We start from the raw sequence: 46,809 nt of genomic DNA on the forward strand, positions 1-46,809 counted from the left end.
CCCCCCACGTGCGGGGGTGGGCGGGGGGGGGGACTGGGGGGGTCTGGGGTCCACCGTCCGTGCGGGGGGGCGGGGGGGGGGGGGCCCGGCGGCCCCCGCGCCTCCCGTCCGTCAGGTGATGACGTCCCGCGGGACGTGACGACTACTGCTCGAAGGTCGCCTTGAGCTCGATGTCGACGCCGGTGAGCGCCTTCGAGACGGGGCAGGTCGCCTTGGCCTCGTCGGCGGCCTTGAGGAAGGCGGCCTCGTCGATGCCGGAGACCTCGCCGTTCACGGTGAGGACGATGCCGGTGAGCTTGAACCCGCCCGCGCTGTCCGGGCCGAGCGAGACGTCCGCCTTGACGTCGAGGGCCTCGACCGTGCCGCCGGCCTCGCCCAGGATCGCCGAGAACTGCATCGCGTAGCAGGCGGAGTGCGCCGCTGCGATGAGCTCCTCGGGGCTCGTGGTGCCACCGGCCTCGTCCGCGGCGCGCTTCGGGAAGGAGACGTCGTAGGTGCCGACCTTCGAGCTCGACAGCTCGACCTGGCCGGAACCGTCGTTGAGGCCGCCGTGCCAGGCGGTGCGTGCGGTGCGCGTGGGCATACCCGCTCCTTTCGTTGGGGGGCGGCACCGATCGGGGCCGCGACTCAGAGTCAATCGGAGAACGCTCGTTCTCGCAACGGGCTCTCGGGGAAGACCCAGGACTGCCCTACGATCGGGCGCATGGGGGACAGTGAGCTGCGACGAGTGCTGCTCGACCAGGGGCCGGTCGACGTCTCGTTGCGTCCGGAGCTCGCCTGGGCGCGCGTCTGGACGCAGGGATGGCGGTTCCACGGGCGGGCGAGCCGGTCCGAGTACTGGTGGGTCCTGGCCCTCGAGGCCCCCGTGGCGCTCGGCGTGTGGTGGCTCCTGCAGCGCGCCGGCCTCGCGTCGCACTGGACGCTGTCGGCTGATCCGTTCGGGATCGTGCCCGTGCCGCAGGTCACCTTCCGACTGTTCACCGGGAGGGGCTCGTGGTGGGGGATCGGTGCCGGTCGCGACGTCACGCCGACGGGGTGGGACCTCGCGGTGCTGGCCGGCCTCGCGCTGACGTTCGTGCCGCGGTGGTCGCTGCTCGTCCGGCGCCTGCACGACCGCGACCACAGCGGCCTCTGGGTGTTCTTCATGGTGGTGTTCGGGCCGCTCGGCGCGATCGTGGTCGCGGTGATGGTGCTGCGGTCCGCTCGACCCCGGGGTGCGCGGTTCGACCGGGGGTTGTTCGCCGGGCGACGGGAGCCGGTTGCGCCTCCTGGGCCGCGGCGCGGGGACGGCTCCGACTCTGGACGGCAACAGATGTCGTCCTGAGCGACAGGCGTAGTGTGGATACCGTCGAAGGAGGACACCCATGCACGCCGTCGTGTTCGAGCAGTACCAGACGTTCCCCGTCCTGACCGAGGTCGAGAAGCCCGTACCGGGCCCGGGGGAGGTGCTGCTCAAGGTCGCCGGTGCCGGGGCGTGCCACTCCGACGTCGCCGTCTACCGCGAGTTCCAGGAAGGGCAGCCGGGCGCCCAGGCCCCGGGCTTCGTCCTCGGACACGAGAACTCCGGCTGGGTCGAGGCCGTCGGCGACGGGGTCACCGGCTTCACCGAGGGCGACGCGTACCTCGTCTACGGGCCGGTCGGCTGCGGGCACTGCTCGTACTGCTCGAAGGGGCAGGACACCTACTGCGAGAACGCCGCGACGAACCCGTACGCGGCGATCGGCCTCGGGCGGGACGGCGGCATGGCCGAGTACGTCACCGTCCCGGCCCGCAACCTCGTACCGCTCGGCGACGCCGACCCGATCGCCGCGGCACCGCTCAGCGACGCGGCCCTGACGCCGTACCACGCGATCAAGGCGTCGCTGCCGAACCTGGCGGGCGGCGGGAGGTTCGCGCTCGTCGTCGGACTCGGCGGCCTCGGGCAGATCGCCGTGCAGATCCTGACGGCGCTCACCGGCGCCACGGTCATCGCGACGGACACGAAGCAGGACGCGATGGACCGGGCCGCAGCGCGCGGCGCGCTCACCGTGCCCGCCGGTCCGGACCAGGCCGCGGCGATCCGCGAGCTGACCGGCGGCAAGGGCGTCGATGCCGCGTTCGACTTCGTGGGCGCAGGCCCGACGATCGCGACGGCGAAGGCCTCGATGGCGATCGGCGGTCGGCTGACGGTCGTCGGGATCGCCGGTGGGACCGTCGAGTGGAACTTCTTCTCGACGCCGTACGAGTCGACGATCACGAACACCTACTGGGGCACGATCGAGGACCTGCACGAGGTCGTCGCGATGTACCGCGCGGGGCAGATCGAGCCCGACGTCGAGCGGTACGCGCTGCGTGACGCGCTCGAGGCGTACCGGAAGCTCGAGGCCGGCGAGTTGTCGGGGCGCGCGGTGGTCGTCCCGACGCTGTAGCGGCGACGGCGCGACGGCGCGAGGCTCGGCTGGGCGGACAGTTTCGCGGCTACTGGGCCGCGAAACTGTCCGCGGGCGCGAGCCTCGGCCGCGCCGGCGGGCCGCGCACGCGTGGGGGCGGGCAGCACGTTAGACGGTGGGACCGGTCGACCGCAGGGCGTCGGCCTGCTCCGGGGACGAGCGCGCGGCGTAGCCGATGCGGCTCTCCCGCACGTGCCACGCCATCCGCTCGGCGGCCTCGTCGACGTCGCCCGCGTCGATCGCGGCGAGGATGCGCCGGTGGTCGGGCCACAGCCGCTTGCCGCGCGAGGACGTGTCGAGCGCGTAGAGCCACTCGATCTTCCGCGAGAGCTGGCGGAGCAGGGTCGCGAGTGTCGTGCTGCCGGAGAGCTCGGCGACGAGCAGGTGGAAGCGTTCGTTGAGGTCGACGAGCTGGTCGAGCTCGTCGCGTGCCACGGCGGCGTCGCCCGCGTCGAGGACCTCGCCGAGCTCCCGGCGGACGCGCCACCAGTCCGCGGGCGGGGCAGCGGCGTCGAACAGCGTCCGCGCTCGGGCGGCGGCGCGCCGGGCGGTGGCGGTCTCGAGCGCCTCCCGGACGGCGAACAGGTCGTCGGCCTCGTCGAAGGGGATGTCCGCGATGCGGGAGCCGACGTTCGGGCGCGAGACCACGAAGCCCTCGCCCTCCAGCCCGCGCAGCGCCTCACGCACCGGCACCCGGGACACCCCGTAGCGCTCCGCGAGGAACACCTCGGTGACCCGGGTGCCGGGCTGCAGCTCGCCGGTCACGATGTCGTGGCGGATGGCGTCGATGACGCTCGTCCCGTTCAGCACGGTGCCGATCGTGCCACACCGAGCGAGCCGGGCGTCGGGCGACCCGTCACACCGCCGCCTCGGCCAGGCTCCGGCCCGGGATGGCGTCGAGCAGGTCCCGCGTGTACTGCTGCTGCGGGGCGTCGAACACCGCCGCGACCGTCCCCCGCTCGACGACCTCGCCGCGTCGCATGACCACGACGTCGTCGGCGATCCGGCGGACCACCCCGAGGTCGTGCGTGATGAACAGGTAGCTCAGCCCGAGCCGGTCCTGCAGTTCCTCGAGCAGGGCGAGGATCTGCTCCTGCACCAGGACGTCCAGCGCCGAGACCGCCTCGTCGAGGATGATCAGCTCCGGCTCGAGGGCCAACGCGCGGGCGATCGCGACGCGCTGCCGCTGCCCGCCGGACAGCTCGTTCGGCCGGAGCTGCGCGACCTCACGGGGCAGGGCGACCTGTTCGAGCAGCGTGCAGACCCGCTCCGTCCGTGACGCCCGGTCCCCGATGCCGAAGACCCGCAGGGGTTCGTCGATGATCCGCTCGATCGTGGAGGTCGGGTCGAGCGAGCCGTACGGGTCCTGGAACACGGGCTGCACCCGGCGTCGGATCTCCCGCCGCTCGGCGCCGCGCGCGGTCCCGATCGACTTCCCGTCCACGAGGGCGGTCCCCGAGGTCGGCGTCTCGAGTCCGAGCACGATCCGCGCGACCGTCGTCTTGCCGGAGCCGGACTCGCCGACCACCGCGGTGGTCGTGCCCCGACGGACCGCGAAGGACACCCCGTCCGCGGCGCGGAGCGTCCCCGCACCGCGTCCACGGAGCCGGTACTCCTTCACCAGGTCCGACACGACGAGGATCGGCTCGCCGGCCGCGACGGGCTCCGGTGCGACCCCGGACAGCGCGGGCGCCGCCGCGATGAGCCGCTTCGTGTACTCGTGCTGCGGATCGCGGAGGATCGCCGCCGGCGCGCCCTGCTCGACGATCTCGCCGTCGAGCATCACGACCACGCGGTCGGTCCGGTCCGCCGCGACCCCGAGGTCGTGCGTCACGAACAGCAGCGTCGTGCCGTGCTGGTCGACCAGGGTCTGCAGGTGGTCGAGGATCTGCCGCTGCACCGTCACGTCGAGCGCGCTGGTCGGCTCGTCCGCGATGAGCAGCTCGGGCTGGCGTGCCAACGCCACCGCGATGAGGATGCGCTGCCGCATGCCGCCGGAGAACTCGTGCGGGTACTGGTCGGCCCGCCGCGCCGCCTCGGGGATGCCGGCCTCGGTCATCAACTCGACGACCCGCTGGCGGACGGCCGAGCGCCCGCGGAGTCCTCCCGCCCGCAGCGCGTCCGCGATCTGCGCGCCGACCCGCATCGACGGGTTGAGGTTCGTCGACGGGTCCTGCGGCACCAGGCCGATGCGTCCGCCCCGGACCCGGCGCATCAGTGCCTCGTCGGCGTGGGCGAGGTCGTCGTCGCCGAGCCGGATCTCGCCGCCCGTGATGCGCCCCGCCCCCGGCAGCAGCCGGAGCAGCGCGGCGATGAGCGTCGACTTGCCGGATCCCGACTGCCCGACGATCGCGACGCGCTCGCCGCGGCGGACGTCGAGGTCGACGCCGTGCAGGACCTCGCGCTCGCCGAACGCCACCCGAAGGTCACGGACGGAGAGCAGGGGGTGGGCTCCGGTGTCGACCGGGAGGCCCGTGGTGCGTCCGGTGGTGGTGTCACGGTCGTGGGTGGCCCGGTCCGGCATGGTCCGGTCCTCAGCGTCCTGCGGCATAGCCCTGTGCTCCTCGCGGGTTGGCGGCGGCGCCCAGGACGCCGGTGTCGGGGTCGCGCGTGACGCACGACAGGCGGCCGAGCGACCAGTCGCCGGCGCGGGTGACGACGTGGCCGAGCTCCTCGAGTCCGGCGATGACGTCGTCACCGAGACGGTCCTCGACGACCAGGCCGCCGGGGGTCCAGGTGCGGGGCCAGAACGACCCCGGGAACGACGTCGTGTGCAGCGCGGGGGCGTCGATGGCCTGCTGGGGCGACCACCCGCCGACGATCGTGCGGAGCAGGAAGAGCAGCTGCCACTGGTCCTGCTGGTCGCCGCCGGGGGAGCCCATCGCCACCACCGGTTCGCCGTCCTTGAGCACGAGGGTCGGCGTCAGCGTCGTCCGGGGCCGTGCGCCCGGGGTGAGCGTCGACGCGGTGCCCTCCTCGAGCCAGGTCATCTGCATGCGGGTGCCGAGGCAGAACCCGAGCTCGGGGATGGTCGGGGACGACTGCAGCCACCCACCGGAGGGCGTCGCACTGACGATGTTGCCCCAGCGGTCGACGACGTCGATGTGGCACGTGTCGCCGCGGGTCTCACCCGTCTCCATGACGATCGGTTCGCCGCGGTCCTCGTGCACGGTGTCGTCCTCGGCGGGGACGGCCACGGCGTCGGGCGAGGGCGCGTCCCCGCGGGCTCCCGGTACGGTCGGCTCGCCGACGCCCGCGATCGGCTCGCCGCCCGGCGTGTAGGTCACGCGGAGCGGGGGCAGCGCGCCGCCGGGCACCGAGACCGTGCCCGGGCGCAGTTCGTGCGAGGCGCGGTCGCCGATCAGCGCCCGCCGCTCGTCGGAGTACGCGTCCGAGAGCAGTTCGTCCATCGGGACGTCACCGTCGCCGTAGTACGCCTCGCGATCGGCGAGCGCGAGCTTCTGCGCCTCGGCGATCGTGTGGGCACCGAGCACGGTCGACGGGTCGAGTCGCTCGTCGTCGAGCGGGTCGAGCAGGCGGAGGGTCTGCAGGAGCGCCGGACCCTGGCCCCACGGCCCCGTCTTGGCGATCGTGTGCCCGCGGAACTCGGCGGTGGTCGCCGGCTCGGTCGTCGCCCGGAACGCCGCCATGTCCGACGCCCGGATCACGCCGGCGTGGTCGGTCCCCGACGCGTGCCGGTGCGGGGTGCGCACGAAGGCGTCGATCGCCTGCGCGACGGAGCCCTCGGCCCACTCGGTCCGGGCGGCCTCGATGCGGGCGACGCGCGCGTCGGCCGCCGCGTCACGGGCCCCGTCGACACCGGCACCCGCCTGCACGAGCCGTTCCAGGACCGAGGCGTAGGGCTCGTTGCGCACCATCGTCCCGGGGACCGGCGCCGAGCCTCCCGGCAGCCACCGGTCGGCGGAGGACGGCCAGTGGTCCCGGAACAGGTCCTGCACCGTCGCGATCGTGGCGACCACCCGCGGTGCGACGGGGTGGCCGTCACGGGCGTACCCGATGGCGGGGGCGAGCACGTCGGCGAGCTCCCACGTGCCGTGCTCCGCCAGGAGCAGCAGCCACGCGTCCACGGCGCCGGGGACGGCGGCCGCCAGTGCACCCGCTCCCGGGACCAGGTCGAGGCCCTCGGCGCGGAAGTGTTCCGGCGTCGCGCCCGCGGGGGCGGGCCCCTGGCCCACCAGGACGGTCGGGTCCTTGTCCGCAGCGGTGGCGTAGACGGCGGTCACGTCGCCGCCCGGGCCGTTGAGGTGCGGTTCGACGACGTGCAGGACGAAGGCGCCGGCGACGGCGGCGTCGAAGGCGTTGCCGCCGCGCTCCAGGACCGACTGCGCCGTCGCGGTCGCGATCCAGTGCGTCGACGCGACCATGCCGAAGGTGCCCTGCAGGTCGGGCCGGGTGGTCTCGGCCGGTGGCGTGGTGAAGGCGGGGTTGGTGGTGGTGCTCATGGTGCTGGTGCTCCTCAGCGGTCCGAGGCGGTGGGGTCGAGGGCGTCGCGCAGGGCGTCCCCGAACAGGTTGAAGCCGAGGCAGATGACGGCGATCGCGACCCCCGGCACGACGGCGGCCCACGGCGCCTGGCCGAGGTACTGCTGCGCGTCCGAGAGCATGATGCCGAGGCTCGGCGTGGGCGGCTGGATGCCGAGCCCGAGGAAGGACAGCAGTGCCTCGCCGATCACCGCGACCGGCATGATCACGGTGGCCTGCACGATGATCGCCGAGACGCAGTTCGGCAGGACGTGCTGCGCGATGATGCGCGCGCCGCCGGCGTCCAGCGTCCTCGCGCTCGTCACGAAGTCGGCGCTCGTGATCCGCAGGGTCTCACCGCGGACGATGCGGATCATCGCCGGCACGTGCGAGATGCCGATCGCGATCACGGCGTTCGACAGGCTCGGCCCGCTGATCGCCGCGAGCCCGACCGCGATGATGAGGAACGGGAACGCGAGGGCGACGTCGGTCAGGCGGGAGATGATCGCGTCGAGCCAGCGCCAGTACCCGGCGAGCAGACCGAGCGGGGTGCCGACCACGACGGCGAGCAGCACCGACAGCACGCCGACGACGAGCGAGACCTGGATCCCGTACAGCGTGCGGGACAGGATGTCGCGGCCGAGGTCGTCCGTGCCGAAGCCGAAGCCCACGGTGAACGGCACCTGGAACGGCAGGTCGAAGTGCGTCGCGGTGGGGTCGTGCGGTGCGACGAGCGGTGCGGCGACGCCGGCGAGCACGACGATCGCGAGCATGATGCCGCCGGTCATGCCGAGCCGGTTCGTCCGGACCTGCTTCCAGACGCGGCCACGGCTCGAGCCGAGGTCGAAGGGTGCGGTGATGGTGGTCATGCGGTTCCTCCGACGCGGATCTTCGGGTTGATGACGGAGTACAGGACGTCCACGGCGAAGTTGATGAGGACGTAGCCGAGGGTGATCACGAGCACGACGGCCTGGATCACCGGGTAGTCACGGGTGAACACGGCGTCGAGCGTGAGCTTGCCGAAGCCGGGCAGCGCGAAGATGCGCTCCGTGACGACCGCACCCGAGATGAGGCCGCCGAGCTGCAGGCCGACGATCGTCACGACGACGATCATCGAGTTCCGCAGGCCGTACCGGAACAGCACCCGCGGACGGCTCAGGCCCTTCGCCCGGGCGGTCCGGACGAAGTCGGTCTTCATCGTCTCGATCATCGACGCCCGGGTCTGCCGCATGATCACGGCGGCGAGCGAGGTGCCGAGGATGAGGGCGGGCAGTGTGAGGTGGTGCAGGGCACTCAGCGGATCACGGGTCATCGGGACGTAGCCCGAGGCCGGGAACCAGCCGAGGCCCGCCGCGAGCCAGACGATCGCGAGGATGCCGAGCCAGAAGTTCGGCACGCTCAGGCCGACGAGCGCCGCGGCGTTCGCCATCCACTCGGGCCAGTGCCCGCGGTAGCGCTCCGCGAGGGTGCCGAGGGCGACGCCCACGACGACCGCGACGACGATCGCGTACAGCGCGAGCCACAGCGTGACCGGCAGGGTCGAGCCGAGCAGCTCGGTGACGGGCGTGCCCGTCCGGGTGGACTGGCCGAAGTCGCCCTGCAGTGCGTTGGCCACGAAGCGCCAGTACTGCACGAGCAGCGAGTCGTCGAGCCCGAGGTCGGCACGGACGGCCGCCAGGCGTTCGGGGCTCGCCTCCTCGCCCGCCAGCGCCAGCGCCGGGTCGCCCGGCAGCTGCCGGACCCCGAAGAACACCACGATCGAGGCGAGGACGAGCGTGAGCGCCGCCTGCCAGAGTCGGGTCACGACGTACCGGATCACTTGCTGCCGCCTTCCACGAACGCCGCCTGGCTGAGTCGGACCACACCGTCGGCGTAGGTGGAGACCCCGGCGACGTCCGTGCTGACGCCGGTGATGCTCCGGGTCCGGTAGAGGTAGATGATCGGGTCGTCCTGCTGGACCTTCGTGACCAGCTGGCCGTACAGGTCGGCGCGCTCCTGCTGGTCGGTGGCCTGCGCCGCGCGGGCGATCAGGTCGTCGACCTCGGGGTCGCTGTACCCGGGGTAGTTGTTGCCGCCGCCGGTGCCGAGGAACGAGCCGATGTTGCCGTGCGGGTCGACGCGGCCCGACCAGCCGAGCTGCAGCGCCTGGAAGTCGCCGCGGGTCTGGTCGTCGAGCAGCGTCGTGTACTCGACCGGGGTGATCGTGATCGCGAAGCCGCCGGCACGGGCCTGCGCCTGCAGTGCCTGGGCGAACCGGACGGTGTCGGGGGTGTTCGTCACCTCCATCTCGATCGGGAACGGCTGCTCGACGCCGGCCTCCTCGAGCAGCTCCTTCGCGCGCTCGGGGTCGTACGACGGGCAGGCCTTGCTCGCGTCGGTCGCGAAGGCGCTCGTGTCCGGGATCGGGGAGCACGCGACGTCCGCCCAGCCGCGGAACACGCTCTGCACGAGCTCGGCGCGGTTGATCGACATCGACAGGGCCTGCCGGACCTTCCGCTCGGTCGCGAGCGGGGTGTCGAGCGGCTTCGGATCGGTGCCGACACCGTCCTGGTTCGCCAGGTTGATCGTGATGCCCTGGTAGCCGAGCGAGCCGGTGCGCAGGACGTGCAGGTCCTTCCGGCGCATGAGCTCGTCGACGTCCTGCGTGGAGATCGTGTCGGCGACCTGGACGTCACCGGACTTCAGGTTCTGCGCGCGGATGCTCGCGTCCGTGATGATCCGGTACGTGATCCGGTCGAAGTGGGCGCTCGCCGGGTCGTGGTACTGCGGGTCGCGCTCGACCGTGATCGAGGTCTGCGGCACGCGCTCGACGAACTTGTACGGGCCGATGCAGACCGGGTGGTCGCCGAACCCGTCGCCCTCCTGCTCCAGCGCGGTCGGCGACATCACCATCCCGGCGCGGTCGGCGAGCGCCGCGGTGATCGGCGCGAACGGGGTCGCGTAGCGGATGCGCACGGTGTGGTCGTCCACGGCGTCGATGCTCGACACCGGACCCATCTCGCTCTTGCGGCTCGAGTCGTCCTTCGTCAGGTTCCGTTCGAGGGTCGTCACGACGGCGTCGGCGTCGAGGGGTGTCCCGTCGGCGAACCGGTAGCCGGTGTGGACCGGGAACGTCACGGTCTTCCCGCCGTCGGACACCGTCGGGAGCTCGGTCGCGAGCATCGGGACGACCGTGCCCTCGGCGTCGATGTCGTACAGCTTCTGGCACATCGTCTCCATGACGTACCGGGTGTACAGCGACGACGAGGTGGTCGGGTCGAGCCGGTCCGGTTCGGCGGAGAGCGCCATGACGAGGTCACCGCCCTCGCGGACCTGCTGGTCGCCGATCGCGACGGTGGTGACGGTGCCGGCGGTCGCGCCGCCGGCCTTCGAGCGTTGGACGGGGACGCACGCGGTGAGGGCGAGCGAGGCGGCCAGGGCGACGGCGGGCACGGCGAGGAGGGTCCGGCGGCGTCGAGCGGGGGTCTGGGACATCGTGATCCTGGAGCTGCGGTGTGCGTGGCGCCTCTTGTGGAGTCGCGCTCAGGAGTGCGGTGATTGCATACAATCACGTTTGATGAGTCGGTTTTGTACACGATCTGTTTCCATCGTGTAACACCTGCACCGTCTGCCCCGCCCTGCGTGCCCCCGGAACTGGGGAGAAGCCGATCGGGGCTGTGGGGTTGTCCAGGGCGCGCGGCCGGGTGACCATCGTTCGTCGGCGTGTACAGGGCGCGTCGACGAACGGGCCCGCCAGTGCGTGGCTCGCCGTCCGGACCGCTCCACCCGCGGTCCCCGCTCAGGGGAACCATGCTCACCACCACCCAGGCGCGCTCCCGCCGCCACCCCGTCCGCGCGCGGCTCGCAGCAGCAGCCGTCGCACTCGTCACCGTCGCCGCCGGTCTCGTCGGCGTCGCAGCCCCCGCGTCCGCCGCGACCGTCGTCTGGAAGGGCACTGCGCCTGCCGGCACGACGCTCTGGCCGGGCGACTCGATCACCTCCGACAACGGGCAGTTCCAGCTCGTCATGCAGGGCGACGGCAACCTCGTCGAGTACGGCATCGGCCGCCGGGTCATCTGGTCGTCGAACACCTCCGGCAAGCCGGGCGCCTCGGCGCAGATCCGTGCGAACGGCACCCTCGCGATCTGGGCGGCGAACGGCCGCGCGGCGCTCTGGGGCGGCCCCGGGCACGTCGGCAAGAACTTCGGCATCCGCGGCGACGGCAGCATGCGCTTCCTCACCACCAAGGGCGTCAACTCGGTCGAGTTCAAGAACTTCCAGGACCGGGTGCCGGCGGGCTCCGTCCTGCTGCCCGGCACGCTGCTGAAGTCCGACGCCAGCGGCACGAAGAGCCTGTCGATGCGGGCCGACGGCGTGCTCGCGCAGGTCGTCGACGGCAAGACGGTCTGGGCGACGAAGACCGGCGGGAACCCCGGCGCCTACGCGGCCGTGCAGACCGACGGCAACTTCGTCGTCTACACGAAGGCGAACAAGCCCCTCTGGGCGAGCCACACCACCAAGGGCGGCCCGGGCCAGCTGCTCGTGCAGGTCGACGGCAACGTCGTGCTCTACGGCAAGAGCGACACCCGCGTGTGGTCGAGCCGTCCGGTGACCGGGCTGTCGTGGCCCGTCGTCGGCACGCGGATCTCCGGCAAGTACGGCGACGACCGCGGCGCCGGGCACGTCCCGCGCTACCACCAGGGCACCGACGCGCCCGTGGCGATCGGTACGCCGGTCTACGGCTCGGGGACCGGGACGGTCACGACCGTCGCGCCGAACAACGCCTCGTACGGCAACTACGTCGTGGTGACCTACGGCATGACCTCGGTGCTCACCGCCCACCTCAGCGCGATCTCCGTGAAGAAGGGGCAGATCGTCAACGTCCGCACGCTCATCGGCAAGTCGGGCAACACCGGGCAGTCGACCGGCCCGCACGTGCACGTCGAGGTGCGGCAGGGCAGCAAGCTGGTCGACCCGATGACGGTGCTGAAGTTCCGGTGAGCTGAGCGGCAGCCCCGACTCCTCTGCCGTACCGACAGTGCTCCGCCTCCTGCAGGCGGAGCACTGTCGCGTTCGAGCACCCTCGCGCGACTAGCCTGGTCGGGATGGTCGATCGACGTGGGCACGCGGACGCCGAGACGGTGCTCGCCGCGTTCGCCCGCACCACGGGGGACGTCGCCGGCGCACGCCGCGTGGCCCGGCAGTTCGTCGACCTGGACGAGGGCGAGCGCTCCGCACTGCTCTGGAGCGACGACCCCGGCGCCCGGCTGGTCGCGGTCGTGCTGCTCGTGCAGGCGATGCGCGCGCATCCCGACCCCGAGCTGACCGACGAGTACCTCGCCGCGGCGAAGGCCGAGCGGTTCGAGGACCCGGTGCTCGTCGACCTGGCCGCCGAGGAGCTCGTCGGCGCTCCGCTCGTCGGCGGGTCCACCGGTCCGCTCTTCGCGCTCGCGAAGTCCGACGTCGCCGTGGTCCGACGGATCGCGGTCGTCGCGACCCTGGCGTTCGCGAAGCAGGGCGACGCCGAGGTGCCGCTGGCCATCGCCGGCCGACTCGTGCGGGAGCGGAGCGACACCGTGCAGTCCGCCCTCGGCTGGGTCCTGCGCGAGACGGGGAAGCGGGCGTCCGAGCCGGCGCTGGTCGCGTTCCTCGAGCGCAACGGACGCTTCCTGACCGCAGCCGCTCGGGCCACGGCCACCGAGCACCTGCCCCCGGCGGAGCGCGACCGGCTCCGCGCCTGACGCCGGCCTGGAGGCACGCCTCGCCTCCATCCCACCGGTCCCGTCCCCCTGACGCCGGCCTGGAGGCACGCCTCGCCTCCATCCCACCGGTCCCGTCCCCCCCCCCCCCCGACGACGGCCTGGAGGCTCGCCCCGCCTCCGCCCCGCCGGTCCCGACGGTGCCGTCTCCGCAGCCGACCCTGGTGACTGACTGTGCAGTCCGTCTTGCCGACCGCATGGTCGGTTAGGTTGAGCGGCATGCACCAGACCACCACCGTGCCGACCCACCGCGCGACCACCCGCGAGTGGGCCTCCCTCGGCGTCCTCACCCTCGCCGTCGTGCTCCTCGCCATCGACGGCACGGTCCTCGCCCTCGCCGTCCCGGCCCTCACCGCCGACCTCGCGCCGACCGCCACGCAGGTGCTCTGGATCGGCGACGTCTACTCGTTCGCGCTCGCGGGCCTGCTCGTCACGATGGGCAACGTCGCCGACCGCATCGGCCGGAAGCGCCTGCTGCTCATCGGCTCCGTGGCGTTCGGGCTCGCCTCCGCCGGAGCCGCGTTCGCCCCGAGTCCCGAGGTGCTCATCGCCGCTCGGGCCCTGCTCGGCATCGCGGGCGCCACCCTGATGCCGTCGACGCTGTCGCTCGTCCGCGCGGTCTTCCGCGACCCCCGGCAGCGCACCCGGGCCATCGCGATCTGGTCGGCGGGTGCGACCGGTGGTGCCGCTGCCGGACCGCTCGTCGGCGGTGCGTTGCTCGAGCACTTCTGGTGGGGTTCGGTCTTCCTCATCAACATCCCCGTGATCGCCGTCATCGTCGTCGCCGGTGCGGTCCTGCTGCCCGAGTCGAAGGGCGGCGCGCGAACGCCGATCGACCTGCTGTCCGCGGTGCTCTCGGTCCTGACGATCGTCCCCGTGGTCTACGCCGTGAAGCACCTCGTCGGGCACGGCGCGGACTGGACGGTGCCGGTCGCCGCGCTGCTCGGCATCGGCGCCGGGTGGTGGTTCGTGCAGCGGCAGCGGCACCTGGCGACGCCGCTCATCGACCTGCAGCTGTTCCGCATCCCGGCCTTCGCGGGGGCCGTGGTCGCGAACTCCCTGTCGGTGTTCGCGCTGACCGGGCTGCTGTTCTTCTTCTCGCAGTACCTGCAGCTCGTGCGCGGTTTCACACCGCTGTTGGCCGGCGCCGCGGAGCTCCCGGCCACGGTCGCGTCGATCGCGGTGATCGCCGTGATCGGACTGCTCACCCGGCACGTCGGACCCGGGCGGTCGATCGGCCTCGGGCTCGCCGTCGCGGCGGTGGGCATGGCCGGGCTGGCATCGACCGAGGGGCTGCCGACCTACGTCGGGGTCGCGATCGCCCTCGCCGTGGTCGGACTCGGGGTCGGCGTGTCGATGACGCTCGCCACGGACGCGGTGGTCGCCGCGGCGCCCCGGGAACGCGCCGGTGCTGCGAGTGCGATCTCGGAGACCGGGTACGAGCTCGGCGTCGCGATGGGCATCGCGGTGCTCGGGTCGCTGCAGACCGCGTTCTACCGGAACGCCCTCGACGACGGCGCACCGGACCGCGTGCGGGAGTCGCTCGCGAGCGCCGCGCAGGTCCTCGACCCGTCGTCACCGGTGCTCGCCCAGGCGCGCGAGGCCTTCACCGGCGGGATGCAGCTCGCCTCGGTCTGCGCCGCGGTCCTGCTCGCCGTCGCGTCCGTGGTGGCCCTCCGGGTGATCCCGAACCGGCAGGATGGACCGCGTGAGCACTGACGGCACCCGTGACCGCGAACGCACCCGCTCGGCCGTGCTCGAGGCGGCGGAACGACTCCTCGGCGAGCGCGGCACGCGGGTCAGCGTCGCCGAGGTGGCCGAGGCCGCCGGCGTCTCGAAGAGCGGGCTGCTGCACCACTTCCCGTCGAAGGACGCCCTGCTGGTGGCGGTCGCCGAGCACGGTCTGCAGGCGTTCGTCGACGAGGTGATGGGCCACGTCGACCTCGCCGAGAACCGTCCGGGCAAGGTGCTCCGTGCCTACGTCCGGACGCTCTGCGGCGGCAGCGAGCGCGCGATGGCGGTCTTCTCACCGAACGCACTCTGGTCGGGGCTCATGTCGGTGCCGGGGATCGAGCCGATCGTCGCCGCGGACGCCGAGCACTGGCGCGCGCTGTTCGCCCGCGACGGGCTGCCCGAGGACCGCTCGCTCGTGGTGCGGCACGCCGCCGAGGGGCTCGCCGCCGCCTCGGCGCTCCCGCCCTACCTCGACGCGCGCGAGCTGGCGGTCGCACGCGACGCGCTCCTCGCCCTGGCCGAGCCCTCCTGACCCCCCGCGAGACGCAACGGGAGCGACTACTCGCAGCGGTACTGCGCTGCGAGGTGTCGCCTCGGTTGCGTTTTGCGGCACGGGGACGGGGACGGGGCGGGTCAGCGCGAGAAGACGTCGTCGAGGGTGTACGTCGTCAGGTGGCGCTGCTCGAGCAGGGCGTGCAGCCGGGGGAGCGCACCGATCGTGCCCGGGAAGTTCGCGTGACCGATCACGATGTGCGCGGGCTGGAACCACTGCTCGGCGAACCCGACGACCTGGTCCGCGGTGATGTCCCCGGAGTCGGCCAGGGTGCCGTACCAGAGCAGCGGCGTCGTGTAGCCGACGGCCGCCGCCGCACGGTCGACCCGGGCGTCGTGGTAGCCGAACGGCGGCCGGAAGTACGGGCGTGCATCGACGCCGAACGTCCGCTCGATGAACTCGTGGTTCCGCATCAGCTCGTCCTGGATCGCCTGGTCGCCGAGCTTCGTCAGGGCGGGGTGGTCCCACGTGTGGTTCCCGAGCTGCACCTGCCCGGACGCGACCAGCGGCCCCAGGAGCTCGGCGTGCTCGGTCCACGAGGGACGCGCACCGTTGACGAAGAACGTCAGCCGCGTGCCGGCCCCGGCGGCGAACCGCGCGTAGGCGGCGACGACGTCGGACGAGGCACCGTCGTCGACCGTCCACGCGATGCCCGGCGTCCCCTCGGGCAGCCCGGTCACGGTCCCGAGCGGCAGCGGCGACCGGGTGAGCGCAGGCCGCGACGGCGTCGGCGTCGGTGTGAGCGTCCGCGTCGGACTCGGTGAGGGGGTGACGGAGCGCGAGGGCACCGGTGTGGCGGAGTCGTGCGGTGCGCCGGCACCAGGCGTGCACGCCGCGAGGAGCCCGGCGGCCAGGGTGCCGGTGGCGCCGGCGAGGAGTGTCCGACGGGTGGTGCTGTGGTCCATCGCTCCCAGGCTGGCGGGAACGGGGTGGCCAGCGCATCGGCGGCCGGACGGACCCCGGGTGGCCGATCGGCCAGGTCCCGCCCGACGAGCGCGGCCGACGCGCGCCACCGGCGCGCGCGACCGCGTGCGCCACCGGTGCGCGCGGGGGACGGGGCTGGGAACGCACCACGGGGCGGGCGCGTAGCGAGGGGTGGACGTGAGCCGTGCCTCCCGGCCGGCCCGAAGCGACCACGAGAGGAACGCGACGTGCGCGCACTGACCTGGCAGGGCACCGAGAAGGTGTCCGTCGAGACCGTCCCCGACCCGACCATCCAGGAGCCGACCGACGCGATCGTGCGGATCACCTCCACGGCGATCTGCGGCTCCGACCTGCACCTGTACCGGGTCCTCGGCCCGTACATCGACAAGGGCGACGTCCTCGGGCACGAGCCGATGGGCATCGTCGAGGAGGTCGGCTCCGCCGTCACCGACCTCAAGGTCGGCGACCGCGTCGTCGTCCCGTTCAACATCTCGTGCGGACACTGCTGGATGTGCCAGCACGGCTTCCAGTCGCAGTGCGAGACCACGCAGGTCAAGGAGTACGGCACCGGCGCGAGCTTGTTCGGGTACACGAAGATGTACGGCCAGGTCCCCGGCGGCCAGGCTGAGTACCTCCGTGTGCCGCACGCCGACTACGGGCCCATCAAGGTGCCGGACACGGGCGCGGACGACCAGTGGCTGTTCATGAGCGACATCATCCCGACCGCCTGGCAGGCCGTGCAGTACGCCGAGGTCCCCGAGGGTGGCACGCTCGCGGTGTTCGGCCTCGGCCCGGTCGGGCAGTTCGCCGCCCGCATCGGCAAGCACCTCGGCTACCGGGTGCTCGCCGTCGACCCGGAGCAGGTCCGCCGCGACCTCGGTGCGAAGCACGGCATCGAGGTGTTCGACCTCGACGACGACATGGTGGCGAAGCTGGTCGACCTGACCGACGGGCGCGGCCCGGACGGCGTCGTCGACGCGGTCGGCATGGAGGCGCACGGCAACCCCGTCGCCGGGTTCGCCCAGCGCGCCGCCGGCCTGCTGCCCGACAAGCTCGCGCAGAAGGCGATCGAGACCGCCGGTGTCGACCGGCTCGCGGCCGTCCACGCGGCGATCGACCTCGTCCGCCGCGGCGGCACGGTCTCGCTGTCCGGTGTCTACGGCGGCATGGCCGACCCGATGCCGATGATGACCCTGTTCGACAAGCAGATCACGATCCGCGAGGGACAGTGCAACGTCCGCCGTTGGGTCGACGACCTGATGCCGCTGGTGTCGGACCCCTCGGACCCGCTCGGCACGCTCGACCTGACCACGCACCGGGTGTCGCTCGAGGACGCCCCGCACATGTACTCGGTCTTCCAGAAGAAGGAGGACGGCTGCATCAAGGTCGTGCTCGACCCCGCCATGGCCGCCGCCTGATGCGCGTCGTCGTGGTGGGCGCCACCGGCAACGTCGGGACCGCCGTGCTGCGGCGGCTCGCCGCGGCGCGACTGACCGGTGACGGCCGGGCCGGTGACGAGGGCGGCCTGCAGGTCGTCGGCGTCGCCCGGCGCCTGCCCGACGCACGCGTCGCGCCGTACGACGTGGCCGTGTGGCACACGGTCGACGTCGGCGGTCCACGGTCCGTCGACGAACTGACCGCTGTGTTCACCGGCGCGGACGCGGTGGTGCACCTGGCGTGGGCGCTCCAACCCACGCACGACATCCCCGCGCAGCACCGGACGAACGTCACCGGCACGGCGAACGTCCTCGCGGCCGTCGCCCGCGCCGGTGTCGGGCAGGTCGTGGTCTCGTCGTCCGTCGGCGCCTACCGCGGTGTCGACGTCGACGGGAAGCGGACCCCGGTGGACGAGTCGTTCCCGGCGACGGGGATCCAGACGGCGACCTACTCGATCCACAAGGCCGAGAACGAGGCCGCGATGGACCGGTTCGAGCGGGACCACCCCGACGTCGTCGTCACGCGGCTCCGGCCCGGGCTGGTGTTCCAGCGCGGGGTGGCCGCCGAACTCCGTGGGCTCTTCCTCGGGCACCTCGTGCCGATGTCGATCGTGCGGTGGGTCCGTTGGGCGGTCCTGCCGCTGCCGTTGCCGTTCGTGTTCCAGGCCGTGCACGCCGACGACCTGGCGGACGCGTTCTGGCGGGCCGTCGACCGACGTGCGGCTGGCGCGTTCAACATCGCCGCGGCCCCGGTGCTCACGCCGCCGCGGATGGCGCGGGCGTTCGGGATGCTCGGGGCGGTGCGGGTGCCGTTCCGGGTCCTGCGCGGGATCGTCACGCTCACCTGGCGGCTCCGGCTCCAGCCGACCGACGCCGGGTGGGTCGACATCGCCGCGGGCGTGCCGATCATGCGGACCGACCGGGCGCGGAGCGAGCTCGGGTGGGTGCCGCAGCACACCGCGGACGAGGCCCTGCGGGAGCTCGTGGGCGGGTTCGCCGACGGCGCGAACGTCGAGGCATCGGGGCCGCTGCGCGGCTGACGCGCGCTCGCGGAGCCGAGCGGGTCCGGGCGTACCTGGTGGTTCCGGGCGTACCCGGTGGTTCCGGGCGTACCTGGTGGATCGGTCCGACCAGGTACGCCCGGAAGCGCCTGCCATCGCAGCTGTTCTGGGAAGGAGCGGGCGCGCTACGATCCACCCCAGGGCGCGTCCGGTGCCCGGCGGGGGAGGGGCACCATGGCGATCGACGGCTTCGGCTTCGACGAGATGAACAACCCGGAGATCCCGGGCGCGGACGTCTTCGGCGTCCTGTTCGGGATCGTCGTGTTCCTGATGGTGATCGGCGTCGCGACGATGATCATCGTCGCGGTCTACCGGGCGAAGCGCATGAGCGACCGCGGCCAGAACCCCCTGACGATGCAGGAGGACATCGCGTACCAGGCGATGCAGAGCCAGACGCTCGCGCCGACGAAGACGCTCGAGCAGCGGCTCGCGGAACTCGACGACCTGCACCGCCGCGGCGTGATCAGTGACGACGAGCACCGGACCGCACGGGCCGAGGCACTGCGCGCGTAGCCTGGGTCGGTGCTGCCGCCGGACCCGCTGTCACCCACGGCCGTGCTGCCGACCGACCTGCTCGGGGAGTGGCTCCTCCGCCGCTCCGTCGTCGATCGGCTCGCCGGTGTCACGGGCGACGTCACGGGCACGACCACGCTGACGCTGGTCGCTCCGGACGAGGTCCGGTGGGACGAGATCGGCACGATGCGGCTCGGCGACCGCGAGACACCCGTGTCCCGGCGGCTGTCCGTGCGTCGCGGACCCGACGGCCGCTGGACCGTGCACTTCGCGGACGGCCGGGTGTTCCACGACTGGGTCTGGGGCACCCCCGTCGAGCACGCGTGCGCGCCGGACGACTACACGGGCGTGCTCGCCGGCGACGTCGAGCGCTGGACGGTGCGGTGGGAGGCCAGGGGCCCCGCGAAGGACTACCGGCTCGACAGCGTCCTCGAGCGCCACCGGCCCGTCAGCGTCCTCGGACGTCGGGGCACCGCGGCAGACTGAGCGCATGGCACGAGCAACCGGTACCGACAGCCCGCGGATCCCCACCGTCGCCCCTCGCGACCTCGAGGACTGGGTGCCCGCACCGGGTGACGTCCTGACCGGGGACCGCATCGAGGGCAAGCGCGTCGACGTGCTCGACCTGTCGGGGGAGCGCCTGCCCGACCTCGAGCTCGAGGAGTGCGTCGTCGGGACGCTCCGGGCGGACGGGACGGACCTGCGCGGCCTCCGCGTCCGGGACTCGGTGGTCGAGACGCTCGACGCCCCGGTGTTCCGGGCCTCCAGCAGCGCCTGGCGCGAGGTCCGGGTCGCAGGCGGCCGCGTGGGCTCGGCCGAGTTGTACGACGCGACGCTGAACGGCGTCGAGTTCGTCGGCATGAAGCTCGGCTTCGTCAACCTGCGCGGCTCGACGCTCACCGACGTGGTGTTCCGGGACTGTGTCGTGGACGAGATCGACGTCGCCGACGCCCGGCTGCTCCGCGTGGCCTTCCCCGGCACGCGGATCCGGTCCGCCGAGGGGACGAACACCCGCGTCGACCACGTGGACCTGCGCGAGGCCGACCTGGACCGGGTGGAGCGGCTCGAGGGCTTCCGAGGAGCGACCATCGGCGCCGACCAGCTCTTCGCCCTCGCGCCGCTCCTGGCAGCCCAGGCCGGCTACCGCGTGGACTGACCGGCGGGCTACCGCGTGGGTCGACCGGCGGGCTCGGCCGCGGTGGCCACGACGTCCACCGCCGCCGCGATGTCGGCCTGCACGAGGTCGCCGTGCACCGCGGCTCCCGCCTGCGTCCCCGCTGCGGCCGATGCGATCACCGTGGCCATCGGTGACGTCACGTTCCCCGCCGCGTACACCCCGCGCACCTCCGTCTGCCCCACGGCGTCGACGGTCAGCGCGCCGCCGAAGCGGAAGCCGTCCACCACGAAGTCCTCGGCCCGGAGCCCGAGCCCCTCGAGGAACCCGACCCGTGGCTCTGCCGTGCTCGACGCTGCCAGCGCGTCGAGCGGCACGACCTCCCCCGAGCCGAGCTGGACACCGCTCAGCGTGCCGCCGGTGGACAGCACCCGGACCACCCGACCCTCGACCAGCCCGATCCCGCGCGCACTGAAACCGGCGAGAGCGATGTCGTCGAGGAGCGCCGGATCGCTCGCGAACACCGTCACCCGGTCGCTCAGGGCGCGGAACATCTGCGCGTGGTGCGCGCCGTTCGGTGTCGTCACGAGCACGCCGATGCGCTGGTCGCGGACCTCCCACCCGTGGCAGAACGGGCAGTGCACGACGCCACGCCCCCACTGCTCGGCGAGCCCCGGGACGTCGGGCAGCACGTCGACGGCGCCGGAGGCGACGACGAGCCGCCGGCAGGTGACCACGGCGCCGGAGTCGGTGGTGACCGAGAAGCCGACCGGGTCGACGCCGGTGCCGCTCGTGGCGGACGCGGCCACGACCCTCCCGGCTTCCACCTCGACGCCGTACGCGGCGACCTCGTCGCGGCCGATCCGCGCCAGTTCGGCGGGAGCGGTGCCCTCGCGGCCGAGGTAGTTGTGGGCGCCCGCGGCGGGGGCGTTCCGGGGCTCACCGGAGTCGACGACCAGCACGGAGCGTCGCGACCGCCCGAGGACGAGGGCGGCGGACAGGCCAGCGGCCGAGCCGCCGATGACGATGACGTCGTAGTGATCACGCATGTCGGCATCCTCTGCGGTGGGTGAGGCCGACAGCAACATGTATTGCCAGTATGGCAACATGGCAGCCATGGTGCACAGCCGGGAGGAACGGATCACCCCGCCGACGACGGCGCAGGTCGTCGATGCGGTCGGCCCGCGTCTGCGGTCGCTGCGGGAGCGGCGTGACGTCACGCTGGCGGCGCTCGCCGCGGAGACCGGCATCTCGGTCTCGACGCTCTCGCGGCTCGAGTCGGGGCAGCGGCGTCCGACCCTCGAGCTGCTGCTGCCGCTCGCTCGCGCCTACCAGGTGCCCCTCGACGACCTGGTCGGGGCGCCGCAGACGGGCGACCCACGCGTGCACCTGAAGCCCGAGCGGCACGGCGGGCGCGTCGTGATCCCGCTGACGAAGCGAACCGGGGGTGTGCGGTCGTTCAAGCAGCTCATCCCGCCGGAGCCGGCGAACAGCGACCGGACGCTCCGGACACACGAGGGCTACGAGTGGCTCTACGTGCTGTCCGGTCGGTTGCGGCTGCTGCTCGGCGACCGGGACTTCGACCTCGGCCCGGGCGAGGTCGTCGAGTTCGACACCCACACGCCGCACTGGGTCGGCAACACGACGGACGAGGTGACCGAGGTGCTGTGCCTGTACGGTCCGCAGGGGGAGCGAGCGCACGTGCGGACACGGCCGGCGCGGGGTGACTGATCGACCGCGGTCAGGAGCGGTGTGACCAGTGCGCTCCGGTGCGGGCGCGGAGTGCGACGCGGAACCGCCGGGCCCACCGCCGTACCGGGTTCGCCCGCCGCCCGTTGACGCGGAAGGTGTGGAACGCCCGCCGGGTCCGTCGCACCACCGACGCGACGCCGGACAGTGGCCGTGCCGACACCTCGACGGTCAGTGCCACATCGGCCACGACCCGCCACGCCGGGTCGAGCTGCATCGACAGGTCGACGTCGTCGTGGACCTCGGGGTCGTCGCGGTGCGCACGTCCGCGGATCGCGGTCCACGTGTCCCGCCGCATCGCCGTCGCCGAGCCGAACAACGGCGGGCGTCCGAGTGCCGACCACATCAGCACGAAGTACGGCCCCATGTAGAGCAGGCTCCAGACCCGACGGACGACGGCGCCGCCGTCCCGCGGCCGCCCGGGACCCGTGACCGCCACCACACCGGGGCCGTCGAGCAGCCGGACCGCGTCGGCGATCCAGCCGGACGGGGGCACCGAGTCGGCATCCAACCGCACGATGACGTCGCCGGAGGCGTGGTCGTAACCGCGTGCCGAGGCCCGGGCGATGCCGCGCACAGGTTCGTGCAGGACGGTCGCTCCGGCCGCGCGCGCGACCGCGGCGCTGTCGTCCGTGCTCCCGTTGTCGACGACGAGGACCTCGTCCGCCGGCGTCGTCTGCACCGCCAGGGCGGCGAGGCACCGGGCCAGGTGGTCGGCGTCGTCGAGCACCGGGACGACGACGGAGACCGAGGGCACCCTGCCGATCCTGCCGGAGCCGCGCTGGACGGACGATCGATCCGCGCCCGACGGACGGGGCGGCTGCGCTCAACGGCGTTCCTGTGCCGCGTCGCAGCCACCGCCGCGCACGGTCGGTCCCACGCGACGGGTGCCGTACCCGTCGCGACCGATCCGGAAGGCCGACCATGACCACGAACCCACCCGGGAACGACTCCGGGACGCCCATCCACGACCGCACCGCGGCATCCGAGGGTCACGAGGTGTACCCGGGCGTCACCGTGCCCTCGTTCGGCAGCGACACCGCCGCGCCTCGTGGCACCGACCGCGACTTCGACGACGTGCTCCGTCCCGAGGGCGACGTCCACCGCCCCGAGGGCTTCGACGACGTCGAGCCGCTCGACGCGCTGCCCGCCGACGAGCAGCTGCCAGCCACCCCGTCGCCCGCGGGTGCCTCGGCACCGCTGACCGACTCGACCACGACGAACACGGGCACGTCCTCGTCGACCGGCTTCGTCCCGCCCGTCGGCGGGACCACGAGCGCCGGCGCCGGCTCCAGCAGCAGCAGCGACGACGGCGGCAAGGCCGACGCCGCCAAGGGTGCGGCGTCGGACGTCGCCGGCGACGCGAAGGAGAAGGCCGCGAACGTGGCCGGCACCGCGAAGGAGCAGGCGTCCGCCGTCGCCTCCGAGGCGACCGAGCACGCCAAGCAGCTCTACTCGCAGGCATCCGACACCCTCAAGGAGCAGGCCGCCGGCCAGCAGGAGCGCGCGGCCGGAGGGCTCCGCACCCTGGGCGAGCAGCTCAGCCGCATGGCCGACAAGGACGACGAGCAGGGGCTCGCCGCGAAGGTCGTCCGTGACCTGTCGCAGCGCGCGGGTTCCGCTGCCGGGTACCTCGAGAACCGTGACCCGGGTTCGCTCCTCGACGAGGTCAAGTCCTTCGCCGCACGCAAGCCCGGGACCTTCATCGCGCTCGCCGCAGGTGCCGGGATCCTCGCCGGACGCCTGACCAAGGCGCTGGCGACCGAGGTGAAGCACGAGAAGGAGGCCGGCGACACGTCGACGGGCACGGGCACCGGGAGCGGCGTATGAGCCACTCGGTCCCCGGCGCGACGCCGTTGGGTGAGCCGACCCCCGAGGAACGCGCCGCAACGACCCCGCTCGGGGAACTGCTGTCCGACGTGTCGAAGGACCTGTCGTCGCTGTTCCGTCAGGAGGTCGCCCTCGCCAAGGCGGAGCTCACCGAGTCCGCGAAGAAGGCGGGCAAGGCCGGCGGCATGTTCGGCGGCGCAGGCCTCACCGCCCTGTTCGCCCTGCTGTTCCTCTCGATCGCCGCGTGGTGGGGTCTCGGGTACCTCATCGGCAACGCATGGTCCGCCGTCGTGATCGCGGTCGTCTACGCGATCGTCGCTGCGATCCTCGCCGTCCGTGGGCGCAAGGAGATCAAGGAGATCCAGGGCGCCCCGCAGACGGTCGAGACCGTCAAGGAAGTCCCCGAAGCACTCAAGCCGAACACCGGGAGGAAGCCATGAGCACCCCAGAAGAGATCCGTGCCGACATCGAGCGCACCCGCGGCACACTCGGGTCCGACGTCGACGCACTCGCCGACAAGGTCAACCCGTCGTCGATCGCACACCGTCAGACCGAGAAGGTCAAGGGCCGGTTCCAGGACGTCCGCGAATCGGTGATGGGTGCTGCGGGCAGCGCTCGCGACTCCGTGATGGGTTCGGCGCGCTCCGCCGGTTCGAGCGTCTCGGGCTCGGCATCGGGTGCGACGGACCAGGCGAAGAACGTCGCGCACAAGGGCGTCGAGAAGGCGAAGGGCAACCCGCTCGCCGTCGGGCTCATCGCGTTCGGCGCCGGCTGGCTCGCATCGTCGCTGATCCCGACCTCCGACAAGGAGGAGCAGCTCGCCGGGGACCTCAAGGAGAAGGCGGCGCCCCTCGTCGAGGACGTCAAGTCCCAGGCGAAGGACGTCGGCTCGCAGCTCGGCGACGTGGCGAAGGAGCACGCGCAGGACCTCAAGGGGACCGCGCAGGACGCCGCCCAGACGGTGAAGGACGAGGCGCAGGGCGCCGCGTCCGACGTCCAGGACCATGCGAAGAGCGCGGCGGACGACGTGCGCAGCAACTGACGCACCGTCACCGGACGACGGACGGGAGGCCCGTGGCGACGCAGCCACGGGCCTCCCGTCCGTCTCCTGGTCACCTCGTGACTGAACGTGTCCTCAGCGCTCGGCGGCATGCCGCCCGCCACTGCGGGCGTTGACTGGTGTCGTGCAGCTGACGAAGTACAACCACGCCACGGTCGTCCTCGAACGGGACGGCGCCACCCTCGTGATCGATCCCGGCGCGTTCACCCCGGAGGCGGCCGACCTCGTCCGCTCCGCCACCGCCGTGCTCGTCACGCACGAGCATCCCGACCACCTCGACGTCGACGCCGTGCGTGCCGGACTCGAAGCCGATCCGTCGCTCGTCGTCCGCGGCCCCCGACCCGTCGTCGAGCAGCTCGGCGACCACGACGGCCGGGTCGTCGCGGTCGAGGCCGGGGACGCGTTCTCGGTCGGAGGGTTCGACGTCCGGGTCTTCGGCGAGCACCATGCCGTGATCCACCCGGACATCCCGGTGATCCCGAACGTCGGCTACCTCGTCGACGACACGGTGTTCCACCCGGGCGACGCCTACCTGGAGCCGGGCGTGCCGGTGCCGCTGCTCCTCGTACCGACCAGCGGCCCGTGGACGCACACGGCCGAGGCGGTCGACTACGTGCGGGCGGTGCAGCCGGAGCGCATCGTGCAGATCCACGAGGCGATGCTCAGTGACCTGGGGCAGCAGTCGACGGCGCGGTTCCTCGGCCCGGAGGTGCTCGGCTCGGTGCCGGTCACGATCCTGCCCGCTGGCGAGTCGATCACCGTCTGACCGCCTGGACGGGTACCGGTGGTCGGGGGAGCACGCTGGAGGGATGGCTGATGCTCCCTCGACCGCGGTCCTCTTCGACATCGACGGCACCCTCGTCGACTCCAACTACGCGCACGTCGACGCGTGGTGGCGCGCCTTCCGGGCAGCCGGCGAGTCCGTCGACGCCTGGCGGATCCACCGCGAGATCGGCATGGACGCGGGCCGGCTCCTCGAGGAGCTGCTGCCGGACGCCTCGGACGAGGTCCGGAGCACCGCGAAGCAGTTCCACACCGCCTACTACTCGGAGCACATGCCGCAGCTCCGACTGCTGCCCGGTGCGCGCGAGCTGCTCGCCGAGGTGGCCGCCCGTGGGCACGCCGTCGTCCTCGCCACGAGTGCGCCGGAGTCCGAGTTGTCGGTGCTGCGCGAGCTCCTCGACGCGTCCGAGTGGGTGACCGCCGAGACGAGTTCGGAGGACGTGGAGCAGGCGAAGCCCGCACCGGGCATCATCCAGGTCGCGCTCGACAAGGCCGGCGTGGACGCGGAGCACGCCGTGATGGTCGGCGACGCGATGTGGGACGTCGAGTCCTCCGGGAAGGTCGGGCTGCCCTGCGTCGGGGTGATGACCGGCGGGATCGGCGGGGACGAGCTCCGGAACGCCGGGGCCGCCGCCGTGTACGACGACGCCGCGGCCGTGCTGGCTGCGCTCCGGGCCGGCGAGGGCCCGATCGCCGCCCTGCGCTGAGCGCCGTTCCGGCGCGGTCCCGAGCGTCGGCGCTGCCCGAGTCTCGTCGTGAGCGACACCGCTCGCGCCGGATCGGCCGAGCAGTGTCGCCGAGCGCGAGACTCGGGGCGGCAGCGCTGCCTCCGCCCGTGCCAGGATGGACGATCGTGATCACGATCGAGCGCGTCGCCTGGGAGGACCCGCGTGGTGTGGCCCTCCGCGCCACCATGGACGAGGAGATGCACGAGCGCTACGGCGCCGGGCACGCCGACGAGGACCCGGCCGTCACCGCCGAGCGGGACCGCGTGCTGACGGTCGACCCGGCCACCGTGATCACCTCGCTCCTCGCGATCGACGAGGACGGCACGTCACTCGGGCACATCGCCGTCCGTCGGCTCGGCGACGAGGTCGAGCTCAAGCGCCTCATCGTCCTGGCCGCCGCACGTGGCAAGGGCGCGGCGACCGCGCTGCTGTCCGAGGGCGAGCGGGTCGCGCGCGAGGCCGGTGCCGCACGCGTCATCCTGCAGACCGGCGACAAGCAGCCCGAGGCCGTCGCGCTCTACCGCAAGACCGGGTGGGAGCAGATCGACGTGTACGAGCCGTACGCCGCGACCATGCCCTGGTCGTACTGCTTCGCGAAGGCGCTGTAACCCGTCCTCCTGTTGCACTCTCAGCATCAGAGTGCAATTCTTGCTCGGTGAGCACCACCGAACGCACCCGCACGCTGCGACGACGCATGGTCGTCGAGGCACGCCGGTCGACGATCGAACACGGCCTGCACGGCTTCACGATCGAGCAGCTCTGCGAGACCGTCGGCGTCTCCCGCCGCACGTTCTTCAACCACTTCGCGTCGAAGGACGACGCCGTGCTCGGCATCGAGCAGGGCGCGATGGCGGACCTGCTCGAGGCGTACGCCGACGGTTCGCTCGTGCCGACGGACCTCGACCCGCTGGGGTCGATCGTCGCGCTCGCGATCGAGCAGATGCACGTCGTCGGGCTCGACCGCGCCGACGAGGCCCTGGTCCGTCGCGTGTTCGAGGCCGAGCCGCTCATGGTCGCGAAGTTCCTGGCGGCCGCTGACGTCCAGCTCGCCGCCGTCGGCCGGGCCGTGCGGGAGCGCTTCGGGTGGACCGACCCGGACGACCGACGCGCCCAGCTCGTCGCCGAGGCGGCCGCGGGCCTGCTCAAGGTCACCGCGGGCACCTACTTCGACGACGCCTTCGACGAGGCCGCGGGCCCGACGTTCGACGCACTGCTCACCGAGAACCTCCGCCAGCTCAGGGCGGCCATCACCACCACCGGACAGGACCACACCGCATGAGCGCCACCGCGCAGGGCACGAAGCGTGCCCGCCCCGGATCCGACGGGCCGTTGCTGCTGACGCAGCGCCGCATCTGGATCATCTTCTCCGCCCTGATCGCGGGCATGCTGCTGTCGAGCCTCGACCAGACGATCGTCTCCACCGCGATGCCGACCATCGTCGGCGAGCTCGGCGGCGTCGCGCACCAGGCCTGGCTCACCACCGGGTACCTGCTCGCGTCGACGATCGTGATGCCGATCTACGGCAAGTTCGGTGACGTCCTCGGGCGCCGCAACCTGTTCCTCGTCGCGATCGCGCTGTTCACGATCGCCTCCGCCGGGTGCGCCTTCGCCGGCGACTTCACGCAGCTCGTCCTCTTCCGGGCGATGCAGGGCCTCGGCGGCGGTGGGCTGATGATCCTCTCGCAGGCGATCATCGCCGACATCGTGCCCGCCTCGGAGCGCGGCAAGTACCTCGGGCCGCTCGGTGCGATCTTCGGCCTCTCGGCGATCGGTGGTCCCCTGCTCGGTGGGTTCTTCGTCGACCACCTCACCTGGAACTGGGCGTTCTACATCAACATCCCGGTCGGGATCGCGGCGTTCTTCGTCGCCTGGTTCGCGCTGACCCTGCCGACCAAGAAGGCCGAGAAGAAGATCGACGTGCTCGGCGTCGTGCTCATGTCGATCGCGACCACGTGCCTGGTGTTCTTCTCGGAGTTCGGCGGCAGCAAGGACCACGGGTGGGACGCCCTCGAGACCTGGGCGTGGTTCGCCGGCCTGGTCGTCGCCGCGGCGCTGCTCGTGCTGGTCGAGTCCCGCGTCGAGGACCCGGTGCTCCCGATGTCGTTCTTCCGGAACCGCACGTTCCTGCTCGCGACCGGCATCGGCCTGGTGCTCGGCATCGGCATGTTCGCCGCCATCGGCTTCGTCCCGACCTTCCTGCAGATGGCGTCCGGCACGTCGGCCGCGGTCTCCGGCCTGCTCATGCTCCCGATGATGGTCGGTCTCATCGGGACCTCGATCGCGTCCGGCAACCTGATCACCAAGACCGGCCGCTACCGCATGTTCCCGATCATCGGCACCGTGCTCGTGGCGCTGGCCATGCTCGCGATGACGCAGCTCGCCGCGGACACCCCGATCTGGCTGATCTGCGCGTACCTGTTCGTGTTCGGCGCGGGGCTCGGCCTGATCATGCAGGTGGTCGTCCTGGTCGCGCAGAACGCCGTGCCCGCGTCCCAGGTCGGCACCGCGACGTCGACGAACAACTACTTCCGCGAGGTCGGGGCCTCCCTCGGGACCGCCGTCTTCGGCGCCCTGTTCACGGCTCGTCTGACGAGCGCACTGACCGACGTGTTCACCTCGGCCGGCGGGTCGGCCACCGATGCCGCGTCCTCCGCGGGCAGCATCGACCCCGCGACCGTGGCGAAGCTGCCGGAGGCGGTGCAGGACGGCATCGTCAACGCGTACGCCGACTCGCTCGCGCCGGTGTTCTGGTACCTGCTGCCGTTCATCGCGGTCGCGTTCCTGCTCGCCCTGTTCCTGCCGCAGATCACGCTCTCCGACACGGCCGGGATGGTGGCTCGTGGCGAGGCCGTCGGCGGTGCCGAGGCGGACGAGCTCGAGCGGGCCCGGCGCAGCGGTGCGGCCGCTCCTGCATCGCCGGTGGACGCCGAGACGCCGCCGTCGGGACGGGACACCTCCGTCTGACGCGGCGAGCCGCCGGCGCGAGACGTCGGCGTCGGTGCGAGACGCTCCCGACCGGCCGAGACGCCCCCGGAGACGGGGCGTCTCGCCGTGTCCGAGGCGTCCCACGTGTCCTGCGGTGTCCGGCCGCGGCGGGGAGTGCGGCGGGGTGCGTGGCGGGGAGTGCGGCGGGGTGCGTGGCGGACGGGAGGCGCGCTGCGGGCTGGCACCGTGCCTCCCGTCCGGTGGGTCCGTCGTCGGGCGCGGTGCGCGAGTGGTGCGGCAGAACGCCAGTGCGCGCCCGCGAGGGGGCCGACCCCTGTCGCTCGGGCGGAGTGGGCGGGCCGGGTGCGCGGCGGACGGCGCCGCCGCCAGCGCTCTGACGGCGCTCAGCCGCCGGTGCTCGCGCGACGGACCAGGCGCGCGGGGAGCGCGACCGGCTCCGCGGCCGTGCCGTCGAGCGCGGCGAGCAGGCGGAGCGCCGCGGCCCGCCCGAGTTCCGCACCCGGCAGTGCCACGCTCGTCAGGGCCGGCGCCGTCACCGACGACGACGGCAGGTCGTCGAAGCCGGCGACCGCCAGGTCCTCCGGGACCCGGAGCCCCATCGCCCCCGCGACCCGCAGCACGCCGTAGGCGAGCGTGTCCGCGGCGGCCACCACGGCGGTGACGCCGTCCTCGTGCCAGGCCTCGATCGCGTGCTCGGTCGCCGCGGCGGCCGCGTCGACGGTCAGGTCGGCCCGGGCGCCGAGCTCCGACACGGTGATGCCCGCTGCGGCGCACGCCTCGTCGAACATCCGGTGACGGATGCCGAACGTCGCGACGCGGGCGGTGCCGTCGAGGTACGCGACCCGTTCGTGCCCCTGCTCGCGGAGGTGCGCCACGAGCTCGTCGATGCCTGGTGCCAGGTCGTAGTCCACGGTCACCGCGGCGTCGGGGGCGTCGGGGGCGTCGAGCAGGACGACGGGGACGCTCGCGCCGAGGGACTCGCCTGCCGCCGGGGCGTCGACGAGGATGCCCGCGGGGCGCAGCCGCTCGAAGCGCCGGAGGTCGGCAGACGAGGGCTGGGCGCCGCGCTCGGTCACCGAGAGCACGAGCTGGAACCGGTCACCGAGGGTGTCGCGGACACCGCGGATGACCTCGGCGAAGAACGGGTTCGACAGGTCCGGCGCGATGAGGACCACCAGGTCCCCGGTCCCGCGCGCCAGGGAGCTCGCCGCGTGGTCGACGACGTACCCGAGCTCCTCCACGGCGTCGCGCACCCGGGAGGCGATCGGGGCGGAAACGCGGCCCCGGTCCTTGCCGTTCACGACGAGCGAGACCGTCGCGATGCTCGTCCCCGCCCGCTCGGCCACCATCGCCGCGGTCACACGACGGGCCGGCACGGCGGAGGATGGCACCCGTCGAGCCTAGCGACGCAGCCCGGCATGGCGCGTGAGGACCGCTCGGAGTTGACGTCAAGCGCTTGACGTGTTTCGATGTCAAACGCTTGACGCGCCGCGCCGGAGTTGGTTCCTCCACGACGCGGACCCCACCGCGTCAAGCACAGACCTCCCGCCCACCGGGCGGACACCACATCCCCGACGAAGCGGAGCCCCCAGGTGCCTGACGCAACGACGCAGAAGATCATCCTCGACTGCGACCCCGGCCACGACGACGCCGTCGCCATCCTCCTGGCACACGGCAACCCGACGATCGACCTCCTCGCGGTGACGACCGTGGTCGGCAACCAGACCCTGCCGAAGGTCACCCGGAACGCTCTCGCGGTCGCCCGGATCGCCGGCATCACCGGTGTGCCGTTCGCCGCCGGCGCGGACCGCCCCCTGCTCCGCCAGATCGAGGTCGCGCCGGACATCCACGGCGAGAGCGGCCTCGACGGGCCGGTGCTGCCCGAGCCCTCGTTCGACCTCGACGCGCGCCACGCGGTCGACCTCATCATCGACACCGTGATGGCACACGAGCCCGGCACGGTCACCCTCGTGCCGACCGCCGGTCTGACCAACATCGCCCTCGCCGCCCGCAAGGAGCCGCGCATCGTGGAGCGCGTCAAGCAGGTCGTGCTGATGGGCGGCGGCCTGCACGTCGGCAACTGGAGCCCGGTCGCCGAGTTCAACATCGTCATCGACCCCGAGGCAGCCGACATCGTCTTCAGCGCCGGCTGGGACGTCGTCATGGTCGGGCTCGACCTGACCCACCAGGCGCTCGCCACCCCGGAGGTCGCGGCCCGCATCGCCGCCGTCGGCACCGGCCCCGCCGCGTTCGTCGGCGAGCTGCTCGACTTCTTCGGCCAGACGTACAAGGACGCGCAGGGCTTCGACGCCCCGCCCGTCCACGACCCGTGCGCCGTGGCGTACGTCATCGACCCGACGATCGTCCGCGCCGTCAAGGTCCCGATCACCATCGAGACGCACGGCACCCACACCCTCGGCATGACCGTCGCCGACTTCCGCGCCCCCGCGCCGGAGGACTGCCGGACGAGCGCCGCCGTGGAACTCGACCACGAGCGCTTCTGGGACCTCGTCGTCGACGCCCTCGAGCGCATCGGCGAGACCGCCGACACCGGGTGGACGCCCCGTGCAGCGGCAGCGGTGATCGAGGACGCGGACGGCACCGTGACCGCCGTCGGCCAGGAGCGCTGAACGAGATGACCACCACCTCGACGACGAAGTCGACCGCCGCCCTCACCGCTGCCCTGCTCGCGGCGTGCATCGCGTTCCAGCTCAACGCGAGCATGCTCAGCCCGGCCCTGGTCACCATGGCGCGGGAGCTCCGCACCGACGACGCCACGATCGGGCTGTCGCAGACGCTGTTCTTCACCCTCGCGGCGCTGTTCTCGCTGTTCCTGCCGCGCCTGTCCGACATCGTCGGCCGGAAGCGCATGCTGCTCGGCATGCTCGTCGTGATGCTCGTCGGCAGTGTCGTGGCAGCCCTCGCGGTGAACGTGCCGATGCTGTTCGTGGGCCGCATGATCCAGGGCGTCACCGGTCCGGTCGTGCCGATCGGCCTGCTCATCCTGCGCAACGAGATCGCCGACCCGAAGCGCTACGGCGCCGCCCTCGGCCTGCTCACCGCGGTCAACGGCGGCATCGCGGGCGTGGACGCCCTCGCGGGTGGCTGGATCGCGACGCACTTCGGCTTCCGCGGGATCTTCTGGGTGATCGCCGTCGTGACCGTCCTCGCCGCGCTCATGGTCGCCGCGTGGGGCGTCGAGTCGAAGCCCTCGGCCGGCACGCGGATGGACTGGTGGGGCGTGCTGCCCCTGGTCGTGAGCGTCGGCGCGCTGCTCACGGCGTTCAACGAGGCCGGCAAGCTCGCCGCCGCGGACTGGACGCTCGTGGTGGGCGGGATCGTCGTCGCCGTCGTGGCGTTCGGTGTCTTCTGGGCGGTCGAGTCCCGGGTCCGTGAACCCCTCGTCGAGACGCGGTTCCTCAAGCGCCGCGGCACGTGGGCGCTCCTCGTGACGACGCTCCTGACCATGACCGGCGTGTTCGCCGTCGTGAACGGCCTCGTCACGAGCCTCGCGCAGAACGGGGACGTCGGCTTCGGCATGGAGCCGGACCTCGCCTCGTTGGCGTTCCTCACCCCGTACGCGCTGGTCGGCTGGGTCGTCGGCCCGTTCGCCGGTCGGCTCGCCCCGACCCTCGGGTACCGCGCCGTGCTCCGCGTCGGCCTGGTCGGCAGCATCGTCGCGACGCTCGTGATGGCGATCGTCGGCGTGCACTCGCTGCCGGTGCTCGTCGCCGCGACCGTCCTCATCGGCATCACCTACGCCGGCATCGCGAACATCATCCTGAACGGCCTCGGCATCGTGCTCTCGCCGGAGTCGAACCCCGGGTTCCTGCCCGGGCTCAACGCCGGTGCGTTCAACCTCGGCGCCGGCATCAGCTTCGCGATCCTGCCCGCGCTGCAGACCGCGCTCGGCACCGGCGGGTCCGCGGGCACCGCCGGGTACTCCGGTGGCATGCTCCTCGGTGCCGTGATCACCTGCGCGGCACTCGCCACGTCCTTCCTCATCCCGCGCCCGGCCTCGGCCGAGACAGGAGCAGCCGCATGACCGGCATCGTCGTCGTGGGCAGCCTCAACGCGGACCTCGTGGTCCGCACGGAGCGCTTCCCGCAGCCCGGTGAGACCCTGCACGGGTCCGACCTCGCGATCCTGCCCGGAGGCAAGTCCGCCAACCAGGCGGTGGCGGCCGGGAGGCTCGGGGGAACCGTCCGCATGATCGGTGCGGTCGGCGACGACGGCAACGGCACGCTGCTGCGCGAGTCCGTCGCATCGGCGGGCGTCGACACGACGCACGTCGCGGTCCGGCAGGGCGTCGCCACCGGGACGGCCGTCATCACGGTCGACGCCGCGGGCGAGAACACCATCGTGATCTCCGGCGGCGCGAACGCCACACTGACGCCCGGGGACCTGCCCGCCTCGGCGTTCGACGGCGCCGGCGTGCTCGGGCTCTGCCTCGAGGTCTCCCTCGACGTGGTGCTCGCGGCCGCCCGGGCCGGACGTGCCGCCGGAGCCACCGTGCTGACGAACCTGTCCCCGTTCGGCGCCGTGCCGCAGGAGCTGCTCGACCTGACGGACGTGCTGCTCGTCAACGAGCACGAGGCCGCCGCGCTCGGGGACCACGGCGTCGCGCGGTCGATCGTCACCCGTGGCGGGGCGGGCTGCGTGGTGCACGACGGGGACGCCCGACCGGTCGAGGTCGCGGCCGTGCCGGTGACGCCGGTCGACACCACGGGCTGCGGCGACGCGTTCATGGGTGCGGTGGCGCTCCGGCTCGACGCGGGGGACTCCCTCGTCGACGCGGCGCGGGTCGCCGTGGGTGTCGGGGCGTACGCCGCGACGAAGCCGGGCGCCCAGGCGTCCTACCCGACCACGTCGGAACTGGAGTCCTTCCTGCGGACCTGACCCGAGCCTCCCTCCCGCAGAACGCAACCTCGGCGGTTCCTCGCAGCGGAATGTCGCTGCGAGGACGCGCTCCCCTTGCGTGTTGCGGAACTGCGGGACCGCTAGCGTTGGCACCATGCGCGTGGGAGTCCTCGACATCGGGTCCAACACCGGTCATCTGCTCGTGGTGGACGCGCACGGCGGGGCGGCCCCGCTGCCGGCTTCCTCGTTCAAGCAGCCGCTGCGGCTCGCCGAGCACCTCGACGAGTCCGGGGCGGTGACGCCCGAGGGGATCGACGCCCTCACCGCCTTCGTCGCCGACGCCGTCCGGGTCGCCGAGGACCGGGGGTGTGAGGACATGCTCGCGTTCGCGACCTCGGCGGTGCGCGACGCCGTCAACTCGGACGCCGTGCTCGCCCACGTCGAGCGGGAGACCGGCGTCGAGCTCGCCGTCCTGTCCGGTGGGGACGAGGCGCGGCTCACCTTCCTGGCCGTCCGCCGCTGGTTCGGCTGGTCGGCGGGACGACTCGCCGTGTTCGACATCGGCGGTGGGTCCCTCGAGATCGCCGGCGGTGCGGACGAGGCGCCCGACGTCGCCTGGTCGATGCCGATCGGTGCCGCTCGGCTCGCCCGCCAGTACTTCGCCGCGGGCACCCCGAGCGAGGACGACGTGCGCCGCATCCGGCACGAGATCCGCGTCGCGATCGCACGCGACGCCGGGCTGCTGCTCCGCTCGGGTCGGCCGGACCGCGCCGTCGCGACCTCGAAGACCTTCCGCTCGATCGCGCGGATCTGCGGCGCGGCACCGTCGGCGGACGGGCCGCTCGTCCCGCGCGTGCTGGACGGCGCCGAACTCCGACGGCTGCTGCCGTCGCTGCTGACGAAGTCGGTGTCCGAGCTCGCCGCGCTGCCCGGCGTCTCACCGAGCCGAGCGCACCAGGTGGTGCCCGGGGCGCTCGTCGCCGAGGCGTGCCTGGACATCTTCGACCTGCCGGCGCTCGAGATCTGCCCGTGGGCGCTCCGCGAGGGCGTCATCCTCGAGCGGCTCGACCAGCTGTCGGTGCTCGGCTGAGCGCTACCCCTGCCGGCCGGCCCGCGGTGGTGCGAGCAGCCAGGGGCGGATCAGCCCGGTGACGAAGGGCAGCACCCAGAACGTCATGATCGGCGTGAGCACGAGCGTCGTGATCAGCACCCGCGGCAGCACCGCGATCGTGCCGAAGGCCGGGACGAGCCAGCCGACCAGGTAGGTGAACGCCAGGTTCACGGGGAAGAACCCGAGCCAGATGCTCACGGCCTGCTTCCACCGCGGCGGGGCGCTCGATGCGGGGGCGTCCTGCGGGGCGTCGAACCACCCCTCGATCCCGGTGCGCTTCTCGATGCGCGACTCCACCACGAGGTCGCGTCCGAGGTCGAGCCAGCGGAGCCGGTCGTCGGAGTTCTCCCACGTGGCGAGCTGCTCGTGGTCGGCGAAGCGGTAGAGCATGTGCCACTCGCGGCTGGTGGCGTGCGAGCGGACCCACCCGGAGCCGAGGAAGCCCGGGTAGCGGTTCGCCAGGTTCACCCCGGACTGCACCCAGGCGGTGGCGTCGGGGATGCGGTCGGGTTCGACGAGACGGGTGATGGACACGGTGACGGGCGGGCCTGCGGTCACGGATGACGACTGCATGCTCCCTGGCTCTTGTGGAGTCATGGGGACAGTCTCGCGGAGTCGTGTTTCCGACTCGTGACGGCGCAGTAGGTTCGGCACATGAGCGACGTCAGCGGTGCGGCACAGGACACCGAACGCGGCCGGCACGAGACCCCGACCGAGCGGTGGGACCGGAACTGGTCGGACATCCAGCAGGAGCTCCGGATCGTGCAGACGGGCACGCAGATCCTCGCGGGGTTCTTGCTCACCCTGCCGTTCCAGCAGCGGTTCACGATGCTCAGCCCGAGCGAGGAGGTCATCTACCTCGTGCTCGTGGTGCTCGCGGTCGTGATCACCGTCGTCGCGCTGTCGGCTGTGTCCGCACACCGGCTGGTGTTCCGGCAGCGGCAGAAGCACGACCTGGTGCGGGCGGGCAACGCGCTGCTCATCGCGGCGCTCGTGGCGAGTGCGCTGTTGTTCTCCGGGACCGTGTTGTTCGTGTTCGACGTCGTGATCGGCGACCTGGGCGGGGTGGTCGGTGGGGTCGTCGTCTTCGTCGGGACCGCGGCGCTGTGGGTGTCCGTCCCCCTTGCCCTGCGGCGGACGAGGCGCGACGGCTAGCTGGCCTGCTTCTTCGCCGGAGCCTTCTTCGCCGCGGTCTTCCGTGCCGGGGTCTTCTTCGCGGGGGTCTTCTCCGCAGCGGTCTTCGTCGTGGTCGACCCGGACGTCGTGCTCTTCGCCGCCGTCTTCTTCGCGGGTGCACGCTTCGCCGGCGCCTTCTTCGCTGGCGTCTCCTCGGCGGAGGCATCGTCGTCCTCGCCAGCCCGGCCCGACGAGGACCGTGAGCCGGACGACGAACGCGACCCCGAGCCTCCAGAGCGTGACGAGGACCGCGACGAACCCGACGAGCCGGACCGCTTCTTGTCGACGGACGCCCGCAGGGCGGCCATCAGGTCGATGACGTCACCGCCCTCGCCGTCCTCCTCGTCGTCGGACCGCTCGCCGAACGTCTCCGCGGTGTCGACGTCGTCGCCCGCCTCGAGCTTCGCGTCGATGAGCTGCTGCAGCTCCTCCTGGTACGAGTCCGTGTAGCGGTCCGGGTCGAAGTCCGTCGACATGCTCTCGACGAGCGACGACGACATCTTCAACTCGTTCGCGCTGACCTTGACGGACGCGTCCAGGCTCGTGAAGTCGGCGGCCCTGACCTCGTCGCCCCAGAGGAGCCCCTGCAGCAGGATGACGTCGTCGTTCACCCGCAGCACGCCGAGCCGGGTCTTCTGCCTGAGGGTGAACTGCACGATCGCCAGACGGTCGGTCTTCGCCAGGGTCTCGCGGAGCAGCACGTAGGCCTTCGGGGAGCGGGAGTCCGGCTCGAGGTAGTACGACTTCTCGAACATCTTGGGGTCGACCTGGTCGACCGGCACGAACTCGAGCACCTCGATCTCGTGCGACTGCTCCTGGGGCAGCTGCTTGAAGTCGTCGGCGGTCAGCACGACGGTCTTGTCGCCGTCGTCGTAGGCGCGCTGGATGTCGGCGTACTCGACCTCGTGGCCGAACTCGCAGACGCGCTTGTACCGGATCCTGCCCTTGTCGTCGTCGTGGACCTGGTGCAGGGACACGTCGTGGGTCTCGGTCGCCGCGTACACCTTGATGGGCACGTTGACGAGCCCGAACGCGATGGAGCCCTTCCAGATCGACCTCATGGGCACATGATGCCCGCGGCACCGCCGAAGGGCCCTCAGTTCCGAGCGGATCGGGAGGTGTGCGCCACGCAGGAGCGGCGTATCGTGCCGCCCATGACGGGGGAACACGACACGACGAGCGCGACGACGACGGACACCGACCGGATCGGTGCGGCGGGGTGGTGGCAGCTCGTCGCCCTGGTGGTCGGTGGGGCTGTCGGGCCAGCGGTGTTCTTCGTGCTGCAACCGGGGCCGGTCCCGTGGGTCGCGGTGGTCGTGCTCGGTCTCGCGCTGGCGGTCGTGCTCCCCGCGCTGCAGGTCTGGTCCTGGGCGCGCCGGGGCGGCCGGGCGGCGATCGTGACGACCCGGCGGTGGGTGGACGAGGGACGCGTGCCGTCCGACGTCCCGGACACGGTCTGGCGTCCCCGCGTGCAGCGGTGGGCGGCGGAGGCCCGGCAGCGACGGACGAGCGGGTTCGTGTTCGTCGGTCTGGCCGCCCTGTGGGCGGTCCTGGCGGCCTGGGGCTCCGCCGGCGACTGGGGCGTCGCCGCGGTCTGGGCAGTGCTGGGGGTCGCCACGCTGGTGCAGGGCCGCGGCGACCGACGCGGCGCGGAACAGCTGCTCGCCGCCCCGCGGACCGGCGTCTCCTGAACCGGCACGCCGTCCGGACGAGCACCATGGGCCCATGAGCCAGCTCGACAAGCAGGACCCGCGAGACCAGTACGCCCGGCCGCCGTTCCCGCCGCAGACCCAGCAGGGGTCCGGGCTGGCGAGCGCCATGGATCCCGCACCCGACCACGGCGAGACGAGCTACCTCGGCACCGGCCGCATGCGCGGGTACCGGGTGCTCGTGACCGGGGCCGACTCGGGCATCGGCCGCGCCGCCGCGATCGCGATGGCCAAGGAGGGCGCGGACGTCGCGCTGAACGCCCTGCCCGAGGAACGCGAGGACCTGGAGCAGGTCCGCGACGTCGTCGGCGACCTCGGGCGGAAGGCGGTCCTGCTCCCGGGCGACCTGACCGACGAGGGGTTCTGCGACGCACTCGTCCGCGACGCGGTCAGCGAGCTCGGGGGACTCGACGCCCTCGTCCTCGTCGCGGGCCACCAGCAGGTGCACGAGGACGTCACCCAGCAGTCCACCGAGGACTTCGACCGCACGATGAAGGTCAACCTCTACTCGCTGTTCTGGCTCGTCCGCGCGGCCGTCCCGCACATGGCGCCCGGCAGCGCGATCGTCACGACGAGCTCGGTCTCCGCCTGGCAGCCCCAGGACCGGATGATCGACTACGCGGCCACGAAGTCCGCGATCATCACCTACACGAACGGGCTGGCCCGACAGCTCGCCGCGAAGGGGATCCGCGCGAACACGGTCGTGCCCGGCCCGGTGTGGACCCCGCTGCAACCGATCAGCTACCCCGGCGACGAGATCGCCGCGTACGGTCAGGACACCCCCTTCGGGCGACCGGCGCAGCCCGTCGAGCTCGGCAGCGCCTACGTGTACCTGGCCGGTCCGGAGTCGTCCTACACCTCCGGCAGCACCCTCACCGTGGCGGGAGCGACCGGGGTCGCGCTGTGAGTCCGGTCGCGCGGAAGACCACGGTCCTGGTCGGTGACCGGCGGATCGCGCTGACGAACACCGACAAGGTGCTCTACCCGGGGACCGGGACGACCAAGGGGCAGGTCATCGCGTACTACGAGCGGGTCGCACCGTGGATGATCCCGCACGTGAAGGACCGTCCGGTGACGCGGAAGCGCTGGGCGAACGGCGTCGACGGGAAGGTCTTCTTCGAGAAGAACCTGCCCGACTCCGCCCCCGACTGGGTCCGTCACCACACCATCGCGCACAAGGAGCACGACACCGAGTACCCGATCGTCGACGACCTGCCGACCCTGGTCTGGATGGCGCAGCAGGCGGCGCTCGAACTGCACGTCCCGCAGTGGCGCTTCGGTCCGCGCGGGGGGCAGCAGCACCCGGACCGGATCGTGCTCGACCTGGACCCCGGCGAGGGCGTCGGACTCCGCGAGTGCGTCGAGGTCGCCGTCGCCGCGCGCGAACTCCTCCAGGGCATGGGGCTCGACCCGTACCCGGTGACGAGCGGGTCGAAGGGCATCCACCTGTACGCGGGCCTCGACGGTCGCGTGACGACCGCCCAGGTGTCGGACGTCGCGCACGAACTCGCGAAGGCGCTCGAACAGGACCTGCCCGACCTGGTCCTGTCGTCGATGAGCCGGGCGGAGCGCACGGGCAAGGTCTTCGTCGACTGGTCGCAGAACAACGGCAACAAGACGACGATCGCCCCGTACTCGCTGCGCGGCCGTGACCGGCCGACGGTCGCGGCACCGCGCACCTGGGACGAGCTCGGTCAGCGCGGGCTCGCCCAGCTCACCATGGACGAGGTGCTGGACCGCCTGGAGGCGCACGGCGACCTCCTGCACCCGGTCGCCTCCGCCGCGCTGTCGGTCGGGAGGCCCGACTCCGGTCACTGGGACAGTGACCGGACCCAGCGTGCGAACGACGCGGAACGGCCGGGTCGCGACCGCCTCGCGACCTACCGCGCGAAGCGCGACCCGTCGAGGACGCCGGAGCCGGTGCCGGTGGACGCGCCGAGCGTACGGGAGGACGGCACGCCGACGTTCGTGATCCAGGAGCACCACGCCACCCGTGACCACTACGACTTCCGGCTCGAGCACGACGGCGTCCTCGTGAGCTGGGCGCTGCCGAAGGGCGAACCGACGGACCCGGGGAAGAACCACCTCGCGGTGATGACCGAGGACCACCCGCTCGAGTACGGCGGCTTCGAGGGCACGATCCCGGTGGGTGAGTACGGCGGGGGCACGGTCACCATCTGGGACGACGGCACCTACGAACTCGAGAAGTGGCGCGAGGGCGAGGAGGTCATCGTGACGTTGCACGGCCGGACGAACGGCGTGCGGCGGCTCGCGCTCCTGCACACCCGCGGGCGGGGGAAGGGGCGTGACGGCGACGAGAAGAACTGGCTGATCCACCGCACGAAGGACCAACCCGACCGCCTCGCCGACGCAGGCGGCGGGACGGGGGCGGGCGGCGCCTCCCGGCCGTCCGCGGCCACGGCACGCGCCGAGCGGAAGCGCATCGACGCGGCTGCACCGTCGGCGACAGCGCCCACGGACCGCCGGACCATGCAGGCGACGCTCGCCAGCGGTGCGCTGCGACTCGACCCGGCGGACTGGGCGTTCGAGATGAAGTGGGACGGGATCCGTGCCCTCGCGACGGTGCGTGACGGCCGGGTCACGCTGCGGAGCCGCAACGACAACGACCTCACCGACCAGTACCCCGAGCTGCAGGAACTCGGCGAGCGGGCCGGCGTCGACGGCGTGTACGACGGCGAGGTCGTGGCGCTCGACGAGCGCGGACGGCCGTCGTTCCAGCTGCTGCAGGACCGGATGGGGGTGACGAAGCCGCGCGAGGTCGAGGCGGCACGGCGGCGCACGCCCGTCCACCTGCTGCTGTTCGACGTGCTCGAGGCCGACGGGCACGACCTGACCCGGCTCGGGTACACGGCGCGGCGGGAGGCGCTCACGACGGTCGTGGAGCCCGGCGGCGCGATCGAGGTCCCGCCGGAGGCGGACGGTGACCTCGACCGGGCGGTGGCGGACTCGGCGGAGCGGGGGCTCGAGGGCGTCGTGGCGAAGAAGCGCTCGTCGCGGTACGCCGAGGGCCGACGGTCCGAGGCCTGGCTCAAGGTGAAGCACCACGCCTCGCAGGAGGTCGTCGTCGGCGGGTGGCGGCCGGGCAACGGGCGTCGAGCGGGCGGGATCGGCTCGCTGCTCCTCGGCGTCCCCGGGCCGGACGGGCTCGAGTACGTCGGTCGGGTGGGTACCGGGTTCCGCGACCGCGACCTCGACGAGATCGCGGAGGTGCTCGGGAAGGCCGAGCGGGCGACGTCCCCGTTCGTCGACGTCCCTCGACCCGACGCCCGCGATGCGCACTGGGTGCGTCCGACCCGCGTGGGCGAGGTCGAGTTCGCCGAGTGGACGGCGGACGGCCGGCTGCGGCAGCCGTCGTGGCGGGGGTGGCGGCCCGACAAGGACCCCGGGGACGTGGTCCGCGAGTCCTGAAGCAGTCCGGCTCCGCGGTGGGGTCGCCGGCGTCCGTCCGCCGGGAGGGCGACACGACGGACCGCCCGGGAGCATCGTGCTCCCGGGCGGTCCGTCGTGCGTCGTGCGTGGGCGGTCAGGCCGCCGGTGCGGGCCCGTCCGCCGGGGCGCCACCGTCCGCTGCGGGCAGGTCCTCGTCGACGAGTTGCTCCTGCTCGGGCAGGTCGACCGCTGCCGCTGCCGCCTTGGCCTCGTCGATGGACTCCTGCGACCGTCGGAGGAGGTCGTCGTCTGCTGCGTGATCCGTCATGCCGGCGAGGCTACGCGGGTGCGCCTGTGCCGGTGTCGTGCCGTCGCACCGGCTCGGTCGGGTGCGGCGGGACCCGCGGCTCGAAGTCGACCGCGGAGGTCGGGGCCGGGGTCGTCGGCATCGCCGGGGCAGCTGGCTCGTCCATCGCGTCCGCCGCGTCGAGGACGGCCCGCGTCGCGGCCGCCGCCGTACGGAGCGCCTCGGCGAGGGGCGTCGCCCGGTGCACCGGGGTACGGACCTCGACACCCCAGGGCTGGTCGAACCCGAGGCCGCGGACCACGCGGACGAGTCCGGGGAGGTCCCACGCCCCGGCGCCGGGCAGGTGCCGGGCGGTCCGGGACTCCTCGGCCAGGGTCAGGCCGCTCGGTGTGTGCAGCAGCCCGTCGCTCAGCTCGACGGCCGCGAGCACGGTGGGGGAGACCCCCTGGACCACGGACGCGAGCGTCGAACCACCGCGCAGGGTGTGCATGGCGTCGAGCAGCAGGCCGCCGTTCGGGTGCCCGGCAGCGGCGACGAAGCGCGACGCGCGTTCGATCGTCGGGATGTTGGACCACGGCTCCGGTTCGAGCACGAGCTGTGCGCCGACCTGCTCGGCCTGCGCGGCGAGGGCCACCCAGTCCGCCACCATCGACGCCGGTGAGGTCGGCGACACCCCCGAGTCGGCACGCACCACGACCTGCCAGGCGCTGAGCGTCGCGGCGGCCTCGAGCACGACCCCGCGGTCGGCGTCGTCGTCCGTCGAGTGCCCGTCGTGCGTCCACCACCGGTCGAGCGGCCCGAGCTGGACCCAGACGATCCCGGCTCGGTCGAGCACGCGACGCAGCGCCGCGAACCCGGTCGTCGCCCGCACCTCGTGGAGGTCGTCGAGCGACAGCGACAGCCCGGCGAACCCGGCGTCCCCGACGGCTCGGACCCGTTCGGCGACCGGTCCGGTGCCCGCCCAGGTCCAGGACGTCGCGAGCAGGTCGTGTTCCTGCACGGCGCACCTCCTCGGTCCGGACACGATCACGTCCCCGACGCGCTCGGCGTCGAGCGCACTCGCCGTGTCCCGGTGGTTCGACGTCCGTCGTCCCCTGACGTCAGGACCGTTGTACGCCCCGGGGCTCCGGGCACTCACAGCCGGCCCGGAGTGCGGGCACCTCGGCCGACGGGCGGCTCAGAGGATGCGGGTGTGCACGGACCCGACGCCGTCGATCGTGCCGGTGACGACGTCACCACGGTGCAGCGGACCGACGCCGTCGGGCGTCCCGGTGAGCAGCAGGTCGCCGGGCGCGAGGGCGACCCACCGGGAGAGCTCCGCGACGGTCTCGGCGACCGACCAGATCTGGTCGGCCAGGTCACCGGACTGCCGGAGGGCGCCGATGTGGTCCGTCGCGGCCGCGACGCGGAGTTCGACGGCGCCGGAGGTGGGGTCCACCTCCGCTGCCGGCACGAGCGTGCCGATCGGGGCCGACGCGTCGAAGCCCTTCGCCAGGTCCCACGGTCGGCCGAGCCGCTTCGCCTCGGCCTGCAGGTCCCGGCGGGTCAGGTCGAGCCCGACGCCGTACCCCCAGACCAGGTCGAGCGCGTGGTCGACCGGGACGTCCGAGCCGCCGCGTCCGAGGGCGACGACGAGCTCGACCTCGTGCTCGAGCCGCTCGGTGCCGGGCGGGTAGGGGGTGTCGGCACCGTCGGTGACCAGGGCGCACGCCGGCTTCGTGAAGAAGAACGGCGGCTCGCGGTCCGGGTCGTGACCCATCTCGCGGGCGTGCGCGGCGTAGTTGCGTCCGACGCAGTACACGCGCCGGACGGGGAAGCGCCCGCCGGTCGAGGTCGGCAGCGTGACGAGGTCCGGGGCGGGGATGACGAGGTCCTGCACGGGTCCAGCCTGGCACGGTCAGCTCTCGGCGAGCGAGGCCTCTTCGCGCAGGTCCTGCACCTTGTCGGTACGCGCGCGCTCCTGGCGTTCGCGCCACTCCTGCCGGAGGTCCGCCAGGAACTCGGGCCGGCCGTCCTCGTGCATGAGCGGACCGTAGTGCGGGTCCGCGAGCAGCGAGGCGAAGGCGCGCTCCACCCTGGTCAGCCGTTGCTTGAAGGCGCGGTCGGACTCGTCGGTGATCATCTGGATCGTCCTCCTTCTCCGGCGTCATCGGTCGGGCTGGCACTCCGTCGACGCCCTCGTTCTGTTCGCTCGAGCTCGGTCAGGACCCACTCGTCGTCCGCGGTCACCCACGACCGGGTCGTGAGCGCGTGGGTCATGAACGCGGCAGCGTCATGGTCGGCGGGATCGCCGGAGAGCGCCCGCTCGACCACCCTCGACCAACGTTGCCACCACAGGTCGCGGTGCACCGAGAACTCTGTATTCCGCCGCATCCGCCGCCCCTCGACCACCGTCACGACGACGCTCACGGCTGCGACGACCGCTCCCGCGATCGCGACCAGCGCGCTCACCCACCCGACCTGCATGGCCCGAGCCTCGCAGCACAGGACCGGCCACGCGGCGGGCGTGACCGGTCCTGTGGAGGGTGCGTCGCGCCTCCCGGCTGTGCAGGAGGACGCGGCCAGCGTCAGTTGCCGGGGGCTGCGCCCTCGGTCTCGCCCGCTCCCGGGTCGCCGCCGGTCCCGCCGGAGGCCGGCTCGTCCTGGGGCCAGCCCTGGAACTCCCACCCGGACAGCGACGGGTGGTCCTCGCCCCTCGTGTAGGCGAAGGTGCGCGCGGCCTCGCGTGCCTCGGTCAGCTTCGCGAGCAGGTCGGCGTGCGCCGTGGCGTCGACGCGGGTCAGGGCATCGTGCGCGAGCGCGAACCGGTCCATCTCGTTGCGCATGAGCATGTCGAACGGCGACGTCGTGGTGCCCTGCTCGAGGAACCCGTGCACGTGCAGGTCGTCGTGCCCGTGACGGCGGTACGTCAGGTTGTGCACGAGCGACGGGTAGCCGTGGAAGGCGAACACCGCCGGGGTGCCGGGCAGGAAGACCTCGTCGTAGCGCTCGTCGCTGACCGGGTGCTCGTGCTTCCGCGGGTCGCCGAGCGACAGCAGGTCGACGACGTTGACGAACCGCACGCCCACGTCGGGGGCGTGCTTCCGGATGATGTCCGCCGCGGCGACGGCCTCGACCGTCGGCACGTCGCCGGCGCTCGCGAGCACGACGTCCGCGCGGCCCACCGTCTGTTCGGTGCCCGCCCAGTCCCACACGCCGAGGCCGGCCTCGGCGTGGGCGACCGCGTCCTCGAGCGACAGGAACACCGGCTCGGGGTGCTTCCCGGCGACGATCACCTCGATCCGGTCGGTGGTCTCGAACGCGTGCGCAGCGACGGCGAGCAGGGTGTTCGCGTCCGCCGGCAGCTTGATGCGGACGAGGTCCTGCTGCTTCGAGGCGACGACGTCGAGGAACCCGGGGTCCTGGTGGGAGAACCCGTTGTGGTCCTGCCGCCACACGTGCGACGACAGCAGGATCGACAGGTTCGACACGGGTGCGCGCCAGTCGATGTCGGTCGACGACTCGAGCCACTTGGCGTACTGCCCGACCATCGAGTCGATGATGTGTGCGAACGCCTCGTAGGTGTTGAGCAGCCCGTGCCGGCCGGTCAGGACGTAGCCCTCGAGCATGCCCTCGAGCAGGTGCTCGGACAGGACCTCGATCACACGACCACGGGCACCGAGGTGCTCGTCACCGGCGGCACGGCGGGCTCGCCAGACGCGGGACGTGACGTCGAACACCGCGTCGAGCTTGTTCGAGATCGTCTCGTCGGGACCGAACAGACGGAAGGTCGACGCGTTCCGCGACGTCAGCTCGGCGAGCCAGGGGCCGAGGGTCGCGGTCGAGCTGGCGTCCTCGCCGACCGGCACCGCGTACGGCTCGAGCGGCGGTCGGTCGAGCGCGGTGCGGATCCGGCCGCCGTTCGCGTGCGGCGTCGCACTCATGCGGTGCTCGCCCTGCGGCCGGATCGTCGTGAGGATGCCGGTGGGCTGCCCGTCGGCGTCGAAGAGCTCGTCCGGCCGGTAGGACCGCATCCACTCCTCGAGCTCCTCGCGGTGCCCGGCGTCCTCGCGCACGGCGGGCAGCGGCACCTGGTGGGCGCGGAAGGTGCCCTCGACGCGCTCGCCGTCGACCTCCTGCGGGCCGGTCCAGCCCTTCGGGGTGCGGAGCACGATCATCGGCCACCGGGGACGGAGGTCGGCGGCCCCGGCTGGCTGCCCCTCGGCGGCGCGCTGCGCCTGGGCGCGGGCGGCTGCCTGGATGTCGTCGATGGTGGCGAGCGCCCGGCGCAGCGCACCGTCGAACAGCGCGTGCACCGCGAACGGGTCGTGGTCGACCCGCGCGGAGTCGACGACGATGGGCTCGTACCCGAGACCACGGAAGTAGGCCGTGAGGTCCTCGTCGGGGATGCGGGCGAGGATCGTCGGGTTCGCGATCTTCCACCCGTTCAGGTTGAGGATCGGCAGGACGGCTCCGTCGGACACCGGGTCGAGGAACGTGTGCGCCTGCCATGATCCGGAGAGCGGACCGGTCTCGGCCTCGCCGTCGCCGACCACGCACGCGACGACGAGGTCCGGGTTGTCGAGCGCCGCTCCGTACGCGTGGGCGAGGGAGTAGCCGAGCTCACCGCCCTCGTTGATCGAGCCGGGCGTCTCCGGGGCGGCGTGTGACGGGATGCCGCCGGGGAACGAGAACTGCCGGAAGAACTTCCGCAGCCCCGCGGGGTCCGGCGTGATGTCGGGGTACAGCTCACCCCAGGTGCCCTCGAGGTACGCGTTCGCGTTCATCGCCGGGCCGCCGTGTCCGGGACCGCACACGTACAGCAGGTCGCGGTCGGTCTCGGCGATGAGCGCGTTGCAGTGGGCGTACACGAGGTTGAGCGCGGGCGAGGTCCCCCAGTGCCCGAGCAGCCGCGGCTTCACGTCGTCCGGGTCGATCGGACGGGTGAGCAGTGGGTTGTCGAGGAGGTAGATCTGCCCGACGGTGAGGTAGTTCGCGGCACGCCACCAGGCGTCGATCGCCCGGATCCGGTCGGTGCTCGGGATGTGTGCGGGGGCCATGCCCCCACGGTACGGAGCAGGTGACCGGCGTTCCCCAGGAACACGTTCCAAACCGATCGGGCGAGGGTGTCGAATCCCTTGCATCAACCGGGAAACACCCGGAGCGCTCACCAGCCGCAGGTAGCTGGTTCTCCACCC

At 72.7% G+C, this 46,809-nt stretch carries 47 protein-coding genes; 28 read left to right on the top strand and 19 right to left on the bottom strand.

What is annotated here, in order from left to right; translation table 11 throughout:
• Positions 1–142 precede the first annotated feature (142 nt).
• Positions 143–583: an OsmC family peroxiredoxin gene (locus QUG93_RS15540; RefSeq protein ID WP_289475456.1), complete on the bottom strand. Its 441-nt coding sequence runs from the start codon at positions 581–583 to the stop codon at positions 143–145.
• Between the two features lie 120 nt (positions 584–703).
• Here QUG93_RS15540 and QUG93_RS15545 point away from each other — a divergent pair, with 120 nt between their 5' ends.
• Positions 704–1,324 carry a DUF805 domain-containing protein gene (locus QUG93_RS15545; protein WP_289475458.1) on the top strand — a complete coding sequence of 207 codons (621 nt, stop codon included), beginning with the start codon at positions 704–706 and terminating at the stop codon, positions 1,322–1,324.
• A gap of 40 nt (positions 1,325–1,364) precedes the next feature.
• The gene (locus tag QUG93_RS15550) at positions 1,365–2,408 is read left to right on the top strand and encodes an NAD(P)-dependent alcohol dehydrogenase (protein WP_289475460.1); all 1,044 of its coding nucleotides are present in this window, start codon (positions 1,365–1,367) and stop codon (positions 2,406–2,408) included.
• Between the two features lie 129 nt (positions 2,409–2,537).
• On the opposite strand, the gene QUG93_RS15555 is transcribed toward QUG93_RS15550, so the two are convergent.
• The 6 genes from QUG93_RS15555 to QUG93_RS15580 are packed head-to-tail and all read right to left on the bottom strand — an operon-like array spanning position 2,538 to position 10,384.
• Positions 2,538–3,239, bottom strand: coding sequence for a GntR family transcriptional regulator (locus QUG93_RS15555; protein ID WP_289475461.1), 702 nt, complete (start codon positions 3,237–3,239; stop codon positions 2,538–2,540).
• A gap of 46 nt (positions 3,240–3,285) precedes the next feature.
• A complete protein-coding gene (locus QUG93_RS15560; protein ID WP_289475463.1) occupies positions 3,286–4,980 on the bottom strand; it encodes a dipeptide ABC transporter ATP-binding protein in 1,695 nt (564 codons plus the stop codon).
• Positions 4,964–6,892, bottom strand: a complete 1,929-nt coding sequence (locus QUG93_RS15565) for a gamma-glutamyltransferase family protein (RefSeq protein WP_289475465.1) — start codon at positions 6,890–6,892, stop codon at positions 4,964–4,966. The genes QUG93_RS15560 and QUG93_RS15565 overlap by 17 nt, the downstream gene beginning before the upstream one ends.
• Before the next feature lie 14 nt (positions 6,893–6,906).
• Complete coding sequence (locus QUG93_RS15570; RefSeq protein WP_289475467.1) at positions 6,907–7,779, bottom strand: ABC transporter permease; 873 nt, start codon at positions 7,777–7,779, stop codon at positions 6,907–6,909.
• Complete coding sequence (locus tag QUG93_RS15575) at positions 7,776–8,729, bottom strand: ABC transporter permease (RefSeq protein WP_289475469.1); 954 nt, start codon at positions 8,727–8,729, stop codon at positions 7,776–7,778. Before QUG93_RS15575 ends, QUG93_RS15570 begins: the two co-directional genes overlap by 4 nt.
• Positions 8,726–10,384 carry an ABC transporter substrate-binding protein gene (locus QUG93_RS15580; protein WP_289475470.1) on the bottom strand — a complete coding sequence of 553 codons (1,659 nt, stop codon included), beginning with the start codon at positions 10,382–10,384 and terminating at the stop codon, positions 8,726–8,728. The genes QUG93_RS15575 and QUG93_RS15580 overlap by 4 nt, the downstream gene beginning before the upstream one ends.
• A gap of 315 nt (positions 10,385–10,699) precedes the next feature.
• On the opposite strand from QUG93_RS15580, the gene QUG93_RS15585 reads away from it, so the two are divergent.
• The 4 genes from QUG93_RS15585 (at position 10,700) to QUG93_RS15600 (ending at position 14,914) form a co-directional block, all read left to right on the top strand.
• Positions 10,700–11,890: a peptidoglycan DD-metalloendopeptidase family protein gene (locus QUG93_RS15585; protein ID WP_289475472.1), complete on the top strand. Its 1,191-nt coding sequence runs from the start codon at positions 10,700–10,702 to the stop codon at positions 11,888–11,890.
• 104 nt (positions 11,891–11,994) lie between these two features.
• On the top strand, positions 11,995–12,630 hold the full coding sequence (locus QUG93_RS15590) for a DNA alkylation repair protein (RefSeq protein WP_289475474.1): 636 nt from the start codon (positions 11,995–11,997) through the stop codon (positions 12,628–12,630).
• A 237-nt stretch (positions 12,631–12,867) separates the two neighbouring features.
• Positions 12,868–14,367, top strand: coding sequence for an MFS transporter (locus QUG93_RS15595; protein ID WP_289475476.1), 1,500 nt, complete (start codon positions 12,868–12,870; stop codon positions 14,365–14,367).
• Positions 14,357–14,914, top strand: a complete 558-nt coding sequence (locus QUG93_RS15600) for a TetR/AcrR family transcriptional regulator (RefSeq protein ID WP_289475478.1) — start codon at positions 14,357–14,359, stop codon at positions 14,912–14,914. Before QUG93_RS15595 ends, QUG93_RS15600 begins: the two co-directional genes overlap by 11 nt.
• A gap of 101 nt (positions 14,915–15,015) precedes the next feature.
• On the opposite strand, the gene QUG93_RS15605 is transcribed toward QUG93_RS15600, so the two are convergent.
• A complete protein-coding gene (locus QUG93_RS15605; RefSeq protein WP_289475480.1) occupies positions 15,016–15,840 on the bottom strand; it encodes a polysaccharide deacetylase family protein in 825 nt (274 codons plus the stop codon).
• 246 nt (positions 15,841–16,086) lie between these two features.
• Here QUG93_RS15605 and QUG93_RS15610 point away from each other — a divergent pair, with 246 nt between their 5' ends.
• The 5 genes from QUG93_RS15610 to QUG93_RS15630 all read left to right on the top strand — a co-directional run bounded on the left by QUG93_RS15610 (position 16,087) and on the right by QUG93_RS15630 (position 20,025).
• Entirely contained in the window at positions 16,087–17,277 is a 1,191-nt protein-coding gene (locus QUG93_RS15610; protein ID WP_289475482.1) for a zinc-dependent alcohol dehydrogenase, read from the top strand.
• Positions 17,277–18,335, top strand: coding sequence for an NAD-dependent epimerase/dehydratase family protein (locus tag QUG93_RS15615; protein WP_289475484.1), 1,059 nt, complete (start codon positions 17,277–17,279; stop codon positions 18,333–18,335). The genes QUG93_RS15610 and QUG93_RS15615 overlap by 1 nt, the downstream gene beginning before the upstream one ends.
• Positions 18,336–18,530: 195 nt before the next feature.
• Positions 18,531–18,869: an SHOCT domain-containing protein gene (locus QUG93_RS15620; protein WP_289475487.1), complete on the top strand. Its 339-nt coding sequence runs from the start codon at positions 18,531–18,533 to the stop codon at positions 18,867–18,869.
• Between the two features lie 9 nt (positions 18,870–18,878).
• Positions 18,879–19,355 carry a DUF6314 family protein gene (locus QUG93_RS15625; protein WP_289475488.1) on the top strand — a complete coding sequence of 159 codons (477 nt, stop codon included), beginning with the start codon at positions 18,879–18,881 and terminating at the stop codon, positions 19,353–19,355.
• A 4-nt stretch (positions 19,356–19,359) separates the two neighbouring features.
• The gene (locus tag QUG93_RS15630) at positions 19,360–20,025 is read left to right on the top strand and encodes a pentapeptide repeat-containing protein (protein WP_289475493.1); all 666 of its coding nucleotides are present in this window, start codon (positions 19,360–19,362) and stop codon (positions 20,023–20,025) included.
• Positions 20,026–20,033: 8 nt separating this feature from the next.
• On the opposite strand, the gene QUG93_RS15635 is transcribed toward QUG93_RS15630, so the two are convergent.
• A complete protein-coding gene (locus QUG93_RS15635; RefSeq protein ID WP_289475495.1) occupies positions 20,034–21,032 on the bottom strand; it encodes an NAD(P)/FAD-dependent oxidoreductase in 999 nt (332 codons plus the stop codon).
• Positions 21,033–21,090: 58 nt separating this feature from the next.
• On the opposite strand from QUG93_RS15635, the gene QUG93_RS15640 reads away from it, so the two are divergent.
• Positions 21,091–21,714, top strand: coding sequence for a helix-turn-helix domain-containing protein (locus QUG93_RS15640; protein WP_289475497.1), 624 nt, complete (start codon positions 21,091–21,093; stop codon positions 21,712–21,714).
• A gap of 10 nt (positions 21,715–21,724) precedes the next feature.
• On the opposite strand, the gene QUG93_RS15645 is transcribed toward QUG93_RS15640, so the two are convergent.
• Positions 21,725–22,489, bottom strand: coding sequence for a glycosyltransferase family 2 protein (locus QUG93_RS15645; protein WP_289475500.1), 765 nt, complete (start codon positions 22,487–22,489; stop codon positions 21,725–21,727).
• 167 nt (positions 22,490–22,656) lie between these two features.
• Here QUG93_RS15645 and QUG93_RS15650 point away from each other — a divergent pair, with 167 nt between their 5' ends.
• From QUG93_RS15650 to QUG93_RS15685, 8 genes are all read left to right on the top strand, one after another.
• Positions 22,657–23,562: a hypothetical protein gene (locus QUG93_RS15650; RefSeq protein ID WP_289475503.1), complete on the top strand. Its 906-nt coding sequence runs from the start codon at positions 22,657–22,659 to the stop codon at positions 23,560–23,562.
• Complete coding sequence (locus tag QUG93_RS15655) at positions 23,559–24,002, top strand: phage holin family protein (RefSeq protein ID WP_289475505.1); 444 nt, start codon at positions 23,559–23,561, stop codon at positions 24,000–24,002. Before QUG93_RS15650 ends, QUG93_RS15655 begins: the two co-directional genes overlap by 4 nt.
• Positions 23,999–24,604, top strand: a complete 606-nt coding sequence (locus tag QUG93_RS15660) for a DUF3618 domain-containing protein (RefSeq protein WP_289475507.1) — start codon at positions 23,999–24,001, stop codon at positions 24,602–24,604. Before QUG93_RS15655 ends, QUG93_RS15660 begins: the two co-directional genes overlap by 4 nt.
• A gap of 142 nt (positions 24,605–24,746) precedes the next feature.
• A complete protein-coding gene (locus QUG93_RS15665) occupies positions 24,747–25,388 on the top strand; it encodes an MBL fold metallo-hydrolase (RefSeq protein WP_289475509.1) in 642 nt (213 codons plus the stop codon).
• Positions 25,389–25,431: 43 nt separating this feature from the next.
• Complete coding sequence (locus tag QUG93_RS15670; protein ID WP_289475511.1) at positions 25,432–26,112, top strand: HAD family hydrolase; 681 nt, start codon at positions 25,432–25,434, stop codon at positions 26,110–26,112.
• Positions 26,113–26,258: 146 nt separating this feature from the next.
• Entirely contained in the window at positions 26,259–26,741 is a 483-nt protein-coding gene (locus QUG93_RS15675; RefSeq protein ID WP_289475512.1) for a GNAT family N-acetyltransferase, read from the top strand.
• 47 nt (positions 26,742–26,788) lie between these two features.
• The gene (locus QUG93_RS15680) at positions 26,789–27,412 is read left to right on the top strand and encodes a TetR/AcrR family transcriptional regulator (protein ID WP_289475514.1); all 624 of its coding nucleotides are present in this window, start codon (positions 26,789–26,791) and stop codon (positions 27,410–27,412) included.
• Entirely contained in the window at positions 27,409–29,097 is a 1,689-nt protein-coding gene (locus QUG93_RS15685) for an MDR family MFS transporter (RefSeq protein WP_289475516.1), read from the top strand. The genes QUG93_RS15680 and QUG93_RS15685 overlap by 4 nt, the downstream gene beginning before the upstream one ends.
• 365 nt (positions 29,098–29,462) lie before the next feature.
• Here QUG93_RS15685 and QUG93_RS15690 read toward each other — a convergent pair whose 3' ends face one another.
• Positions 29,463–30,470, bottom strand: coding sequence for a LacI family DNA-binding transcriptional regulator (locus QUG93_RS15690; protein ID WP_289475518.1), 1,008 nt, complete (start codon positions 30,468–30,470; stop codon positions 29,463–29,465).
• A gap of 201 nt (positions 30,471–30,671) precedes the next feature.
• Here QUG93_RS15690 and uriH point away from each other — a divergent pair, with 201 nt between their 5' ends.
• From uriH to QUG93_RS15710, 4 genes are all read left to right on the top strand, one after another.
• Positions 30,672–31,709 carry a uridine-preferring nucleoside hydrolase UriH gene (gene uriH / locus QUG93_RS15695; RefSeq protein WP_289475520.1) on the top strand — a complete coding sequence of 346 codons (1,038 nt, stop codon included), beginning with the start codon at positions 30,672–30,674 and terminating at the stop codon, positions 31,707–31,709.
• Positions 31,710–31,714: 5 nt separating this feature from the next.
• Entirely contained in the window at positions 31,715–33,124 is a 1,410-nt protein-coding gene (uriT, locus tag QUG93_RS15700) for a uridine transporter UriT (protein ID WP_289475522.1), read from the top strand.
• On the top strand, positions 33,121–33,978 hold the full coding sequence (locus tag QUG93_RS15705) for a ribokinase (RefSeq protein ID WP_289475526.1): 858 nt from the start codon (positions 33,121–33,123) through the stop codon (positions 33,976–33,978). The genes uriT and QUG93_RS15705 overlap by 4 nt, the downstream gene beginning before the upstream one ends.
• Before the next feature lie 115 nt (positions 33,979–34,093).
• Positions 34,094–35,029, top strand: a complete 936-nt coding sequence (locus tag QUG93_RS15710; protein WP_289475528.1) for a Ppx/GppA family phosphatase — start codon at positions 34,094–34,096, stop codon at positions 35,027–35,029.
• A gap of 3 nt (positions 35,030–35,032) precedes the next feature.
• Here QUG93_RS15710 and QUG93_RS15715 read toward each other — a convergent pair whose 3' ends face one another.
• Positions 35,033–35,623: a putative antibiotic biosynthesis monooxygenase gene (locus QUG93_RS15715; RefSeq protein ID WP_289475530.1), complete on the bottom strand. Its 591-nt coding sequence runs from the start codon at positions 35,621–35,623 to the stop codon at positions 35,033–35,035.
• An 81-nt stretch (positions 35,624–35,704) separates the two neighbouring features.
• On the opposite strand from QUG93_RS15715, the gene QUG93_RS15720 reads away from it, so the two are divergent.
• Positions 35,705–36,205, top strand: a complete 501-nt coding sequence (locus tag QUG93_RS15720; protein ID WP_289475532.1) for a DUF6328 family protein — start codon at positions 35,705–35,707, stop codon at positions 36,203–36,205.
• Here QUG93_RS15720 and ku read toward each other — a convergent pair.
• Positions 36,202–37,287, bottom strand: coding sequence for a non-homologous end joining protein Ku (gene ku, locus QUG93_RS15725; RefSeq protein WP_289475533.1), 1,086 nt, complete (start codon positions 37,285–37,287; stop codon positions 36,202–36,204). The two genes, QUG93_RS15720 and ku, sit on opposite strands and share 4 nt — an antisense overlap.
• 93 nt (positions 37,288–37,380) lie before the next feature.
• Here ku and QUG93_RS15730 point away from each other — a divergent pair, with 93 nt between their 5' ends.
• Genes QUG93_RS15730 through QUG93_RS15740 form a run of 3 tightly spaced genes read left to right on the top strand, consistent with a single transcriptional unit; the run spans position 37,381 to position 41,364 of the window.
• On the top strand, positions 37,381–37,917 hold the full coding sequence (locus QUG93_RS15730; RefSeq protein WP_289475535.1) for a hypothetical protein: 537 nt from the start codon (positions 37,381–37,383) through the stop codon (positions 37,915–37,917).
• A 34-nt stretch (positions 37,918–37,951) separates the two neighbouring features.
• Positions 37,952–38,842 carry an SDR family oxidoreductase gene (locus tag QUG93_RS15735; RefSeq protein ID WP_289475537.1) on the top strand — a complete coding sequence of 297 codons (891 nt, stop codon included), beginning with the start codon at positions 37,952–37,954 and terminating at the stop codon, positions 38,840–38,842.
• Entirely contained in the window at positions 38,839–41,364 is a 2,526-nt protein-coding gene (locus tag QUG93_RS15740; protein ID WP_289475539.1) for an ATP-dependent DNA ligase, read from the top strand. The genes QUG93_RS15735 and QUG93_RS15740 overlap by 4 nt, the downstream gene beginning before the upstream one ends.
• A 115-nt stretch (positions 41,365–41,479) precedes the next feature.
• Here QUG93_RS15740 and QUG93_RS15745 read toward each other — a convergent pair whose 3' ends face one another.
• From QUG93_RS15745 to QUG93_RS15770, 6 genes are all read right to left on the bottom strand, one after another.
• A complete protein-coding gene (locus tag QUG93_RS15745) occupies positions 41,480–41,653 on the bottom strand; it encodes a hypothetical protein (protein ID WP_289475540.1) in 174 nt (57 codons plus the stop codon).
• Positions 41,654–41,663: 10 nt separating this feature from the next.
• Positions 41,664–42,632 carry a sugar phosphate isomerase/epimerase family protein gene (locus QUG93_RS15750; protein WP_289475541.1) on the bottom strand — a complete coding sequence of 323 codons (969 nt, stop codon included), beginning with the start codon at positions 42,630–42,632 and terminating at the stop codon, positions 41,664–41,666.
• A 177-nt stretch (positions 42,633–42,809) separates the two neighbouring features.
• Positions 42,810–43,511, bottom strand: coding sequence for a fumarylacetoacetate hydrolase family protein (locus QUG93_RS15755; protein WP_289475542.1), 702 nt, complete (start codon positions 43,509–43,511; stop codon positions 42,810–42,812).
• 18 nt (positions 43,512–43,529) lie between these two features.
• Complete coding sequence (locus QUG93_RS15760; RefSeq protein WP_289475543.1) at positions 43,530–43,754, bottom strand: hypothetical protein; 225 nt, start codon at positions 43,752–43,754, stop codon at positions 43,530–43,532.
• Positions 43,751–44,098 carry a hypothetical protein gene (locus QUG93_RS15765; protein ID WP_289475545.1) on the bottom strand — a complete coding sequence of 116 codons (348 nt, stop codon included), beginning with the start codon at positions 44,096–44,098 and terminating at the stop codon, positions 43,751–43,753. The genes QUG93_RS15760 and QUG93_RS15765 overlap by 4 nt, the downstream gene beginning before the upstream one ends.
• Positions 44,099–44,199: 101 nt before the next feature.
• Complete coding sequence (locus QUG93_RS15770; protein ID WP_289475547.1) at positions 44,200–46,671, bottom strand: phosphoketolase family protein; 2,472 nt, start codon at positions 46,669–46,671, stop codon at positions 44,200–44,202.
• Between the last annotated feature and the right edge of the window lie 138 nt (positions 46,672–46,809).

It is taken from the genome of Curtobacterium caseinilyticum (assembly GCF_030363035.1).
In the GTDB taxonomy this organism is placed as follows: Bacteria; Actinomycetota; Actinomycetes; order Actinomycetales; family Microbacteriaceae; genus Curtobacterium; species Curtobacterium caseinilyticum.

Bases quoted from the DNA above. Each gene is read 5' to 3' on its own strand.
- QUG93_RS15705 (WP_289475526.1), top strand. From the start codon at position 33,121: ATGACCGGCATCGTCGTCGTGGGCAGCCTCAACGCGGACCTCGTGGTC.
- QUG93_RS15630 (WP_289475493.1), top strand. From the start codon at position 19,360: ATGGCACGAGCAACCGGTACCGACAGCCCGCGGATCCCCACCGTCGCC.
- QUG93_RS15650 (WP_289475503.1), top strand. From the start codon at position 22,657: ATGACCACGAACCCACCCGGGAACGACTCCGGGACGCCCATCCACGAC.
- QUG93_RS15720 (WP_289475532.1), top strand. From the start codon at position 35,705: ATGAGCGACGTCAGCGGTGCGGCACAGGACACCGAACGCGGCCGGCAC.
- ku (WP_289475533.1), bottom strand. From the start codon at position 37,287: ATGAGGTCGATCTGGAAGGGCTCCATCGCGTTCGGGCTCGTCAACGTG.
- QUG93_RS15635 (WP_289475495.1), bottom strand. From the start codon at position 21,032: ATGCGTGATCACTACGACGTCATCGTCATCGGCGGCTCGGCCGCTGGC.
- QUG93_RS15770 (WP_289475547.1), bottom strand. From the start codon at position 46,671: ATGGCCCCCGCACACATCCCGAGCACCGACCGGATCCGGGCGATCGAC.
- QUG93_RS15660 (WP_289475507.1), top strand. From the start codon at position 23,999: ATGAGCACCCCAGAAGAGATCCGTGCCGACATCGAGCGCACCCGCGGC.
- QUG93_RS15730 (WP_289475535.1), top strand. From the start codon at position 37,381: ATGACGGGGGAACACGACACGACGAGCGCGACGACGACGGACACCGAC.
- QUG93_RS15640 (WP_289475497.1), top strand. From the start codon at position 21,091: ATGGCAGCCATGGTGCACAGCCGGGAGGAACGGATCACCCCGCCGACG.
- QUG93_RS15710 (WP_289475528.1), top strand. From the start codon at position 34,094: ATGCGCGTGGGAGTCCTCGACATCGGGTCCAACACCGGTCATCTGCTC.
- QUG93_RS15615 (WP_289475484.1), top strand. From the start codon at position 17,277: ATGCGCGTCGTCGTGGTGGGCGCCACCGGCAACGTCGGGACCGCCGTG.
- QUG93_RS15655 (WP_289475505.1), top strand. From the start codon at position 23,559: ATGAGCCACTCGGTCCCCGGCGCGACGCCGTTGGGTGAGCCGACCCCC.
- QUG93_RS15565 (WP_289475465.1), bottom strand. From the start codon at position 6,892: ATGAGCACCACCACCAACCCCGCCTTCACCACGCCACCGGCCGAGACC.
- QUG93_RS15685 (WP_289475516.1), top strand. From the start codon at position 27,409: ATGAGCGCCACCGCGCAGGGCACGAAGCGTGCCCGCCCCGGATCCGAC.
- QUG93_RS15550 (WP_289475460.1), top strand. From the start codon at position 1,365: ATGCACGCCGTCGTGTTCGAGCAGTACCAGACGTTCCCCGTCCTGACC.
- QUG93_RS15590 (WP_289475474.1), top strand. From the start codon at position 11,995: ATGGTCGATCGACGTGGGCACGCGGACGCCGAGACGGTGCTCGCCGCG.
- QUG93_RS15620 (WP_289475487.1), top strand. From the start codon at position 18,531: ATGGCGATCGACGGCTTCGGCTTCGACGAGATGAACAACCCGGAGATC.
- QUG93_RS15605 (WP_289475480.1), bottom strand. From the start codon at position 15,840: ATGGACCACAGCACCACCCGTCGGACACTCCTCGCCGGCGCCACCGGC.
- QUG93_RS15595 (WP_289475476.1), top strand. From the start codon at position 12,868: ATGCACCAGACCACCACCGTGCCGACCCACCGCGCGACCACCCGCGAG.
- QUG93_RS15735 (WP_289475537.1), top strand. From the start codon at position 37,952: ATGAGCCAGCTCGACAAGCAGGACCCGCGAGACCAGTACGCCCGGCCG.
- QUG93_RS15580 (WP_289475470.1), bottom strand. From the start codon at position 10,384: ATGTCCCAGACCCCCGCTCGACGCCGCCGGACCCTCCTCGCCGTGCCC.
- QUG93_RS15745 (WP_289475540.1), bottom strand. From the start codon at position 41,653: ATGACGGATCACGCAGCAGACGACGACCTCCTCCGACGGTCGCAGGAG.
- QUG93_RS15585 (WP_289475472.1), top strand. From the start codon at position 10,700: ATGCTCACCACCACCCAGGCGCGCTCCCGCCGCCACCCCGTCCGCGCG.
- QUG93_RS15765 (WP_289475545.1), bottom strand. From the start codon at position 44,098: ATGCAGGTCGGGTGGGTGAGCGCGCTGGTCGCGATCGCGGGAGCGGTC.
- QUG93_RS15670 (WP_289475511.1), top strand. From the start codon at position 25,432: ATGGCTGATGCTCCCTCGACCGCGGTCCTCTTCGACATCGACGGCACC.
- QUG93_RS15540 (WP_289475456.1), bottom strand. From the start codon at position 583: ATGCCCACGCGCACCGCACGCACCGCCTGGCACGGCGGCCTCAACGAC.
- QUG93_RS15545 (WP_289475458.1), top strand. From the start codon at position 704: ATGGGGGACAGTGAGCTGCGACGAGTGCTGCTCGACCAGGGGCCGGTC.
- QUG93_RS15570 (WP_289475467.1), bottom strand. From the start codon at position 7,779: ATGACCACCATCACCGCACCCTTCGACCTCGGCTCGAGCCGTGGCCGC.
- QUG93_RS15760 (WP_289475543.1), bottom strand. From the start codon at position 43,754: ATGATCACCGACGAGTCCGACCGCGCCTTCAAGCAACGGCTGACCAGG.
- QUG93_RS15715 (WP_289475530.1), bottom strand. From the start codon at position 35,623: ATGCAGTCGTCATCCGTGACCGCAGGCCCGCCCGTCACCGTGTCCATC.
- QUG93_RS15560 (WP_289475463.1), bottom strand. From the start codon at position 4,980: ATGCCGCAGGACGCTGAGGACCGGACCATGCCGGACCGGGCCACCCAC.
- uriT (WP_289475522.1), top strand. From the start codon at position 31,715: ATGACCACCACCTCGACGACGAAGTCGACCGCCGCCCTCACCGCTGCC.